We start from the raw sequence: 54,811 nt of genomic DNA, 5'->3' as shown, positions 1-54,811 counted from the left end.
CGTGCGTTGCTGCGCAAGCGCATGCAGGCGGCATTCGCTGCCTTGCAGAGCCAGGGTGAGGCCGCGGTCGACACCTCGAAGCTGGCGACGTTCGGTTTCTGCTTCGGCGGTTGCTGTGCTCTGGAGCTGGCCCGTACCGGCGCGCCGCTCAAGGCTGCCGTGTCGTTCCACGGTACGCTGGATACACCGAACCCAGCCGATGCGAAAAACATCAAAGGCTCGGTGCTGGTGTTGCACGGTGCATCTGATCCATTGGTTGCGAAAGAGCAGCTGCCGGCTTTCGAGGATGAGATGAACGCTGCAGGTGTGGATTGGCAATTGCTGAGCTACGGCGGCGCGGTCCATTCTTTTACCGATCCGCACGCCAATGTGCCGGGCATGATGATGTATGACGCCAAGACCGCCAAGCGGGCCTTTGTGTCGATGCATTACTTGCTGGAAGAAGTATTCAACGGCTGATATCGCCCAGGGTCAAGAGATCGCAGCCTGCGGCAGCTCCTACACGGTGTGTGTAACTGGAGCTGCCGCAGGCTGCGATCTTTTAGCTTTTTGCCAGAGGCAACTCAATCCGCTCACTCTCACCCGGCACAGTCGGCCAATCCCCGGCAGCCCAGCGCTGGCGGGCCTGTTCGATCACTGCTGGATCGCTGGCGACGAAGTTCCAGTTGATCCGTCGCGGTCCGTCCATGGGCGCGCCGCCGAACAGCATGGCGTGGCAATCGCTTTCGGCGAACAGGTCCATTTCTTCCCCCGCAGGCAGCAGCACCAGCGAGTGCGGTTCAATCGGCTCGCCATTGAGTTGGGCATCACCGTCCAGCACGTAGAGCGCGCGTTCCTCATGCTCGGTGGGAATCAGCAAGGTCGTTGCCGTTTTCAGCTCAAGTTCTGCGTACAACGTAGGAGAAAGCACCGGCACCGGCGACTCCAGGCAAAACCCTTTCCCGGCAATCATCCTGATCTTCACCCCAAGGTTATCGCTGACCGGCAGGCTGGCGGCCGGGTGATGGCTGTAGTGGCCCGGGCCTTGTTCGTGCTCTTTTGGCGAGGCCAGCCAGATTTGCAGGCCGTGCATCTTGAAGTCGGTGCCCCATAGCGCTTCAGGAGTGCGCTCGACGTGAGCAATTGCACTGCCAGCTGTCATCCAGCTGACGTCACCCGGTTTCACGGTCTGGTCAGAGCCCAGGCTGTCCTTGTGTTGGAGTTCGCCTTCGAACAGGTAGGTGAGGGTGGACAGGCCAATGTGCGGGTGCTGGCGGATGTTCATGCCCTTGCCTACCGGATAGCGGGTTTCAAGCATGTGATCGAAAAACACGAAAGGCCCGACGCTGCGGCATTGGGCCGATGGCAGCGGGCGCAGGATCGGTTGGCCTTGGACATCTTCGGTGCGTGAGCGGATCACGAGCGGACTGTTCATGGTGCATTCCAGGCTGTACGAGTGATGCCGCTGAGCATAACCCGCACAGCCTGTGCTTGCCGCTATTGGCTGAAGGCGCCTTCAGACAGGTGAGTCTCGATGGTTACTTCGCTGGTGGTCATCAGCTTGTGTATCGGGCAACGGTCGGCCACACGGTGCAGCTCTTCACGCTGGGCGTCGGTGAGTACGCCTTTGAGGGTCAGTTTGACCTGCAGGGCGTATTTGCCTTTCTGCTCCTGGCTGTTGTCGTGTTTGACCTCGACGGTGACGCCAGTCAGCGGGATTTCTTTCTTTTGTGCATAGAGCTTGAGGGTCAGAGCCTTGCAGGCCCCCAGCGCGGCATCGAAGTAATCGTGGGGCTCTGGCGCGGAACCTTCGCCGCCGAACGCTTTGGGCACGTCGGCGAAGAGTTGATGGTCGTCGATCTGGATGCTGTGACGAAAACCTTCGCTGGATTCGGTATTGACGGTAATGGTCATGACAAACCTCATGGGCAGTAGGAAAGAGAGCGCTTCAGGAAAAGACCTTGCAGTTATAGAGCATCCAGCGATTCAGGTGTTCCATTGGTCTATCGATCACCCAATAAAAAACGCCCCGAACCAGTCGGGGCGTTTTTATGTGCAGCGAAAGCAATGGGGCGTTATTTGCCCTGCCAGCGCTTCAGGACCAGGGTGGCGTTGGTGCCGCCGAAGCCGAAGCTGTTGCTCATCACGGTGTTGATGGTGGCGTCTTCGCGAGTCTTGGTCAGGATTGGCATGTCAGCCACTTCCGGGTCCAGTTCCTCGATGTTGGCAGAGCCTGCCATGAAGTTGCCTTCCATCATCAGCAGGCAGTAGATCGCTTCGTGAACACCGGCGGCGCCCAGGGAGTGACCCGACAGGCTCTTGGTGGAGCTGATCGCCGGAGCCTTGTCGCCGAACACGGCACGCACGCCTTCCATTTCCTTGGAATCGCCAACCGGAGTCGAGGTGCCATGGGTGTTCAGGTAGTCGATCGGCGTGTCGACGGTAGACATGGCCATCTGCATGCAGCGGATCGCGCCTTCGCCGCTTGGAGCGACCATGTCGTAGCCGTCGGAGGTCGCGCCGTAGCCGACGATCTCCGCGTAGATCTTCGCGCCACGGGCCAGAGCGTGTTCCAGCTCTTCGACCACGACCATGCCGCCACCGCCAGCGATGACGAAACCGTCACGCTTGGCGTCGTAGGCACGGGAGGCTTTTTCCGGGGTGTCATTGTACTGGCTGGACAGTGCGCCCATGGCGTCGAACAGGAACGATTGGCTCCAATGTTCTTCTTCGCCGCCACCGGCGAATACGATGTCCTGCTTGCCCAGCTGGATCTGCTCGACCGCATTGCCGATGCAGTGAGCACTGGTGGCGCAGGCAGAGGAAATCGAATAGTTCACGCCCTTGATCTTGAATGGCGTGGCCAGGCAGGCCGAAACCGTGCTGCCCATGGTCCGCGTGACGCGGTACGGGCCGACGCGCTTGACGCCTTTTTCGCGCAGGATGTCCAGCGCTTCCATCTGGTTCAGGGTCGATGCGCCACCGGAACCGGCGATCAGGCCGGTGCGCGGGTTGGAAACCTGCTCGTCGGTCAGGCCGGAGTCAGTGATGGCGTCTTTCATGGCCAGGTAGGCGTAAGCCGCCGCGTGGCCGACGAAGCGATAGATCTTGCGATCGATCAACTCTTCGAGTGGCAGGTCAATGGAGCCGGAAACCTGGCTACGCAGACCCATTTCGGCATATTCCGGGTTGAACCGGATGCCAGGGCGGCTTGCACGCAGGTTAGCGGAGACGGTCTCTTTGTCATTGCCCAGGCACGAAACGATGCCCAGACCAGTGATAACGACGCGGCGCATGCGGATAACCCTTAGAAGTTGTCAGTGGATGTGAATACGCCGACCCGAAGGCCTTCGGCGGTGTAGATCTCGCGGCCGTCGACGCTGACCGAACCATCGGCGATGGCCAGGTTCAGCTTGCCCTTCAGGACGCGTTTGATCTGAATGTTATAGGTAACTTTTTTGGCGGTCGGCAGAACCTGGCCGAAGAATTTCACTTCGCCCGAGCCCAGGGCGCGACCGCGGCCTGGCAGGCCTTGCCAGCCGAGGAAGAAACCGACCAGTTGCCACATGGCGTCGAGGCCCAGGCAGCCTGGCATCACCGGGTCACCTTCGAAGTGGCAGGCGAAGAACCACAGGTCCGGAGTGATATCCAGCTCGGCGACCAATTCACCTTTGCCGTACTTGCCACCCTCTTCGCTGATATGAGTGATGCGATCCACCATCAGCATGTTCGGGGCGGGCAGTTGCGCGTTACCAGGGCCGAACAGCTCACCGCGACTGCAGCGCAGCAGGTCTTCCCGGGTAAAGGCGTTTTGTTTGGTCATGCGAGCTCCTCAATAGTCCCATGCGGCAGGTGGGGCAAATCTTCCCGGCCGATCGAAGCGTTCATGCTTCGAACCGGCAGCCTACTCATAGACTATTGCGTTGTGGTGAAAGTCACAGCACAAGGGACATGAATGTACACTTGTGCACTGAAATTATTTTTCAAGCCCGATTTCGAGCTGTCAAGGTGCCTAAGACTGCCGCACTTTCGCCTTTCACGCCAGTCGCAGATGGTCGATCACCCCCCCACCAAGCGTCAACAGACCCTAGCGTACCCAACGTTGCAGAATTTGCTGCAGATCAGTGTGTTTGAAAGGTTTGGCCAGATAATCGTTCATTCCCGCCGATAGACAGGCCTCGCGGTCACCCTGCAACGCGTTGGCCGTCAGGGCGATAATAGGTAGATGGGTGCAGCCGGGCAGTTGACGGATCTGCCGGGTGGCTTCGTAACCATCGATGACCGGCAGCCGGCAATCCATCAATATCGCCTCGAAAATCAGGCTCTCGGCACTGCGTACCGCCTGCGCACCGTCGGTGGCGACGCTGACAGTAAAGCCCAGACTGCGCAGCATTGCTTCGATAACAGTCTGGTTCACCGGGTTGTCTTCCACCAGCAGTACATTGCGCCCCTCGCCGTGGTCGTTGCCGGCAGGCGTGCGCGGTGCCAGGGCCGGCGGCGTCTGCCTGGACAGCGCCAGCGGAATTTCCAGGGTAAACACCGAGCCTCGGCCTTCCTCACTCTGAGCGCGCAGTGTGCCGCCCATGCGCTCGGCCAGCGTGCGCGCAATGGGCAGACCCAGGCCGGTGCCGCCGTAGCGTCGGGAGATCGAGCTGTCGGCCTGCTGGAAGGCATTGAACATCAGCTCCAGACTTTGCGCCGAAATGCCAATCCCGCTGTCGCGCACAGTGCAGGTGAACCACAGCAGTTCGTGGTCCAGCGATTGCCACTGCGGTTCGATCGTCACCCGGCCTTTTTCGGTGAACTTCAAGGCATTGCCGATCAGGTTGACCAGGATCTGCCGGATCCGGGTCGGGTCGCCCTGTACTTGCAGGGCCTGCATGTCGTCCGGAATCTGCAGCTCCAGACTCAGACCGCGTTGCACCGCGCTGTGCTGGAAAGCCTGGGCGCAGTTGTGGATCAGCTCGGCGAGGTTGAACGGGATGTGCTCCAGCTCCAGGGCCGAGCGTTCGATGCGCGAGAAGTCGAGAATGTCGTTGATGACCTTGAGCAAGTGCTCGGTAGACTCCGACGCCAGTGCGGCGTACTCGATCTGTTCCTCGGTCATGTCGGTGGTTTCGAGCAGTTGCAGCATGCCCAGCACGCCATTCATCGGCGTGCGTAATTCATGGCTCATCATCGCCAGGAAGTCGGATTTGGCGCTGTTGGCCTTTTCCGCTTCTTCGCGGGTCTGGATCAGTTGCGCCATGGCCTGATGCTGCTCACGGCTGGCGAGTTCAAGCCCATCGGCGAGGTTGTTGATGTGGCGCGACAGGTTACCCAGTTCGGCATCGTCGACGATCGGCAGTGGCGTTTTGTAGTCGCCTTGCTGAATCGCCTTGACCGCATTGCCCATGGCGCTGATGGGCTCTGACAGGCTGGCGGCCAGGCGCCGGGCCAGCAGAAAGGTAAAGAGCAGGGCGAACAATGCGAGGATCGCGGCCTTGAGCAGGATCTCCTGTTGTCGCTGGCTGAAGGCATCGTTGGACATACCGACGACAACTCGTCCCAGATAGTCTTCGGAGGGGCCGATGGCGGGTGGCGGCCCCTGCAGGAAATCGTCGTTGAGCTTGATCCGTTGCAAGCGCACTGCTGCTTGAAACACTTCGACCTGTTGCGAGCGCTGGCGGTTTTCCGAGGGCTGCTCGACGCGTACCAGAACCTTGTTGGCGTTGTCCTGTACCTCCAGAAAACGCACGTGCGGTGTTGTCAGCGAGGCCTTCATCAGGCTTTCGAGCACCTCATTGTTGCCGGAGATCACACCGTACTCGGTGGCTGGGGCCAGTTGATTGGCGATCAGTTGGCCGGTGTGGTTGAGCTCCTGGCGTAAATCCTGAATTCGCACGACGGTAAAGAAACTGATCAGCAGCAACGTCAGCAGCAGCGCCGGGCCGAGGCTGATGATCTGGGTGCGGGTATTGATGCCCCAATGGCGGCGCAAGCTCATGGGCGGTTTTCTCCTTCGGCCAACTGTGTTGCAACAGCTGTGGGGTCAATCTGTTCGATGCCTAAGGAACGAGCGACTTGCGGGTTACTTAATACCTTGAAGCGCTGCGGATAGAGCGTGCGCGGCCAACTGGCCGGCGGGCGGTCAAGCAAGTTACCAAGAATCGCCAGCCAATCGTTCTGATCGCTGTAGGTGCTGGCCAGGCTGCCGGCCTTGACGAACGCGGCGTTGGGGCCGATTAACGCACGCTGTCGGCCATAGCTGCTGAGCAGCAGATTCTTGGCGGTTTTGGGGCTATACACGTCGGGGTCGTCGAGTCCCAATAGTACGTCGCTATTTTTCAGCAGCGCCTGCAAAGGTCGGCTGTCATTGGTGTTGTCCCAACGTTCGGCGACGATCTCCAGCCCCAGCCGGTGCGCGGCGTGGTGCAGTTCCTTGAGCAGAAACTCGCTGTTCATCCCGTACAGCACGCCGACCCGTCGTACTGGCGGCAAGAGCGCCTGGATCAGGCGAAGTTGGCGGCTCAGCGGTGGATCACTCCACAGCAGGCTCAGGTGCAGGGGCAGGGTATTACCCAAGCGCTGATGGGCTTGCAGGCGGCTGATGCGCAGCACCAGAGTCGCCGGCCCCTGATTGTCTTGCAGGCGCCAGTCCAGGCTCGGCAGGTCCAGCAGGATCAGTCGGGTCGTGTCAGGTAGCCGGGACGGTGCGGGGAGGTCGGCAAGGCGTGCGAAGCGCACAGTGTCTTCGGGTCGCTGTTCGGCCAGGGCACGGGTAAAGGCCTGCACGCCGGGACTGTCTTCAGCGCCGGTCAGCAACACGTCGGCAGCGCGCACGGGCAGACTGCCCAGGCAGACCAGCAACAGTCCCCAAACCCAAGGCCGGCGGCTTCGGGGGGAGAGGGCGCGTGTCTGGCTGAGGCCCATGTCAGAACTTTAACTCGGCGCTTAAATAGAGCACGTGGCGCGAGTCATAGTGGTTGTCGACAAAGGTCGTCGGCTGGTTGTCGAGGCGTTGTTGCAGGATGCCGGCCAGTTCAAGGTTGGCCTTGCCCAGCGCGATGCGTTTGGCGATGCGCGTGTCGACACGTTCGAAGCGGTAGCCATTGAGTGCGTCGTCACCGTAGTAGAACAGCGCACTGTTCCAGCCGTTGCTCCAATCGCGTAGCCAACCGGCGGAGCCGCTGTTGCGTGCGTTGAATGGTTCATCCAGAGGGTTACTGGACCTGGCATCGACATAAGCGTAGGTCAGACGCAGCCGGTCGGCGGCGCTGACTCTCCAGTCAAACTGGGTTTCAGTGCCGCTGAAGCGCGAGGCGTTGCTGTTGCTGGCAATGTACTGATTGTTGCGCAGCGGCTCGCTGATCATGTCGGTGATTTCGTCGTAGAACAGTTTCACGTCGACGTTCAGCCCAACGTCAGCGAAGTAGCTGTTATACCCCAGTTCCCGCGAACGCATGTGTTCTTGATCGAGGTTGCCGGGGTCACGGGTCTCGACGAAGTAACGGGCACTGGACCGGCTGTAGGCACCGGGACTGAGCGAGGAACGAAGGTGGGGAGGGCCAACAGACACGGTGCAGCCTTGATAACGGTTAATTGCCGCGCATGTTAACCGAGCTGTTCGAGTTTTCCAGTCACGATGCCGGCATTTTCCTCGGATTTGCAGGTCTGCTTCCTACAAGTGCCGCTAATTGATAGAGGGGCTGGCCGACGCTGGACCGCTCCGTATAATGCGGTTATTGCCACTGGTATTGGATTAACGGATTACATATGACTGAACAGCGCCCGATTGCGGTCCTGGGAGGCGGAAGTTTTGGTACCGCCGTGGCTAATTTGTTGGCCGAGAACGGTCATCAGGTCCGGCAGTGGATGCGCGATCCTGAACAGGCCGAGGCCATTCGGGTCAACCGCGAGAATCCACGCTACCTCAAGGGCATCAAGGTTCACCCTGCGGTGGAGCCGGTCACCGACTTGCTCGCCACCCTGAATGATTGCGACCTGTGTTTCGTCGCACTGCCTTCCAGCGCCCTGCGTTCGGTGCTGGTGCCGTATGCCGAACGCCTGAGCGGCAAGTTGCTGGTGAGCCTGACCAAAGGTATCGAAGCCCATACCTTCAAGCTGATGAGCGAAATTCTTCAGGAAATCGCACCGCAAGCACGCATCGGTGTGTTGTCCGGGCCGAACCTGGCCCGTGAAGTGGCCGAGCACGCGCTGACCGCCACAGTGGTCGCCAGTGAAGACGAAGCACTTTGCCAGCGGGTTCAGGCGGCGCTGCACGGTCGGACCTTTCGCGTGTACGCCAGTGCCGACCGTTATGGTGTGGAACTGGGTGGGGCACTGAAAAACGTCTACGCGATCATCGCCGGCATGGCCGTGGCGTTGGGCATGGGTGAAAACACCAAGAGCATGTTGATCACCCGTGCGTTGGCGGAAATGACCCGCTTTGCGGTGAATCAGGGTGCCAACCCGATGACCTTCCTGGGGCTGGCCGGGGTGGGTGACCTGATCGTCACCTGTTCGTCACCGAAAAGCCGCAATTATCAGGTCGGCTTTGCGCTTGGCCAGGGCTTGAGCCTGGAGGAGGCGGTGACGAGTCTTGGAGAAGTCGCCGAGGGCGTCAACACCCTCAAGGTGCTCAAGGCCAAGGCTCAGGAAGTCGGGGTTTATATGCCGTTGGTCGCCGGTTTGCATGCAATCCTGTTTGAAGGGCGCACGCTCAATCAGGTTATTGAACTGCTGATGCGCGGCGAGCCGAAAACCGATGTCGATTTTATCTCCACCAGCGGTTTCAACTGAGTACTCAATTTACAGGGGCAGGGAGCGAGACATGAACGATCCAAAAGTAGAAGCCAAGTACGAATCCATCCTGCTGCGCGTGCTGTGGATGCTGGTGTATGTGCTGGTCTGGCAAGTCGCGCAATTTATCCTTGGCGCCGTGGTGCTGGTGCAGCTCATTTATCGCTTGATCTACGGCGCACCGAGCCTTGGCTTGATGAACTTCGGTGACAGCCTCAGCCAGTTCCTGGCGCAGATCGGCCGCTTCGGCAGTTTCCACAGCGACCAGAAACCTTGGCCATTCGCCGATTGGCCAACCCCGCGGACACCGGAAGGCGAGGCTCCGCACGCCGTACCGCCAGCGCCACATCCGGCCCGTGACGAGGAGCCGAAGCTATGAAAGTCTGGGTGTTGCGTCACGGTCAAGCCGAGTCTCACGCCCGTAGCGACGCCGAACGGGAGTTGACCCAGCAGGGTCGCGAAGAAGTGCTGCGCAGTGCCGCGCAACTGATCGGCCAGCCGATTCAGGCGATCATCGCCAGCCCGTACGTGCGGGCCCGGCAGACCGCGCAGCTGGTGCGCGAGGTGTTGGGCTTTGAGCCGGAGATCCGCACCGAGGCATGGCTGACGCCAGACAGTAATCCACTGACCGTCGTCGATCGGCTCGACACGGCGGATAACGTTCTGCTGATCAGCCATAACCCTCTGGTGGGGAGCTTGATCGGCTTGTTGCAGCACGGCCATTTGCGTGCGCCGCAGCCGATGAGTACTGCCAGCCTGGCCGAGCTTGAAGCTGATTTGCCGCTGGCCGGGGGCATGACGCTCAATAGTGTGAAGAACCCGTAGATCTTTTGAATTGCCTGGTTGGGCTACGCTTGCCGCCATACCGAACAAAAAGGAGCGCTTCGCATGCCCGCCGCTTTTCGTTTGCCGCTGCAAGTGTTCTACGAGCGTGAAGCTCGCCATCCCCGCCAGCGTTTTCTGGTCCAGCCGATTGGCGGCGGCCAGGTCGAGACGCTGACCTGGGCCGACGTCGGCCACCAGGCGCGGTGTGCCGCTCACTGGCTGCGTGCCCGGGAGCTGCCTCAAGGCAGCCACATTGCACTGATATCGAAAAACTGCGCGCACTGGATCATTGCCGACCTGGCGATCTGGATGGCTGGGCATGTTTCCGTTCCGTTGTATCCCAACCTGACGGCCGATTCGGTGGCCCAGGTGCTCGAACACTCGGAGGCTGCGCTGGTGTTCATCGGCAAGCTGGACGATTGGCCGGGTATGTCCAAGGGCGTCAGAGCCGATCTGCCGACCATCAGTCTGCCGTTGTGCCCGGGGGGTGAATTCGATTTCAGTTGGGCCGATCTGCAACGCAGCTCACCGATTCAGGACGATCCAACGCCCGGTGCCGACCAGTTGGCGACCATCATTTACACCTCCGGCACCACCGGTTTGCCCAAAGGCGTGATGCACAGTTTCGGCAACCTGGGTTTCGCCACGACTCACGGCACGCAGTTGTTTGGTCTCAATGAGTCGGACCGGTTGTTGTCGTACCTGCCGCTGTGCCACGTCGCCGAGCGGATGTTTGTCGAGTTGGCGTCGATCTACACCGGGCAAACGGTATTTTTTGCTGAAAGCCTCGACACGTTTCTCACCGATTTGCAGCGCGCGCGGCCTACGGCGCTGTTCGGCGTGCCGCGCATCTGGAGCAGATTTCAGATGGGCGTGTACAGCAGGATTCCGGCAAAGCGCCTGGATTTCCTCCTTGGCTTGCCGATCATCGGTAAACGGGTCGGGCACAAGGTGCTCGCAGGTCTGGGGCTGGACGCCTTGCGCGTTGCCTTGTCGGGCGCCGCGCCGGTGCCGCAGGCCCTGCTGCACTGGTACAAACGCCTTGGGCTGGAGGTGCTTGAGGTTTACGGCATGACCGAAAGCTGCGGTTATTCCCATATTTGCCTGCCGGGCCAGAACAAGCTTGGCTGGATCGGCAAGCCGTGCCCGGAGGTGGAGGTACGGATCGAGGACTCGGGCGAGGTGCTGGTGCGCAGTGGCGCGACCATGCTTGGCTATTTCAAGGAGCCGCAGAAAACCGCCGAGACGATCACCGAGGACGGCTTTCTACGCACGGGTGACAAGGGTGAGCAAGACGCCGAAGGCTATTTGCGCCTGACTGGGCGGCTCAAGGAAATCTTCAAGACCAGCAAGGGCAAGTACGTCGCGCCAGCGCCGATTGAAAACCGTCTGGCAGTGCATTCACGTATTGAGCAGGTGTGTGTGGTCGGCGACGGTCTGAGTGCGCCACTTGGACTGTGCGTGCTCTCGGCAGTCGGTTTGCAGGACGCCGCCAGCGCGGCGCGCAATGCCTTGCAGTCGAGCCTGGAAAGCTTGCTCGAAGAGGTTAACGGTGCTCTCGACAAGCACGAACGCATGCGCCAACTGGTAGTGGTCAAGGACAGCTGGGCGGTGGAAAACGGCTTTCTCACGCCGACCTTGAAGATCAAGCGCAACGTGATCGAGGCGGCGTATGGCGCACGTTTCGAAGAGTGGAGTGCACGCAGCGAAGCCGTGTTGTGGCAGGATTGACCTGAAATAAAACCAATGAAGGATGCAGCGATGACTCTGTGGCGTACCGCGCCCAACATTGAACAGTTGAATGCGATTCAGAAAAACACCATCGGCGAAGTGCTGGATATACGCTTCGAGGCGTTTGATGACGAGTCGCTGACCGCCAGCATGGTCATCGACCATCGCACCCACCAACCCTACGGTTTGCTGCATGGCGGTGCCTCGGTGGTACTGGCCGAAACCGTCGGTTCCATGGCCAGCTTCCTGTGCATCGACGCCAGCAAATTCTATTGCGTGGGCCTGGAAATAAACGCCAACCACTTGCGCGGCCTGCGCAGCGGTCGGGTAACGGCGGTGGCCAAACCGATCCACATCGGCCGCACCACGCACGTCTGGGATATTCGCTTGAGCAGCGATGAAGGCAAGGCCAGCTGTGTGTCACGGTTGACCATGGCGGTGGTACCGCTGGGTGAAACGCCGCCGGCTCGCTAAATCTGAAGATCAAAAGATCGCAGCCTGCGGCAGCTCCTACCACTCTTCTTGGCAGTTACGGTCATTGCTGTGAGCGTGCGTCTTACGGACAATCAACACCTGATTTCGTTTATGGACGCGCCGTTATGCCGCAGCAGATCTTTTTCGCTCATGCCAATGGCTTTCCTTCAGGCACTTACGGCAAGTTGTTTGCCGCATTGGCGCCGGAGTACCAGGTCGCGCATCTGCAGCAGCATGCCCATGACCCACGGTTCCCGGCCGACGATAACTGGCACAACCTGGTGGATGAACTGATCCATCATCTGAAGCAGCAACCCGAACCGGTGTGGGGCGTTGGTCATTCCTTTGGCGGCGTCTTGCACCTGCACGCGGCCTTGCGTTGCCCTGAGCTGTATCGTGGCGTGGTGATGCTGGATTCGCCGGTGCTGACCCGCCCCGATCAATGGGTCATCCGTGCGGCCAAGCGTTTTGGCTTTATCGACCGCTTGACCCCGGCCGGCCGCACGTTGGGGCGTCGCGAGGAGTTCGCCGACCTGGAATCGGCGCGCAGCTATTTCGCGGGTAAAACCCTGTTTCGCGGTTTCGATCCGGAATGCTTCGATGCCTATTTGCAGCACGGTCTGCACAAGGTCGGTGATCGCCTGCGTTTGTGCTTTGATCCGGCCACCGAGATCAGCATCTACCGTGGCGTTCCGCACACCAGTCCAGGTCGTCCTCGCCAGTTGAAAGTACCGCTGGCGGTGGTTCGAGGCCGGCAGAGCCGGGTGGTCATGCGTCATCACGCAAGCTTTGTGGGCCGTATGCCGCAAGGCGAGTCACTGACGATGCCCGGCGGCCACATGTTTCCCCTTGAGCGCCCGCAAGACACCGCAGCCTTGCTGAAAAACCTGTTCAGCCGTTGGCAAGGGCGCAGCGAGCGGAGTTGCGCATGAGCAGCGTCGAAGAAGTCCGCCTGAGTCTGCCGCACATCGAGTTGGCTGCGCACCTGTTCGGCCCCGAAGACGGCCTGCCGGTGATTGCCTTGCATGGCTGGCTCGACAACGCCAACAGCTTTGCGCGCCTGGCGCCGAAGCTTGAAGGTCTACGAATTATCGCGCTGGACATGGCGGGTCACGGGCATTCCGGGCATCGGCCATTGGGCGCCGGTTATGCGCTGTGGGATTACGCTCACGATGTGCTGCAAGTCGCGGAACAGATGGGCTGGAAGCGTTTTGCGCTGTTGGGCCATTCCATGGGCGCGATCGTTTCGGTGGTGCTCGCCGGTGCCTTGCCTGAGCGCGTGACGCACGTGGCGCTGATCGACGGGGTGATTCCGCCCACCGCCGCCCACGACAACACCGCCGAACGCATGGGCATGGCCCTGCAAGCGCAGCTCGATCTGCAAGAAAAGCGCAAACCGGTCTACAGCACCCTGGACCGAGCCATCGAAGCGCGGATGAAAGGTCTGGTCGCGGTCAGCCGTGAGGCCGCCGAATTACTCGCTCAGCGGGGTTTGATGCCGGTGCCGGGCGGTTACACCTGGCGCACCGACAGTCGCCTGACGCTGGCGTCTCCACTGCGTCTGACAGATGAACAGGCGATGTCCTTCGTTCAGCGCATCAGTTGCCCTGCGCAATTGGTGGTCGCTGCTGACGGTATGCTCGCCAAACATCCTGAACTGCTGGAGCGTCTACCCTTTAGCCGTGAACAGCTGCCCGGCGGCCATCATTTGCACCTGAATGACGAGTCCGGCGCCGCCCTTGTTGCAGACTGTTTCAATCGGTTCTTCGCCGTTCCTTGACTTGCAGCGGGCAACTGTCGAGGCTGGGCGGGTTGAAATGGGAGACAACCATGATAGATCTCTACACCGCTGCGACCCCGAATGGCCACAAGGTCTCTATCGTGCTCGAGGAACTCGGCATGCCCTACACGGTGCATGCCTTGAGTTTCGACAATAAGGAACAAAAGGCTCCAGCGTTTCTCACGATCAATCCCAATGGCCGGATCCCGGCGATTGTCGACCGGGCCAACGGTGATTTCGCCGTGTTCGAATCCGGCGCGATTCTCATCTACCTGGCTGAACTGAGCGGAAAACTGCTGCCCAAAGATCCGAAAGGGCGTTCGGTGGTGATCCAGTGGCTGATGTTCCAGATGGGCGGTATTGGCCCGATGCAGGGCCAGGCCAACGTGTTTTTCCGTTATTTCCCGGAAAAGCTTCAGGGCGCCATCGACCGCTATCAGCATGAAACCCGGCGTTTGTATGAAGTGCTGAACACGCGCCTGGAAACTGTCGAGTACCTGGCCGATGAGTACAGCATTGCTGACATCGCCACGTATCCGTGGGTCCGTGGCCATGAATGGTCTGGCGTTTCGGTAGACGGTTTACCCTCCTTGCAGCGCTGGATGGCGGCGATGGAGGCTCGCCCGGCGGTGCAGCGCGGCTTGCAGGTCCCGCCGCGTATCGACGACGCCAATGTCGTCAAAGGCGCTCAGGCCATGCTGATCCGATGAAAGTACCTTCAAGGTTGAAAAGCATGCGCTTGATCAGTTTGTTGGGGTTGGGGTGTTTCAGTTCGCTGGTGTTTGCTGCCGATGTGCCTGGAAGTCACGATTTGCCGCTGGTGCCACGTCTGGCCGATGCGCAGATCGTCGACTATCGCCCGGCTGCCGAGCTTGAACGGATCTATCCCATGGGCGCGATCCGCAAAATCAGTGGCCAACTGCGTTTCGATGGTCAGGTCAGTGCCCGCGGAAAAGCGACCTCGGTGACTTACGAGTTGCCGCCGGAGCATTCGTCTACCGAGGCCTTTACCGCCGCTCGCGAAGCCTTGCAGAAACAGGGGGCCGAACTGTTGTTCTGGTGCCAGGCCCGCGATTGCGGCGAAAGCAGCCTGTGGGCCAATGAGGTGTTCGGCAACGCCAAACTCTATGGCGCCGACGATCAACAGGCTTATCTGCTGCTGCGACTCGCGGCACCACAGGACAACTCACTGTTGGCGCTTTACAGCATCACTCGCGGCAATCGCAAAGCCTATCTGCACGTCGAACAGTTCGAAGCCAGCACGCCATTGGGCGAGTTGTTGCCGACCTCGGCGACCCTGTTACGTCAGCTCAAGGACACCGGTGTGCTGGACCTGCCGCGGCTGACGGGTGATCCGCAACCGGCTTGGCTGACGTTGCTGTCACGTGGCTTGAACCTCGATACGACTTTGCGCGTCAGTGTTTCCGGAGCCAATGCCGAAGCCTGGCGTCAGGCGCTGGTCGGGCAGGGTGTGCGTGCGGCGCGAATGGAACTTGGCAACGTGCCAGCAACCGGCCTGCACATCGAGTTCCTGCGATAAGTTTTCCCTTGGCGAACGTGTCATTGGCCGTTCGCCTACTCTTTGTTGGTGGACCTTGTTCGAGATACTTCATGATCAATAATGATCGCCTGTTGGTACAGATTCTGCTCCTGGTGTTGTTCGGTGCCAGTTTCTGGGTGATGGCGCCCTTTTGGTCGGCGCTGTTCTGGGGCGCGGTGCTGGCGTTCGTCAGTTGGCCGCTGATGCGCTTGCTGACCCGCTGGCTCAACGGTCGCGAATCCCTCGCGGCGGCGCTGCTGACTCTGGGCTGGATGGTGTTGGTGGCGGTACCGTTGGTGTGGCTCGGTTTTAACCTGGCTGATCATGTGCGCGATGCCACGGCGTTCATCAAGGACGTGCAGGTTGAAGGTTTGCCGGAAGCACCGGTGTGGCTGGCCGGGATTCCCGTGGTGGGCGAGCGGCTGGCAGGGCTCTGGAACAGTATTGACCAGCAAGGTGCGGCGCTGATGCTGGCAGTCAAACCCTATCTGGGGCAGGTCGGCAACTGGTTGCTGGCGCGCAGTGCGCAGATCGGCGGCGGGATTCTCGAGCTGACCTTGAGCATCGTTTTCGTGTTCTTTTTCTATCGGGATGGCCCGCGATTGGCGGTGTTCGCCCATCGTCTGCTGGAGCGGCTGATTGGCGAGCGCGCCGGTTACTACATCGAACTGGTGGCCGGAACGGTGCAGCGGGTGGTCAACGGGGTCATTGGCACCGCTGCCGCCCAGGCGATTCTGGCGCTGATCGGCTTCCTGATTGCCGGTGTGCCGGGCGCGCTGGTGCTGGGTATCGTCACCTTCCTGCTGAGCCTGATTCCCATGGGCCCGCCGCTGATATGGATTCCGGCCACCGCCTGGCTGGCCTGGAAAGGCGAATACGGCCTGGCGGTGTTTCTCGGCATCTGGGGCACGTTCATCATCAGCGGCGTCGACAACGTACTCAAACCCTACCTGATCAGCCGTGGCGGCAACCTGCCGCTGGTGATCGTGCTGCTCGGCGTATTTGGCGGGTTGATCGCCTTTGGCTTTATCGGCTTGTTCATCGGTCCGACCTTGTTGGCCGTGGCGTACAGCCTGTTGATCGACTGGAGCAACAGTCAGGGGCGGGTTGAAGAAAAGCGTTGAGTCGCCTGTGAAAAGATCGCAGCCTGCGGCAGCTCCTACGGTAAATGCGAATACCGCGTAGGAGCTGCCGCAGGCTGCGATCTTTTCAGGGTTTCACTTGAATCAGGCTGCGGCGCTCAGGTTTTTGCTTGAGGTCTGCGTATTGGCCTGCGAGTACTGCTGATTCATGCTGACGATCAATTTGCTCAGGGCCTCGGCGACGGCGCTTTGATCGATGGTGCCGCTGGTTTGGCTGCTGCCCGTTTGCAATGCCGTGAGCAGGGCGGTGTCATTGTCGGTGCTGCTGGTGGACGAGCTTGTGGTCAGGGCATTGCTCGGTTCGGTGGCGCTGATGCTGCCATCACAGTTCGTGTCCGGTTGGCTGGACAGCGTCTGCGGCGGCTGTTGCGGTGTGAGGGCGGCAACCAACTCGTCCTTGCTCACGCTCCCGTCGTTGTTCGTGTCCAGTGCCGCGAACAGGCTCTTGCTGTCGACGGTGCTGCCGGCTTTCGTCAAGCCGTTGCTCAACTCATCGCTGCTGAGGCTGCCGTCACCGTTGCTGTCCAGGAGGCTGAGCATGGTGTCGGCCAGTTCCGTGCTGGGCGGCTGATCGTGGGCGTGGTGTTGCGGTGGTGTCATGGCGGCCATTTCCTGGCTGCTCAAACCCCCACTGTTGTCGGTGTCCAGGCTGCTGAATTGCTGGCTCAGGCTGTTCAGTACGCCGCTGTTGCTGTTCTTCGCCAGGGCGCTGTTCAGCTCATCCTTGGAAACGGTTCCGTCGCCATTGGTGTCGAGCTTGGCGAACAGCTCTTTCTGACGCTGCTGGAGTCGGGCGGTATAGGCCGCACTGGTGGCGCTGGTGTAGCTGGAGTTACTGCTGACGCTGCCGATCATGGGCTCACTCCCTGCGGATGGATAAAACCGGTGAAGGCACCGGCCCATGCAGCCTCGGGGGAGGAGTTGTCGTGGGTATGTGGCATTTGTACGAATCAGCACACAGAGTCTGTTCAGACCCGTGGCAGGCAGACCACGGCGGTCAGGCCGCCACCCGGGGTTTCTTCCAGGCTTAACGTACCGCCGAGCCGTTCGGCGGCTTCGCGTGCGATGGTCATGCCCAGGCCTACGCCGCCGGAGTTGCGGTTGCGTGAGCCTTCAAGGCGAAAGAAGGGTTCGAACACCGCTTCGCGTTTGTCGGCGGCGATACCCGGGCCATGGTCGATCACTCGAATGATCAGCTGTTCACGGCTGTCTTCAAGGTTGACCAGTGCCTGGCCAGCATAACGCAAGGCATTGTCCAGCAAGTTGTTGATGCACGACCGCAGGGCCATCGGCTGAACCTGCAGTGGCGCACAGTGTCCGCTGGCCTGCACGTCAGCGCCCTGGTCCTGGGCATTTTCGCAGAGCGATTCGATCAGCGCCTGCACGTCCATCCACTGCAGGGCTTCGCTGGTACGTTGTTCGTGCAGGTAGCTGAGGGCCGCGTCGAGCATGCGAATCATGTCGTCGAGGTCCTGCCGCATCTGCCCTTGCAGCTTGTCGTCGTCGATCTGCTCCAGGCGCAACTTGAGCCGCGACAGTGGCGTACGCAGGTCATGGGAAACGGCGCCGAGCATGCGCGAGCGCTGCTGTACCTGTTCACGGATACGCTTCTGCATCAGGTTGAAGGTGTGCGCCGCTTGCCGTGCCTCCCGTGGGCCGGACTCATCGAGCGGTGGGCTGTCGAGGTTTTCGCTGAGGCTCTCGGCGGCCGCGCTCAGGCGTTGAATCGGCCGGGACAGTAGCTTTGCGCCGTACCAGGCGGCGATGACCAGCGAGATGAGTTGGAAGGTCAGCGGTACGAGCGGGCCGCCAAACCAGGGCCGCGGGAGTCTGTTTTTGAAGTGTGGTGGTGGCGGTGGCCCGCTGAACCCGGCGGAAAACTCCGGAGGTGGAGGGGGCGGCGGCGGGCCGTAATGATGAAACCAGAAGAACGCCAGAAGGTGCGCCAGGATAATCGCCAGCAACAGCACGCCAAACAGGCGGCCGAACAGCGTATCGAAGCGCGCACGCATCAGCCGATGTCTCGGGCGTCGAACAGGTAACCTTCGCCGCGAACGGTTTTGATCAGTTGAGGCGATTTTGGATCGTCACCGAGCTTTTGCCGCAGACGCGAGACCAGCAAATCGATACTGCGATCGAACGCTTCGATCGAGCGTCCACGGGCAGCGTCCAGTAATTGCTCGCGGCTGAGAACCCGCCTCGGGCGCTCGATGAACACCCAGAGCAAACGGAATTCAGCATTCGACAGCGGCACCACCAGGCCGTCGGCGGAGATCAACTGGCGCAGCACGCTGTTGAGGCGCCAGTTGTCGAAGCGAATGTTGGCGCGTTGTTCGGTACGGTCATCGCGTACACGGCGCAGAATGGTTTGAATCCGTGCGACCAGCTCGCGTGGCTCGAACGGCTTGGCCATGTAGTCATCGGCCCCCAGTTCCAGGCCGATGATGCGGTCGGTGGGTTCGCAGCGGGCAGTGAGCATCAGGATCGGGATGTCCGATTCGGCGCGCAGCCAGCGGCACAGCGACAGACCGTCTTCGCCGGGCAACATCAGGTCCAGCACTACCACGTCGTAATGCTCCGCTTGCAGCGCCAAGCGCATCGCGGCGCCATCGGTCACGCCGCTGGCGTGGATGTTGAAGCGGGCCAGGTAGTCGATCAGCAGTTCGCGGATCGGAACGTCATCGTCAACGATCAGCGCGCGGGTGTTCCAGCGTTTGTCTTCGCCGGCTACGGGGGCTTTTTGATCGTCGTTCAGAGAAGCGGGGCTATTATGCATGCGTACGTTCATCTGCCAGAGAGGCTGCCAACCACAAAAGATGGGCTGCGAGGTAGTGGCTTCAGCATAGGCGTCCGGCCGTGAGGCGGGAAGTGCTGTCAGGAGGTCTTGCGGTTGGCGAGGGTAGTCTTTGGGGGTGTTGAGGGCGTGTCGTGAGTGTATCTGTTTCGACATAATTACTGCGCCCGCCGGGTTTATCATCCGCTGATCGGCACGGTTGAAGATGATTTACCGATCATCGGGTCCCGGACGGGCTCGCGTTCCGCTACAATGCGCGCCGATTTCGACTTGCCTGAGAGCCCACTCATGTCCGCCTGCCAGACTCCTATCATCGTCGCCCTGGATTTCCCTACCCGTGACGCCGCACTGAAGCTGGCCGACCAGTTGGACCCGAAACTGTGCCGGGTCAAAGTCGGTAAAGAACTGTTCACCAGCTGCGCTTCGGAAATCGTCGGGACCTTGCGTGACAAGGGCTTCGAGGTGTTTCTGGACCTTAAATTCCACGACATTCCGAACACCACCGCGATGGCGGTCAAGGCTGCGGCGGAAATGGGCGTGTGGATGGTCAACGTGCATTGCTCCGGTGGTCTGCGCATGATGGCGGCCTGTCGCGAAGTGCTTGACCAGCGCAGTGGTCCAAAACCGTTGTTGATCGGCGTGACCGTGCTGACCAGCATGGAGCGTGAGGATCTGGCCGGGATTGGCCTGGACATCGAACCGCAGGAGCAGGTGTTGCGTCTGGCGGCACTGGCAGAAAAAGCCGGGATGGATGGCCTGGTGTGCTCGGCACTGGAAGCCCGTGCCTTGAAAACGGTGCATCCGTCGCTGCAACTGGTGACCCCGGGGATCCGTCCGGCGGGCAGCGCCCAGGACGATCAACGTCGCATCCTGACGCCGCGTCAGGCACTGGATGCCGGTTCCGACTATCTGGTGATTGGCCGTCCGATCAGCCAGGCAGCCGATCCGGCGAAGGCACTGGCCGACGTTGTCGCCGAACTGGCGTAAAAGATCGCAGGCTGCGCCAGCTCCTACAGGGGTTACACCATCCACTGTAGGAGCTGCCGAAGGTTCGGGCCGCGTTCGGACGATCTTTTGATCTACCCGTCGGCACCTTACATCGGGGTTAAACCTTCAACACCAGCTTCCCAAAATTCTCGCCGCTGAACAGCTTCATCAGCGTTTCCGGGAATGTCTCCAGTCCTTCGACGATGTCTTCCTTGCTCTTGAGCTGCCCCTTGGCCATCCACCCGGCCATTTCCTGCCCGGCAGCGGCGAACTGCGCGGCGTAATCCATCACCACAAAGCCTTCCATTCGTGCACGGTTGACCAGCAGCGATAGATAATTGGCCGGGCCTTTGACCGCTTCCTTGTTGTTGTACTGGCTGATGGCGCCGCAGATCACCACGCGAGCCTTCATGTTCAGACGGCTGAGCACCGCGTCGAGAATATCCCCGCCGACGTTATCGAAATACACATCGACCCCTTTCGGGCATTCGCGTTTGAGGCCGGCAACGACGTCTTCGCTCTTGTAGTCAATGGCACCGTCGAAACCCAGTTCATCGATCAGGAACCTGCACTTGTCCACACCGCCGGCGATACCCACCACGCGGCAGCCTTTGATCCTGGCAATCTGCCCGGCAATGCTGCCCACTGCGCCTGCTGCACCCGACAGCACCACGGTATCCCCGGCCTTCGGCGCACCGACGTCGAGCAGCGCGAAGTAAGCGGTCATGCCAGTCATGCCCAGTGCTGACAAATAACGCGGCAATGGCGCCAGTTTTGGATCGACCTTGTAGAAGCCTCGTGGCTCGCCGAGGAAATAATCCTGCACACCCAGCGCACCGTTTACATAGTCACCCACGGCAAAGCCCGGGTTGTTCGAGGCAATCACCTTGCCCACGCCGAGTGCGCGCATGACTTCGCCGATGCCCACGGGCGGGATGTAGGACTTGCCTTCGTTCATCCAGCCACGCATGGCCGGGTCCAGCGACAGGTACTCGTTCTTGACCAGAATCTGGCCCGCCGCCGGCTCGCCAACAGGGACTTGCTGATAGGTGAAGGTCTCGCGGTTCGCAGCGCCCACCGGGCGTTTGGCGAGCAGGAATTGACGGTTGGTCTGGGCAGTCATGGCGGGCACTCAACGTTGAATGAAGTCTGATTGATAGACCCTCATGGCTGTTGTCGCAAGGTTTGCTGGCACAGCGAATACAGCCCGATCCAATAGAGTGATAGTTGGGCGGGAACGTTCATCACTGCAACTCATAAGCAATCAACCGGCCCTCTGATAGTGCTGCCGTGTGACGGGACAGGGTGGATAGACTGCGAGAACGCGATCACCCACTTTTTTCGAGGACATAACGATGAGCATGACGTTTTCCGGCCAGGTAGCGTTGGTGACGGGGGCAGCCGCCGGTATTGGCCGCGCGACCGCCCAGGCGTTTGCCGCCGAAGGGTTGAAAGTGGTGGTCGCGGACCTTGATGTGGCCGGCGGCGAAGGTACCGTCGAGTTGATTCGGGCTGCCGGTGGCGAAGCGGTTTTCGTACGTTGCAACGTGACCCTGGAGCGTGATGTACAGAGTCTGATGGCGAAGGCAGTGAGCACTTACGGTCGCGTCGACTACGCCTTCAACAATGCCGGGATCGAAATCGAAAAGGGCAAGCTCGCTGAAGGCACTCTCGATGAGTTCGACGCGATCATGGGCGTCAACGTCAAAGGCGTCTGGTTGTGCATGAAGTACCAACTGCCTTTGATGCTGGCGCAAGGTGGCGGCGCGATCGTCAATACCGCTTCGGTGGCCGGGCTTGGCGCGGCGCCGAAGATGAGCATCTACGCGGCGTCCAAGCACGCGGTCATCGGCCTGACCAAATCGGCAGCCATCGAATATGCGAAGAAGAAAATCCGTGTGAATGCAGTCTGTCCGGCGGTTATCGACACCGACATGTTTCGCCGCGCCTATGAAGCCGATCCGAAGAAAGCCGATTTTGCCGCCGCCATGCACCCGGTAGGACGTATCGGCAAGGTCGGGGAAATTGCCAGTGCGGTGCTTTATCTGTGCAGCGATGGGGCTGCGTTCACTACCGGTCACTCGTTGGCGGTGGATGGCGGGGTGACGGCGTTCTGATGGTTTGAGTGCGACGTATCGTCGGGCATTGTGTTTCAAAGGGTTAGAGGGCGTGTTTTAGCGGCGTTGTCGCACATCTTCATGAGAGCGCCTGTGCTTAACTGACTCCAGGAAAATAGTCGGAGTTGGTCTCTCATGGAATTGAGAATCGATCGACAGGCGCTGGTGCCAGTCGTGCAGCAAATTGTTGACGCCCTCGCTGGCTGGATTCGCCAAAGTGCCGTCGAGCCTGGAACGCGTTTGCCGTCCATTCGACAGCTGGCCCGGGATAACCTGCTCAGCCAGTCCAGTGTCAGTGAAGCGTATGAGCGCATGGTCGCCCAAGGCGTGCTGTTGTCGCGTCACGGCTCGGGTTTTTTCGTGGCCGGGCCTTTGGTCGCGACACATCGTTGCGCTGACAAATCGGGCTCCACGACGGCTGACGCAAACAGTGCGGGGTTGGCCGACGACCTGTTGGGCATGTTGCTGCTGGGGCGTGGTGGAATGCCCGAAAGCTGGCGCGAGAGCGACGACCTCAGTTATGCCATACGCCAGGTTTCGCGTACCGATATGGCCGGATTGTTCAACTACAGCCCCTCATATGGGCTGCCTGTCTTGCGCCAACAGATCCTCAAACGCCTGCAACAGATCAATATTGCCGTCGATGAGAGCCAGGTACTTACGACCGCGGGGGCCACTCACGGGCTTGATCTGATCGTACGGGCGCTGCTCAAGCCGGGCGATTGCGTGGTAGTCGAAAGTCCGGGTTATTCGAATCTGTTCAAGCTGCTCAGGTTGCATGGCGTCAGATTGCTGGAAGTACCACGGACCTCTCGTGGCCCGGACGTTGAAGTACTTGAGGCACTGTTGAGCGCAAACAATCCCCGTGCCTTGTTCATCAATAGCCTGTTCCACAATCCGACCGGCAGTAGCCTGGCACCCGACGTTGCGCAGCGGATTCTTCAATTGGCGAAGCGTCATGAATTAATCATCGTCGAAGATGACGTCTACGCTGACTTTCAGGGCAGTGCCGGTACCCGTCTGGCGGCAATGGACGCGGGTCAGAGCGTGATCTATGTCGGCAGCTTTTCGAAAACCCTCAGCAGTTCGTTGCGGGTCGGTTATGTCGTGGCCAGTGCCGCAATCATTGCGCGCCTGGCAGACATGAAGATGATTACCAGCTTGGGAGCTTCGCGGTTCTGCGAGTCGGTACTGAGCAGTTTGTTGGTCAATGGCGCCTATCGCAAACTGGTACAGCGCCAGCGTCAGCGTTTGAAGCGAGATATGGCGGCGACGTTGCTGGTGCTTGAAGACGCCGAGTGGGAGGTGTTCGGCAAGCCTTCGGGTGGGTTGTACATTTGGGCCCGACCACGCGTGCACGAGGCGGCGCAGGTGCGCGCGCTGGCTCACACATTCGGTATCGTGCTGTCCCCAGGACGGCCTTCAGCCCCAGTGGCGAGACCAGCGACTGGTTACGCATTAATGTGGCTTATGCCAGTGATCCTCGGGCGCAGGCGTTTTTTCAGGCCTGCGCATTACCGGATCGACTTCGACCGTTCTGAAAACGACTGAAGCGTAGCTTTTGGCCATTATTGCGGCGCCAAAGACTTGTGCTTGGGTACACCCCATTGCGAACCTGCAATAACTGGAAATGGCCGTGTTGCCATTGGGTATGGGAAGGGGGTTACGAGCAATGATTTCGGCCGTGCAAGGACGTTTTGCCAACCTGGGTATGGCAAAAAAACTGGGTGTCGGGTTTGTTCTGGTTCTGATGTTGACGGCCCTGGTGGCCGCTATCGGCGTCTGGTCCTTGCAAACCATCAGCCAGCGCTTCGACGGGCTCAAGCAGATGTCGTCGCTCAACAGTGGTTTGCTCAAGGTGCGTTTGCTGGAGCAGGAATACGCCTTGCACAGTGATCCGAAAACCGTCGATGCCTTGCACAAGGGGGTTGACGCGTTGGTTGCCCTCGCAATGCAACTCAAGGCGCAGTCAGCGGCTAACGTCCCGGTGATGAATGATGTCGAGCAGTCGCTGGGGGCTTACCGCAAAGCCTTCGATGAGTTCGTCGAGCTGACCCAGTCCAAGGAACTGGCGCTGGAAATGGCCAGTTGGTCGGTGTCCAGCGTGGCCAATAACCTCGATGTGCTGCAGGCTGGCCTTGCCGACGATGGCGCTTATGCGCTCAAGGATTCGCAAGGCAAGGATGGCGCGGAGTTTATCGAGCAGGCCAATCAGGTCAGTCAGGTGTCGAGACTGATGTTGCAGGCAATGAATGAGGCGCGGGTGCGTCTGGATCAAAGCCGCAAGGCCAGCGACGAAAGCGCCGGGCAAGGCAAGATTGAACAGGCCGACCAGGCATTGACCCAGGCTGAGACATTGAAGAACACGGTCAAGGACGCGGGCTACCAGACAGTGCTCAACGAAGTGACCGGGCATATCGCCAGTTTCAGCGAAAAACTTGCCGAGTACACAGGGCTGCTGACTCAGGAGAAAAAGGTCTATCAGCAGTTGCATGAGCGCGCCGCCGAGGTGGTGCAGCGGGTCGACCAGGCTTATGGTGCCGAGGACCAGTCGATGCAGGCAGAGCTGAAGAAGAATTCGCTGCTGATCATTGCTTCGTCGGCGCTTGCGCTGCTGGTCGGGCTGATTGCTGCGTGGGTGATTACCCGCTTGATCGTTGCGCCACTGCGCAGTGTGATTCTCGTCGCCCAGCACATTGCTGCGGGCGATCTGAGCGCGACAGTACAGGTGACGCGACGCGATGAAATCGGCCAGTTGATGCAGGCGATGCAACAAATGGGCGCGGGGCTGAGCAGTATCGTCAGTGGCTTGCAGGCTGGCATCGAGCAGCTTGCGAGTTCCGCGCAGTCACTCTCTGCGGTGACCGAGCAGACCAATCTGGAAGTCAGCAGCCAGAAGGAAGAAACCGAGCAAGTCGCCACCGCGATGAATCAGATGACCGCGACCGTGCACGACGTTGCGCGCAATGCCGAGGAAGCGGCACTGGCGGCGCAGACGGCGGATAGCAAGGTCGAAACCGGTCAGCAGGTCGTGCGGCAGAGCATGCAGCGCATTGAGCAACTGGCTGACTCGGCGACGTCGGCCAGTTCGAGCATTGAAAGCCTCAGTGCGGAGATTCAGAACATTGGCACCGTCCTCAGCGTGATCAAGAGCGTTGCCGAGCAAACCAATCTTCTGGCGCTCAATGCGGCCATCGAGGCCGCACGAGCGGGTGAGCAGGGCAGGGGCTTTGCCGTGGTTGCCGATGAAGTCCGTGCCTTGGCCAAGCGTACTCAGCAATCCACCGAAGAAATCGAACGTCTGGTGAGTGCCTTGCGTTCAGCTGCGCAGGCGTCGGTGCAGCAAATCCAGAACAGCGGCGAGTTGGTCAAACTCGCCGTCAGTGATGCGCTACAGACCGAGAGTGCGCTGGGCAGTATCGCTGCGGCGGTCTCGCTGATTCAGCAGATGAACCAGCAGATCGCTGCAGCAGCTGAGCAACAGAGTTCGGTTGCCGAAGAGATCAATCGCAGCGTGACGAGCATCCGTGCCAGTGCCGATCAATCCTCGGTGGCCATGCAAGGCAATGCCACGTCGAGTATCGAGCTGGCGCAATTGGGGGTTGAGCTGAAGGGGATGGTGGGGCATTTCAGGTTGTAAGCGGGAGATCGCGCAGAATAGGTGGCGAGGGAGTTGCTCCCTCGCCACAGGTGGTGTGCCAATTGCACACCACCACTATCAGTCGTAGATAACTTTCTTCTTCCAGTCAGCTTCGGCTTCCACGTCCTTGAGGCCTTCGGTCAACTCGTTAACTTCCCCTTCCGCGGGTGCAGTGTTGGTCAGCACCATGGAGTTGGCGCGCGCCAGGAGCTTTTCGAGGTACTGCAACTGTTCACTGTAAACCTGCGGATCTGGCTGTTTGCGCAGGTACTGCACACCACGCTCGAACGCCAGTCGGGCTTGCCCGGGTTGTTCCTGTTGCAGCGCATGTTGACCGAGATTGTTGAAGAACTCGATGTGCAGCAATACCAGGAGGTGGCGAACTTCGCGAATCCAGCGCTTGGCTTCGTTGGCAGGCAGGAAACCGTCCTGCGCTGCGCGAGTGATCTGGCCATGCAAGGCCTCAAGCAGAAAGCGTACGTCCTTGGCCTTGGCTTCGGTCTGGATCGGTGCCGGCGGGTTGTTGACCGGAATGGATTCGCCTTGTGCGACCAGTGCACTCAGTTCCTCAATGCGGGCCTTGGCCGCCGAATTGGTTTTATCCTGATTAAGCAGGCGTTGACAGACGTTGAGTTCCAGTCGCGTCAGCAGCAGCTTGAGCGCTGGAGTCATCATCTGGCCAGGAAAGGTCTCGGTGATTTCGCCACAGCGGCGCAGTCGATCATTGAGTTCGACCTTGGTGCGGGCCTTTTCCAGTTTATTGTTTTCCACCACATGGTTCATGTAGCCAATGGCGATCAATATTGCGATCCCGACTATTACTAGCAGGGTGATCATGAGTGGTGTCACCGTGAAGACCTCTTTATAGGGTTTGCATGCGAGTGTAGTGGCTAAGCCTGGGAGCGCATAGGGTGGCGCGACGAGTTGAATCGGGCCTTTGCGATGTCTATATAGGTAATGTGTGGATGGGTGCACATTGCCATCATCTGCTGGAGAGGACTATAGCGCCTTGGCGAGTGACAGAATATAGGCGTCAAACCCCGGTCGGACGAAAACCCGGAATTGCCCCTCAAAGGGCAGCGAAGTCATTGATTTAAATAAATTTATAGTTGGGGGTTGACGACCCCTCAATCCATCCATAGAATGCGCGCCACTTACAGCGGAAAGCGAATAGCGAAACGCGGTAGGGAGTGAATGTTGTAGGTGTGTCCCCTTCGTCTAGTGGCCTAGGACACCGCCCTTTCACGGCGGTAACAGGGGTTCGAGTCCCCTAGGGGACGCCAATGCGGGAATAGCTCAGTTGGTAGAGCACGACCTTGCCAAGGTCGGGGTCGCGAGTTCGAGTCTCGTTTCCCGCTCCAATTTTAAACAGTTTTGCTTTCGGGCAGGGCTGAGTGAAACCAGAACCTAGTCTTCGGATGTGGGTCTGGACACTGGAACACACACCATGTGTTCCGGGTAGCGTGTCCCCTTCGTCTAGTGGCCTAGGACACCGCCCTTTCACGGCGGTAACAGGGGTTCGAGTCCCCTAGGGGACGCCATTGCGGGAATAGCTCAGTTGGTAGAGCACGACCTTGCCAAGGTCGGGGTCGCGAGTTCGAGTCTCGTTTCCCGCTCCATATTTAACAAAAACGCCGCTCATTGAGCGGCGTTTTTGTGTGCGCGTTAAAAGTGCCTCAGCCTCCGAGGCTATGTATGAGGCTATCGAGCACTTCGGCGGTTGTGTCATCCAACTCGGCGACTACCGACGCTCTAAGATGGTGCGCCAAGCGGTACTCGCTCGGCGTACAGTTGGCGAACTGCTTGAAGGCGCGAGCGAAGTAGGAAGGGTCCTTGAAGCCGGCCTCATAGCCGATGCTGGTGATGGGCATCTGGCTGTTGTCGAGCAATTCCTTCGCGTAGTTCATGCGCTTGTCCAAAATGTAATCCATGAAGCCAAGGCCGTTGGCTTCCTTGAACAAGCGGCTGAAGCGAAATGTCGTCATACCGCAACGCTTCGCCAATTCCCTCTGGTCGATGGTCTCCCGAAAATGCTGGTCGATGTACAGCAGTATGTTGCTGAGCGCTTGGTGTTTTTGGTGTCCTGAGGTTAGCCGGATGCTGTCCGGCAGGGTCGGGGAGTGGTCGATCAGCAATGTTTTGCGTTGGTCGCGAACATTGCGGCGCAGCTCGTAGAGCTGAACGACAGCCGTCAGGTAGCGATTTTTTTCGGAGGCTGTAAGAGGGAGCACCATGTATTCCCAGACACAGGAGCGCATGGCCCATACGGCCAGCTCTTCGGAGTGCTGCACGGTGAACATGGTGATCGGAATAGTCGGTGCGGTGCGTTTGATCTCCAGCAACCTCCTCAGGCCAGGTGTGTCGGGGCGATCAAAATGGATACAGATCATGTCGGCCTGCACCTCGCTGGAAAATGCGGAGTCTTTCACCAGTTTGCAGTCGCAAGCGTGCTCGAACTGGGTGATGAGTTCGGGAGTGGACCGATCGTGGGTCCGATCGAACCAGAGTAGTGATGGCTTCCTGATCACGTTCGACGTCATGTATTTGGCTCTGGGCTCTGAGGTTCTTCGTGCCTCTCTCCGCTGAGGAGTATTGTCAATGTGCTATCACTTTGCAGACTAAATCCTGATAAGAAAAACCGTATTTAGTTCTATACGTTCTATGTTCCGCCTGTAAGTCAGTGCCGGGTGGTTATTTATTGGCGCGTTGCCGGTGTACTTGGGATCAACCGTTCGTCGCTTGTGAATCAACGGCAATGGCCTTTGCCTGTCATTCCTTGGTTCTGGCCTTTCCTTTCCCTTCTGCAGAAGCCAATTACCCGATATTTGGCCGTGTCCGCAAAAAAGTCCTAGCGATGCGCAAAATCCTCCTAACCCCCTTGCCTGTGCCCTGACTAGGGTTGCATCAGGCAGCACATAAAGTGTTGCTCCCCCCGAAAGAACAACAAATGAGGTGCTCAAAATGACTCTGCAGACAATCAAAACTTCGGTACTGAAGTTCGCCAAAGACGAAGACGGCCTGACCATTGTGGAATACGCAGTGGCCGGTGGGCTGATTACGGTAGCGGTTGCCGCCATGTTCGTTCTTTTGGGCGGCGCAGTGAATACCAAGATCACCGCGCTGTGCGCTGCGGTCAAAGGTGCCGCCTGCTGATAACGGCAACTCACGGTAGGGGAGCGCGGCGACATCCATTGAGCAACCGGTTGTTACTGTTTCGCTGATAGAGCAACCGGGCAACTCAATGGACTTCGTGCCGTCTCTACCAATGTATGTACTGAACGGTATGACCGCAGAAGTTGGGTACTCAAAATGACTCTGCAATTAATAAAAGCTTCGGTACACACGTTCGCCAAAGACGAGGATGGCCTGACCATCGTGGAGTATGCGGTGGCAGGTGGGTTGATTACGCTCGCTGTTGTTGCAGCCTTCGTTCTTTTGGGCGGTGCAGTGAATACCAAGATCACGGCGCTGTGCGCTGCGGTTAACGGTGGTGCTTGCTGATAACGATAATTCCCGGTCGGGAGACGCGCCATGTCCACGGAACTGATGGTATCGACTGTTTTACTGATAGGACTTTTGGGCGTGGCAGTGGTGAGCGATCTGCTTCGCCACCGTATTCCCAACGTGTTGATTTTGTTGGGCCTTGCCCTGGGATTGGCCAGCCAGACTTATGCAGGGGGTGTCAGCGGGTTGGGAGACGGTTTGCTGGGCATCCTGATCTGTTTTGCGCTGTTTCTGCCCATGTACGTCCTGGGTGGTATGGCTGCCGGTGACGTCAAGTTGATGGCCACGGTCGGCAGTTTTCTACCCTTCCATTACGCGTTATGGGCTGCCTTGTTCAGCCTGATAGCCGGTGGCGTGTGCGGTTTCCTGATAGTGCTGGTTCGCGGTCAATTGTTACAGACCCTGGGGCGCTATTGGCTGATTCTGAGGGCGCAGGCCTATCTGGCCCCCACTTCGGACGAGGTGGCCGGGAAGCCTTTCCCTTATTCGATTGCCATTTTGCTCGGCACTTTAAACACCGTTCACTGGCAACTCTTTGCCAGTGGGTTGGGAGGTTAGCCATGCACGTCATCGTCAAGAGTGATGCCTACCACAATGAGCGAGTAACAGTGCAGCGACTGGCTCCCCAGCCATGCACTATCAGGGAGACGGGTCTGACCGACAGTTTTCTCGGCGAGTTGGTGTGCAAGCATTTGTACGACGCCGGCGTGTTGGACATGCCGCGCCTGGTAGAGCGCCTGGCGCTGACCGGAGCCGTAATGGAAGAGGTGCTGGTGTTTCTGCGCAAGGATGGTCGCATCGAAGTGCTTGGGCAGATGGGGGCGCAAACGGGAGGCGGGCAGTCGCTGCGTTATGGCCTGACTGAACGCGGTCGCAGTGCCGCCCGCGATGCCCTGTCGCGTAGCGGCTATATCGGCGCGGCACCCTACCCGGTGAGTGCCTACCGTTCCCTGCTCAAGGTGCAGACTATTCACCACGGACGCATCAGCGCCCACGATATGCGCAAGGCGCTTAACGGCGTAGTGCTCACGGAGGGGATGCTCGATCAACTGGGTGTGGCGCTGAACTCCGGTCGCGCGATCATGGTTTATGGCCCCGCGGGGACCGGCAAGACCTATGTCAGCAGTCGGCTGATTCGCCTGTTCGCGGAAGCCATCTGGGTGCCCCATGCCATTGTGATCAACGAATCGGTGATCGAGATCTATGACCCGCAGGTGCATCAGCGGCTGGATGATGACAGTCAACAGAACAATCTGATGCTCAACGAAGGGATCGACCGTCGACTGCTGTGCTGCAAGCGCCCGATCGTCATTACCGGCGGTGAGTTGAGCATGGAGCAGTTGGACATTCGTTATGACCCCTTCACCCGGCAGTACCAGGCGGCCTTGCAGCTCAAGGCCAGCAATGGCCTGTTCATCATCGACGACATGGGGCGCCAGCGCATGCCCCCCGCCGAGCTGTTGAACCGCTGGATCGTCCCGATGGAAGAGAAACGTGACTTCCTCAACCTCGGAGGCGGCCGGCACTGCGAGCTGCCGTTCGACGTGATCCTGGTGTTCTCCACCAACCTCAATCCGCTGGAACTGGCCGATGAGGCATTCCTGCGGCGCATTGGCTACAAGCTCCCGTTCGGCTATCTGCAACCCGATAACTACGAACGCATCTGGCGCCAGGAAACCGAACGGCTGGGCATTCCCTATGACCCGCTGTTGTTGCTCTATGTTTTACATCAGCTCTACGAGCCGGAAAGCATGCCGCTGGTGCCTTGCCACCCACGCGATCTGTTGAATATGGCGATCGACCGTCAGCGTTACTTGGGCAGCTCCGGACCGCTGTCGCCAGCGGATCTGAAATGGGCCTGGAACAACTACTTTGTCCAGCTCGATTTTCTTTGAGAAGGAGATACAGACATGAGTTCTCGTACGCTCACCCTGATTGCCCTGTCGCTGGTTCTTGGCTTGGGTGCCGCCTGGATGGCCAACAGCTGGCTGAGCGCACGGCTCAATGCCAGCCCGGACGACAACCTGAAGACCGTGGTGGTCGCCACGGTGGAAATCTCTTTCGGGCAGATGGTCGAGGCCCAGCAGGTCGCCGTGGTGCGCATGCCCAAGGACACGGTGCCGGACGATGCCTTCGATGCCCCCGACAAAGTGGTGGGCAAGATCGCCACTTTCTCCATCCTGCGCGGCGACATCCTGCGCGGCGCGCGCCTGGCCGAACACTTGGGGGGCAGTACCCTGGCCTCGCTGATCGAGCCCAACATGCGCGCCATATCGGTGCGCGTGGATGATGTGGTCGGTGTCGGCGGGTTCCTCTTGCCAGGCAATCGGGTCGACGTGCTGGCCACCAAACAGACCGGCAGTAACAGCAACGCCCAGGCTGAAACCATTCTGGAAAACCTGCGCGTACTGGCGGTGGATCAGACGGCCAGCACCGACAAGACCCAGCCGGTGGTGGTGCGCGCGGTGACGCTGGAGATGACCCCGGAGCAGACGGTCGTTCTGGTCAAGGGGATGAGCGAAGGCAAGTTGCAGCTGGCCTTGCGCAACCCGCTGGATAACCAGAAAAAGCCGGTGGTCGCTCAGCCTGTTGCCGAAGTCAAACAACTGCCAGCACCGGTCAAGGTTGTCAAAGTGGTCAAAGTCATGCAGCACCGTAGTGGCAGTTCAGGGATCACCGTTATTCGCGGTACCGAGGTCAATGTGGTGAAAGCTCAACTATAAGGTTGAGGGGGCAGAAGCCAGGCAGGTAAGCGGCATAACAAAACAGGGATTGCTGGCAAGTGCGGTGATGGCCAACCCCAAGGATCTCAACGACACCAACGGCTTTCTCGCTATCCGTTATGTGCAGCAGGTGACGAACTTCGGTTACGGCCTGCTTATCCCTGGATTTGGCGGGGCATTGGTCTTGCCAGTATTCAGGTCGACCATGCCTCGCAAAAGCCTCGGCCGATAACCCGAGACATCGGAGATTACGCCATGTTGAACATCAGGGAAGCCACCAACGCGACCACTGCCCATAAGCAAGGCATGCGCCTGCTGATCAGTAGCCGTGACGCCGAGGCCTTGAACCATCTGAAAACCTTGAGCCAGGACTTGCCCAGCCTGCAGGTGAGCACGCGCCTGGTGAGCAACGGCCATACGGACCCCTTGTATGGGCTGGAGCAGATGCCCGACTTCCTGTTGCTGCGCGTCAGCCACTTGTGGCGCGAGGAACTGGCGGCCCTGTTGCTGTGCCCCGCGAAGGAGCGCCCGCCACTGCTGGTGTGTGGGCCGCTGGATGAGCGTGAGGGCATGCGTCTGGCGATGCAGGCCGGCGCCCGTGACTTCCTGCCGGAGCCGGTGGCGGCAGAGGAGTTACAGGCCGCGCTCGGCCGTATGCTGATGGAGGCCCATGCAGGGGAAGGGACGACAGGCAAACTGATTGCCGTGATGAATGCCAAAGGCGGTTCGGGCGCCACTATGCTGGCCTGTAACCTGGCTCATCAGCTGAGCATTCGTGGCGGTAGTACCCTGCTGCTGGATCTGGATCTGCAGTTCGGCAGTGTGGCGCACTGCCTGGATGTGCAGACGACCCACAGCCACGTGGACGTGCTGCAGCAGATCGAGGCGTTGGACAACGTTGCCTTGCGCGGCTTTTGCAGCCATTTCAGTCCGACCCTGCATGTGCTCGGCGGGCGCACCGGTGAGTTGTGCCTGCCGCAGGATGTACGTCTTGAGCAGCTCGAGACCCTGCTGCGTCTGGCACGCAGTACCTATGACTGGGTGGTGGTGGATTTGCCACGGCAGATCGACCACCTCACCGGCGTCACGTTGGAGCAGGCTGACCGCGTCTACATCGTGGTGCAGCAGAGCATCAGCCATCTGAAGGACGCCACGCGCCTGGCGCGGATCCTGCGCGAGGATCTGGGCCTGCAGGGCAGCCGTCTGCAGGTGGTGGTCAATCGCTACAACAAAAACTCGCCGATCAGCCTCAAGGATATTTCCGAGGCGCTGCGTTGCACGGATCTGCAGAAACTGCCCAATGACTATGCGGTGGTCAGTGAAAGCCAGAATACCGGAGTGCCACTGGAGCTCCATGTGCCACGGGCTCCCATCACCGTCGCCGTGCGCGAACTGAGCCAGAATCTTATCGGGATCGAGGCCAGCGGGCAGGGCTTGCTCAAACGTACCTTCAGCCGCCTGTTCGGGGGGTAAATCATGCTCAGCGACTTTCGTAATCGCCTGCGTCAGCAGTCCGATAAAAATGCTCCGGCAGACTTGTCGGAGGTCCCCGTTAGCAGTGCGGACGGTGCCAGTGTGCCCATGGCCTGGGAAGCGAGTGTGCCGGACGTGCTCTACGAGACCCGGACCAAGCTCAATCCGGTTGAGATCGAATGGCGAGAGAAGATCTACCAACAGTTGCTCAAGGTGATGGATCTGTCCTTGCTCGACACCCTGGAACCGGCCGAGGCCGGACGGCAGATTCGCGAGATCAGCTTGCGCTTGCTGGATGAGCATTCGGCACCGGTAACGGCCAGCAGCCGCCAGATGATCATCAAGCAGATCACCGACGAGGTGCTGGGGCTCGGGCCATTGGAGCCGCTGCTGGCTGACCACAGTGTGTCCGACATCCTGGTCAACGGGCATGCCTCGGTGTATGTCGAGCGCTTTGGCAAGCTACAGAGAACCGATGTGCGCTTTCGCGATGACCAGCATCTGTTGAATATCATCGACCGCATCGTTTCCAGCCTGGGGCGGCGCATCGACGAATCCTCGCCACTGGTGGACGCACGCCTGAAAGACGGCTCGCGGGTCAACGCGATCATTCCGCCGCTGGCCATCGACGGACCCAGCATGTCGATCCGCCGCTTCGCGGTGGATCTGCTCAATACAGAGAGTCTGGTGCAGATGGGCACCCTGACCCCGGTCATTGCGCTGATGCTCAAGGCCATCGTTCGCGGGCGGCTGAATGTGCTGATCTCCGGCGGTACCGGCAGCGGCAAGACCACCATGCTCAATGTGCTGTCCGGCTTCATTCCGCACAATGAGCGGATCGTCACCATCGAGGACTCGGCCGAGTTGCAACTGCAACAGCCTCATGTGGTGCGCCTGGAAACCCGTCCGTCGAATATCGAAGGGCGCGGGGAAGTGAACCAGCGCGAACTGGTGCGCAACAGTTTGCGTATGCGCCCCGACCGCATCGTGATCGGTGAGGTGCGCGGCGCCGAGGCGCTGGATATGTTGACGGCGATGAACACCGGCCACGATGGCTCGTTGACCACCATCCACGCCAACACGCCTCGTGATGCCTTGGGGCGCATCGAGAACATGGTGTCGATGACCGGCTCCACCTTTCCAATGAAAGCGTTGCGCCAGCAGATTGCTTCGGCCATCGATGTGGTGGTTCAGCTGGAACGTCAGGAGGATGGCAAGCGGCGGGTGGTCAGCGTGCAGGAGATCAATGGCATGGAGGGTGAAATCATCACCATGACCGAGATCTTCGGTTTCGTCCGGCGCGGCATGGGCGAGCACGGCGAGGTACTGGGCGAGTTCCGTCCCACCGGCATGGTGCCGGCTTTCCGTGATGTACTGGGCAAGCGTGGCATCGAGTTGCCGCTCAGCCTGTTTCGGCCTGAATGGATGGAGGGGCAGTCATGAATCAGATCCCTGGCGAATTTATCCTGGCGTTCCTGGGCATGGTGTTCACCGCCATGTTCTTGCTCAGCCAAGGGGTGGTGGTACCGGTGTTCGGCGAAGCCGGCAAGGTACGCAAGCGTATCCGCGGCCGCCTTAATGTGCTGGAGCAGGCCAGCAATCTGCCCAATATGCAGACCGTGTTGCGGCAAAAGTACCTGCGGCGCCTGTCACCCCTGGAGGCGCGCCTGGAGCAGTTGCCGGCGATGGAAGCGCTGGCGCAGATGATCGAGCAGGCCGGGCATGACTATCGTGCCTATCGGGTGCTTTTGCTCGGTTTGTCCCTGGCGGCGATGGGAGGAATCGGGCTCTGGGTATTCACGCAACACTGGTGGATGGCGGCTCCGTTTGCCTTTGTACTGTTCTGGCTGCCGATACTGAAGATATCCCGCGATCGCAGCAAGCGCTTCGCCCAATTCGAGGAGGGACTGCCCGACGCTCTGGATGCCATATGCCGTGCTCTGCGTGCAGGGCACCCATTCAATGAGACCCTGCAGCTGGTGGCCGAGGAGCACAAGGGGCCGGTGGCGGTCGAGTTCGGCCTGACCTTCGCCGATATCAACTACGGCAACGATGTTCGTCGGGCCATGCTGGGTCTGCTGGAGCGCATGCCGAGCATGACCGTGATGATGCTGGTGACCTCGGTGCTGATCCACCGCGAGACCGGCGGCAATCTGACCGAGGTGCTGGAGCGGTTAAGCAGCATGATTCGCGGGCGCTTCCGTTTTCAGCGCAAGGTCAAGACCCTGTCGGCCGAGGGGCGCATGTCGGGCTGGATACTGGTGTCCATACCCTTTGTGCTGGCTGCGGTGATTATGCTCACCACCCCGAGCTATTTGCCTTTGCTCATCCTTGAGCCCGTGGGCCAGAAGATGGTCATAGGTGCTTTTGTCGCCATGCTGATCGGGATTTTCTGGATACGTAGAATCATTCGGATTCAGGTTTGAATCCAGGCCACTGTATAGGAGTGCTTGAGATGGACTATCTGCTAAGCCTGTTCCACAGTGTCATGAATGATGAGCGGCTGGCGCGCCTGCTGTTCGTGGGAGGCATCGGCCTGAGCACGGTGCTGGTTGCAATTACCCTGCTATTGCTGGTGCAGGGGCTGCAGGACCCATCCAAGCGCCGTCTTGTGATGATCAAACGTGGTCAAGGTGGGACAACAGTCCAGGGGCAAGAGCCGCCCAGTAATCTGCAGTTGATGCTTGAGCAGGTGGGCCAACGTTTTGGCTCAGTAGCGCAAGGGCAGAACTCTGCAGTTAGAACCCAGCTGATACATGCGGGCTATCGCTCTGCGAAGGCGGTGCAGATGTACTGGGCCGTTCGCTTGCTGACGCCGCTGATTCTGGTGGGCGTTACGCTACTGGTTCTGCCGCTGATTCCCAAGCTGTCTCTGATCATGGGTATTTTGTTGCTGCTCCTGGCAGTCGGTGTGGGCTGGCTGGCACCGGCCATCTATGTCGACAAACGCAAGCAGGCCCGGATGAGTCGGCTACTCGTCGCCTTCCCGGATGCCCTTGATCTGATGGTGGTCTGTGTGGAGTCTGGTCTGGCCTTGCCTCAGGCCATCGAGCGGGTGGCTGACGAGCTGGCGGTCAGCCAGGCAGAGCTGGCGCTGGAACTGGCGCTGGTCAACTCTGAAATCCGCGCCGGAGTTCCCAGTACCGACGCGCTCAAACACCTGGCCGAACGCACCGGCCTGGAAGATATTCGAGGATTGGTCAGCTTGCTGGCGCAGAGCATCCGCTTCGGCACCAGTGTTGGCGCCACCCTGCGTATCTATGCCGAGGAGTTTCGCGACCGGCGTACCCAGTTTGCCGAAGAGAAAGCAGCAAAAATCGGTACCAAGCTGGTATTCCCGCTGATCTTCTGCCTGTGGCCAAGTTTCTTCCTGGTCGCCATCGGGCCCGCACTCATTGGTGTGTTGAAAGCATTCAGCATGCTGTGACAAAGGGCAGGGCGCTAGGTAATGACATCCTGACATCCTTGGTAGAGGCTTCAGGATGTCAGTGCGAGAAAAAAGCCAGGCAAACTCGAGTCAATGGATGATCGCCGTCGAGCTCTTCGACACCAACGCTGAAGCGTTGGACGATCCTTCCAGTCAGCAGCTGTTACCGTACTCTGCGCCATCCAAACCCTCTCGTCGTCGACGCTCTGTCGAACCAAGGCATGCCCAGCCAGGTCATGCTGATACGACCTGCATAACTACAGGATAACTACAGGCATGAGTGCACCCGGCTGCTGATGGCCTTATTACCAGGCAGCTCCGGGGGAAGAGATGAAAGAGCGTCGTCGCCAGCTCTGTTACACGTTATGTCGCCAGCTACTGCGTCGGCTGCTGGCCCGAGGTGTCTTTGTAGTACTCGGGAATCGGATGCTTGTAGTTGTCCAGCCAGCGCTGCAGCGCTAATTCCCGCTCGCCGGCCTTGGCCGATTGCAGGGTGGGCGAAGCCGCCTGCCCGCCACTCTGCAACACTAGCCAGATTTCGGTTCCCTGCTGTTGCGGGGAGGCCGGACCGGGTTCGATGGCTTGTGCGGCGAGTGGGAAAAGCAATACTCCCAAGCAGCTGAGTAGGTTCGGTTTCATCACTACCTCTGCGTTGTTGGTTTGTTGGTATCGGGTTGTGACGGATCTTGTATGGCCGCTACCCGTTCACCGGGCGCCGGCCCCTTGCCCGTACTCTTGAGCTTCTGTGCGCGGGTCTGAGCATCGCTGACTTGCTCAGGGCTCAAGCCGGCACGGTTGGCCAGCTCTGCCGCCTGCTTCCAGTTGTCCTGATAAATCAGCAAGGTCACCAGGTTGAGCGTGGCCAGTTGATCGGACTGTTTCAACTCCATGGCCGTGATGAACTCGAAACGTGCCTCTTCGAGTCGCAACTGCTTGAGGTAGACCACGCCCAGGTCGTTGCGGATTTTCTCGTCTGTGGGTGACATCCGTGCCGCCCGCTCCAGATAAGTCAGCGCCTGTTCGTTATTGTTGCGCGCTGCCGCCAATTGCCCCAGGCCGTGCTCGCCTTCAGCGGCCAGGCAAGTACCGAGCAGGCTTTTGTACAGCGGCTCGGCCTCGTTACGGCCCAGTAAGCGGTAGACCTTGGCCTTGCGCAGACGCACGGCCTCCAGGTTGTCCGGCAGGCTTTGCAGATTGGCCAGGCTGGCGTGCAGCTTGCCGTCATTTATCATGTCGTCCGCCAGGCTCAACGACAGTTCCTGATCGGAACCCGGCTTGGAGCAGCTTCCCTGGCCTGACAGCGAAGACCAGGAGTCCCCATTGTGGGTGGCGCAGCCGCCGAGCATCAGTAGCCCTAAACCAGCAATCAATGCCTTCATGTTCCACCCCTGGAAAGCGTTCAAGGCCCGCAGGTCGACAAGGTCATGACTCAGCGGTGTGGTTGTGCATTTCCCCCCAGAAGCCTGACAGAAGCTCGGGTTCCGGTTCATTGCGATAACCCGCTGCGACGGTCGAAGTCGCCGTTTTCCAGGAAATACATACGGAACCAGTTCGGGTCGTAATTGCGCAGTTGCTCGCCGGGCAATGACGGCAACTGGGCATTGGCCGCCAGGGGTTGCACCAGGTGCGGGGTCACGACCATCAGCAACTCGCGTTCTTCGCGATTGACCGAGGAGTCGCGGAAAAATGCGCCGAGGATCGGAATATCTCCCAGACCAGGCAACTTGCTGACCGACGAAATGTTCTTGCTACTGATCAGGCCGCTGATCACAAAACTCTCACCGTCTGCCAGGGAAATACTGGTGTCGGTACGCCGTATTGTCAGTGCCGGTACGATCGTGCCAGCGATGGACACGCCGTTGGTGAAGTCGAGTTCACTGACTTCCGGCGCCACCTTCAAGGCAATACGCTGGCGACCGATCACAGTCGGGGTCAGGGTCAGGCGGATGCCGAACTCCTTGTACTCGATGGAAAAATTATTACTGCCACTGCTGGGCACCGGGATTGGCACCTCGCCACCGGCCAGGAAGCTCGCACTTTGCCCGCTCAGTGCCACCAGGCTTGGACGCGCCAGGGTGTAGGCAAAACCACTGTTTTCCAAGGCGTTGATCAGCCCCAGCACCTTGCCGCCGCCAAAGCCGATATTGAAACTGCCATTATTCAGCGGGATATTGGTGATGGTGTTACCGAGTTGACCGGGTGCCACCGTCACCCCGGGCACCGTGCCCGGAGAGCCGAACAGAAAACTGCCGCCTTTGCCGAAGATCGAGGTACTGGCCTCTTTCAATTTGGTGCGGCTGACTTCCACGAAGCGGATATCGGTCTGCACCTGGCTTGGCAACAGCGGATCTTCCGAAGGCAGCACTGATGAGCCTGCCACTGCCGTAACGGCTTTGCCGCGCACGAACACCATGCTCTGGCGAGGCGCGCTGGAGCATCCCGTCCAGATCATCAGGCTGGTCGCACCGGGCGCCATGCCGGTCAGCAGGAACGCATCATTGCCGTTGAGATGCACATCGGCGACTTTGGGGTCGCCCACCGCCAGCCGCGTGATTGCCACGGGGGAGCGCATGGCTTGCTGCATGCCTTCGCCCACTTCGACCACTGACGGCATCTGCTCCAATCCCGTGCAGTTGCTCGGCGCCGCCAGCGCCACCCCCGAGGGCAAGCCTGCGATCATCAAAGCCCACGTCACTTGCTTGAACACCTGCACGGAATTACTGTTCATTCACGACTTCCTTGCTGAATGGGAGCATTTGCCCGGAGACCTGGCTGTCGCAGATCACTTGGGCAACCGCTCTGGTCAACGCGCGTTCGCCCGAGTTTGTCATCGGTGTCATCCCTCGGTCTTTCCTGGTGCGGGATTACCCCGTACCGGCCCCAAGTAGCTATCTCGCTATTTCGCTATTTCGTTATCTGACGGTAGCGCATAAAGCCCTAAATGCCATTACGCAGCAAAAAACCTTCAACGACTGACACCCCATCAGCAATCCGCGAACGCGAGCTGCGAAACGGCAGAGCAACACCTGTGGGACGATGGCTGTGCGGTTGATGGCCGCAAAAAAGTTTTAGTGATCGGCAAAAAAGTCCTAACCCATCTTTTGCCCGTTGACTAGGGTTCAGACAAGCAGTGCATGAAGCAAACGCCCTGATTACATAAGGAAGTCGTTGTCGTTGATGAACAGTGATTCCGTGCAGATGTTCAGGCGAATAGCGTGGGCGAGTGAAGTTTTTCACGGCAGACAGTGACGCCGGGGAGGGGACATGATGAATACCAGGCACGAAACCGGTGCAACGGTTGTGGAGTTCACACTCGTACTTCCGGTGCTGCTGATGCTCCTCTTTGGGATCATCCAGTTTGGCTGGCTGTTCTACAACTACGCCGTGTTAACAAATGCAGCGTCGACTGGGGCACGTCTATTGGCCACCCAGCGTGGTTATGCCACCCCGTACTCAGACACTAAAAACGCGGTACTTTCGGCTGCGGGAATCATCGCGCCTTTAGCAAGCCTGAATCAGACGTTGACTATCAACGTCGCCGTGAATGGAGCGTCGTGCCAGAGCGACGCTGCCTGCGCCACCGCTCTGGGCACGGCCAGCCAGGCCCCTGCTGCCGGCACACAAGCCAGTATTACTCTTACTTACCTGTTCGCTCCGGTACTGGGTGGCTCATTAGGCAGCCTCGCGTTAATCGTGCCCCCGAGCTTGAATGCAACAATGTCGGAGCTTGTGCAGTAACCGGCAATCGTTGAGTCGTAACCACCACACTGGGCCACACCTGGCAAAAACGGTGTGACGTTTGAGCTATGAGGGCATCGGTGACGAACACCATGCCACGTTGGGGACGATCATGATGCGAAAGATGCAAAAAGGCATAGCGGCCATCGAGTTCTCCCTCGTGGCCCCATTGCTCATTTTATTGTTCTTCTGCCTTGCGGAGTTTGGCTGGTTGCTCGTTAACACCGTGATGGTCATGAATGTCGCGTCGTCAGGCGCGCGCTTCTTCGCAAGCCAGCGCGGGACAACCACCCCCTACACGGACACCAAAACGCAGATACAGAAATCGGCGGCCTACTTGACCGTAGCGAATCTGTCGTACTCGACTTCCGTGGGGAACGCCTCATGCAGCGCTGACGCTACTTGCGCGGTCGGCCTGAACAATGCAGTGCTGAATGGGGCAGTCACTAATGCCACGGTAACGGTGACGTACTCCCCTTATAAGCCCCTTTTCACAGGGTCTTTTCCCGGTATTACGAACCTGCTCCCTTCGTCACTGAGCTTCACCGTCGTAGAGCGAGCGCAGTGAATACTCCTGATCAAATCCCTCAACTCAAGGAGTACACCCTTATGTCAAGAATGTCTAACCGGCAGCAGACCATGGGCCACCAACGTGGCTCAGTGGTTGTCTTGGCAGCCCTATCGATGGCCGTCCTGCTGGGGTTTGTCGCCCTGAGCGTCGATGCTGGCTACGTTCTCTACAATCAGAAGCGCTTACAGGCCGCCACTGATGCTGCCGCGCTGGCCGGAGCCGCCGACCTTTGGAACAGTTCGTTTGCAACGGCGCAAACGAATGCCGCCGCGTACTCCGCCGGACAGGGGAACAACACGTTGCCTGCCAACGTCACGGTGTCGCCGGCCAGCATCACAGGTCTGCAATTGGTCAATGCTCAGTTGCCCGCAGCCGGAGCAGTGTCGAAATTCAATGGTATCCAGGTAGTACAGCAAGCGACGGTGCCGCTCTACTTTTCCCAGGTATTTGGTTTCCCTTCAATGCAAATTACCGCTGCCTCGAAGGCTGTAGCCGGCGGCGGAGCCGTGCCAACCAAATACAATGTCATTATTTTGCTCGACACCACAGGATCGATGAATACCTCCGACGCTAATTGCCCAGGGGCAAATGGAAAGTCACTGACCCGACTCCAATGTTCCCAGCAGGCGGCACTGACACTCATTAACAACTTGACGAACGCTGGCGATAACGTGGGCTTGATGACCTACCCGCCGCTCGCAGCAAGTAGCAACTTTTCATGCGGCTCGAATCAATCTATAGCCAGTAGTTACTCGGCTGTGGCGCAGGGAGTTGTAACGAGCGGCGCCACCTATCAAGTCTCCGGGCTCAGTTCCGGCTTTCTCAAAAACGGCCAAATCAACACGAGTTCAAGCATTGCGCAGGCGCTAGGGGTAGGCGGCTGCGGCGGCATCCAGGCAATTGGCGGTTTAGGCACGTATTTTACTCAAGCGATTTCTTCCGCGCAGGCAGCCTTGCTGAGCATGTCACAAGGGCAGTCGCCGCCCGGGCAAGACGTGATCGTCCTGATGAGCGACGGCGATGCATCTTCATCGCAAGGTCAACTTGGCAACACCTACAAAAGCCAATATGGATCGGAATGCAAGGCGGCCGTTACTGCAGCCAATACCGTCAAGCAGACCAGTACGCTGATCTATACCGTGGCCTATATCGGTGGCGGTTCCACTTCGGCGCCGTGCAGCGACGGTAATAGCGATTTGACGCCTTGCAACACCATGCAACAGATCGCAACAGGCCCCTCCTATTTTTTCTCTGACACGTGCCCGAACGCAGCCGGGGGGAACGTCAACCTGAGTACGGCATTCAAAACCATCTCATACGCGCTGACGAAACCGCGACTGATCCCGCCAAATGCGATCTAACGTTCGACTACGGCATTGCCTGCAAGGCTGGCACCTAAGTGACGCTTGTCCTCACTGCTCTGCAGTGCTGACCCGGTCTACAAAGACATATCCGAGCGGCCGGTTTGCAGCCTCCCAACACTTCCCCGATGGTGACGTTGGCTGCCCCACTGCGGGTTATTTCCACACGTAATGCCCCCTCAAAAGTTGTTACCGGATGCACCAGCACGACGCAAAACGTGGCTCAGGTAACACCCACGAACGCGGCTCAACAACCCTCGAGAATTTTCAGGTCACCCCCCAAAGCCCTGCTCCAGAGGCCTTCCTTTTGCTTTACACGCTTTCTTTAGCTGCCGTTCAGCGAGTTGGCTGGTTGATTGCATATGCTTGTATGTACAAGTAAGCGTGTGTGCGTTGGAGTCGCCAGGAGGCGTTGACGCACAAGATGGCTTTAAAGCACGTACTTGAGAATTTGGTTCAGGTTCACAGCGTTGCATGCATTCCAGTTACAGCACCCATTCGCCACAAGCGCCCGTAATGGTTTTAGGAATTGATAATAATGAAAAGAACATTGCTGACCCTTTCTGCTTTGACTCTGTGCATGGCCGCAGGCGTAGCCACGGCCAAGGAATACAAAGAGCTGCGTTTTGGTGTTGATGCGTCTTACGCACCGTTCGAGTCCAAAGCGGCCGATGGCAGCCTGACGGGCTTCGATATTGATCTGGGCAACGCGATCTGCGCCGAGCTGAAGGTCAAGTGCAAATGGGTCGAGAGCGATTTCGACGGCACGATTCCAGGCCTGAAGGCCAACAAGTTCGACGGCGTGATCTCCTCCATGACCGTGACTCCGGCCCGTGAGAAAGTCATCGACTTCTCCAGCGAGCTGTTCTCCGGCCCGACCGCACTGGTCTACAAGAAAGGCTCCGGCGTTTCTGACGTGGCCTCGCTCAAGGGTAAAAAGGTCGGCTACGAGCAAGGCACCATCCAGGAAGCCTACGCCAAGGCTGTGCTGGACAAGGCCGGGGTAGAAACCAAGGCCTACGCCAACCAGGACCAGGTTTACGCTGACTTGATGTCCGGTCGCCTCGACGCCACGATTCAGGACATGCTGCAAGCCAAACTGAGCTTTTTGAAGTCGCCGCAAGGGGCTGATTTCGAGGTCAGCAAACCGATCGACAGCGAATTGTTGCCCGCTAAAACAGCAGTGGGTATCGCCAAAGGCAACACAGAGCTCAAGGCCCTTCTCGATAAAGGCATCCAGGCGTTACACGACAACGGCACCTACGACGCGATCTCGAAGAAACACTTCGGTGATCTGAGTCTCTACAGCGGCAAGTAAGGCCCCGGTGCCCGTCCTCGGGACGGGCGCTTTTTTATCGCTATAGGTTCCGAAATTATGTTCGAAGCACTTTTGCAGACACTCGGGCTCTCCGCATTCAGCTTGAAGGGGTTCGGCCCTCTGTTGCTGGAAGGCTCCTGGATGACCGTCAAGTTATCGATATTGTCGCTGTTGTTGAGCGTTCTGCTCGGCCTGATCGGCGCCAGTGCCAAACTCTCCAGCGTCAAACTGTTGCGGATTCCGGCCCAGCTCTACACCACGCTGATTCGCGGGGTGCCGGACCTGGTGCTGATGCTGCTGATTTTCTACAGCCTGCAAACCTGGTTGACCAGTTTCACCGAGGCGCTGGGCTGGGAATACATCGAGATCGATCCGTTCGCCGCAGGGATCATCACCCTGGGCTTTATCTACGGAGCGTACTTCACCGAGACCTTTCGTGGCGCGATCCTCGCTGTGCCCCGCGGGCAGATGGAAGCGGCCACCGCTTACGGCTTGAGCCGTGCTCAGCGCTTTCGCTTCGTCGTGTTCCCGCAAATGATGCGCTTCGCCCTGCCGGGCATCGGCAATAACTGGATGGTGATCCTCAAGGCCACCGCGCTGGTGTCGATCATCGGCCTGGCGGACCTGGTAAAGGCCGCTCAGGACGCCGGTAAAAGCACCTATCAACTGTTCTTTTTTCTGGTGTTGGCAGCGCTGATCTACCTGGTGATTACCAGCGCTTCGAACTATGTCCTGCGCTGGCTCGAACGGCATTACGCGGCAGGCTCTCGGGAGGCGGTACGATGATCGAATTACTGCAGGACTACTGGAAGCCTTTCCTCTATAGCGACGGTTACCACATCACCGGCCTGGCCATGACCCTGTGGCTGCTCAGCGCCTCGATCTTCATTGGTTTTCTGGTGTCGGTTCCCCTGTCGATTGCCCGGGTTTCCAACAAGCTCTACGTGCGTTGGCCGGTGCAGTTCTACACCTACCTGTTTCGCGGCACGCCGCTGTATATCCAGCTGCTGATTTGCTACACCGGGATCTACAGCCTGGCAGCGGTCCGCGCGCAGCCGGTGCTCGATGCGTTCTTTCGCGATGCGATGAACTGCACCATCCTCGCCTTTGCCCTGAACACCTGCGCCTACACCACGGAGATTTTCGCCGGGGCGATTCGCAGCATGAACCACGGCGAAGTCGAAGCGGCCAAGGCCTATGGCCTGACGGGTTGGAAGCTCTATGCCTACGTGATCATGCCGTCGGCCCTGCGTCGCTCGTTGCCGTACTACAGCAACGAAGTGATCCTGATGTTGCACTCGACCACCGTGGCCTTCACCGCCACCGTCCCGGACATTTTGAAAGTGGCGCGGGATGCCAACTCGGCGACCTTTTTGACCTTTCAATCGTTCGGTATTACCGCGCTGATCTACCTGTTGGTCACCTTTGCGCTGGTCGGGCTGTTCCGCATTGCCGAGCGTCGTTGGCTGGCCTTTCTTGGCCCGGCTCACTAATCAGGCCACAGGCTTTGTCGCCGGTTGCGACGTCTACGCCGCGGCGACCCATTTTCCCTTAGAGGATGATTGCGCACATGTACAAATTGACTGTTGAAGAACTACACAAGAGTTACGGTAGCCACGAAGTGCTCAAGGGCGTTTCCCTGAAGGCCAACACCGGTGACGTGATCAGCCTGATCGGCGCCAGCGGCTCGGGCAAAAGTACCTTTTTGCGCTGCATCAACTTTCTCGAAACACCCAACGACGGCGCCATGAGCCTGGACGGCAAGCAGATTCGCATGGTCAAAGACCACCATGGCATGCGCGTGGCCGACGATGCTGAACTGCAACGACTGCGCACCCGTCTGGCGATGGTGTTCCAGCACTTCAACCTGTGGGGCCACATGACCGTGCTGGAAAACATCACCATGGCCCCGCGCCGGGTGCTGGGTGTCAGCAAGAAAGATGCTGAAGACCGCGCCCGTCGTTATCTGGACAAGGTCGGCCTGCCGGCCCGAGTGGCGGATCAGTACCCGGCGTTCCTGTCGGGTGGTCAGCAACAGCGGGTGGCCATTGCCCGCGCCCTGGCGATGGAGCCGGAAGTCATGCTGTTCGACGAACCGACCTCGGCGCTGGACCCGGAACTGGTGGGCGAAGTGCTCAAGGTAATCCAGGGCCTGGCTGAAGAAGGCCGGACCATGATCATGGTGACCCATGAAATGAGCTTCGCCCGCAAAGTCTCGAATCAAGTGCTGTTCCTGCATCAGGGGCGGGTGGAGGAAGAGGGCGCGCCTGAAGACGTGCTTGGCAATCCGAAGAGCGAGCGTTTGCAGCAGTTCCTCAGCGGCAACCTGAAGTAAGCACTGCCTTGGTATCTCGGCGTTGAGCGACTGACCTGTTGCTCAACGCCGAGGCCTGGTGCCTTGAACACAGGCACGATCTACATGGACAGAATCAGGCGTCCCGCAAACAGAATCAGGATCACCCCCATGGTTCGCTCGAACCAGTGGCCCATACGCATGAACATCAGTCGCACCCGAGCGCTGGAAAAGAACAGCGCAACTATCACGAACCACATCCAGAGTCCATGCGTTGGACGGCGTTATTGTTTACGCGTTATTTGTGATTTCTTGGGGGCGATGACGCAGTCAGTTCAGGCATCACGCTAAGAGCATCGCAATGATACGGGGCCGCGTACTCTGTGGTCGATTTTCGCCCTGATGCGACTCTCACTTGAAGTTCGAACAAATATTTTGTCCCTTGCGACAGTAACATCCCACGGGATCCCATCCCTGTGAGGGGAATATGCGCTCTCGGGTCGATCCTCATGGTACTCCCCCAAAAGTCATCAGCCGTACCCTTCCCAGCCTCCTACTGAAAACTGCACCAACCCGGCGTGTCCAGAATTCAGCATGAGCGTATCGAGATCGCGTTAATTCGCGTCGCGTCGAGCAAGCGTTTTATAGGCCCTCGACCGTCTACTGGACGCGACCAAGTAGGAATATTCTTTGCGTAGCGTAGGAAAAGGATGTTTTCTCATGCAAATAGCGCATCGCAGGAAAGCAGTTTGCGCATATTGAGCGAGCAGATACCCAATGAATACGAGGCGGAATAGGCTGATAAGAATTGTGCAATTTCTTGTTACATTCACCAGACTTTGATTGCCTTGCTGATCGTGGCTTTGCAGGTAATCTTTGGTGCAGAAAGTTGGAAAGGTAATGTCAGATCTAATAGGTGGTTGAACTCTCTATTAAATGTGTTCTGTCCGTAGATGAGTGACGTAGCTGATCAGTGGTTAGAGATTGATGTGCCGATAGAAATCATGCCGGTTTAAGTGTGCATTTGAAAGTAACCTGCAGAAATAAACGCAATTGCCAAGGAGGTATGGTTCTTCTGGGGGGGAGTATTGTGCCGAGGCAATACATCAAGATTTGCCTCCTGTGGTTTATCTATACCTGTTAATTTTAAAGGTGTGTTTCCGTTGCCTTGTACTTCTCGAATTTAAATTATGTGGTTTTGTTGACCCTGCGTGTTGCTGCGATTCAGGAAAGGAGTGGTGCGTTAATCAGATTCTCGATGCTTTTGGAAAATACAGGATGGGCTTTATATGTCGTGTAAAATATTATTTGTTGTTGGGAATAAATTTCATCAGTTTGCACGAAATGAAAATGTTGTAACGGTTGCGCAGTTGAAGTTATTGCTGAGCTGTAGCGATTGTACTCAAGGGGGGGGTATACGTTGCTATTGGGGCAAGGTGCGCAAGAAGATGAGGTTCTTGAGGTAATCAAGAGTGTGAGTAAGTCAGACTCGCTGCGCCAAGTCATTGAGCTTGATGATCTTAAACGTGTTACCGATAGAGTCAGTGGTTTATACAGTCACAAAGGGACCCGGTTCAATACGCTCATCGGAATGCCACTTCAAATGGCAAGGGGGGAGTTTTATATTCCGATAAATATTGATGAGCGATGTGAGTTAATGGGCGATCACCAAACGGGACAGCATGTCCAAGGCATGTTAATTATTGAGGCGTTTCGCCAATCAATGCTTGCGGTAACGGATATATTTTTTCCTTTGGTTAATGGGGAGTGTAATCAATATGTATTGAATATGATTAACACTGATTTCCATCATTATCTATTCCCCCTTCCGGCGCATATAAAATTTTCAATAATTGAACGGCGCGAAACACGTCTTCGTACGCGTTATAGAGTCTCCCTGGAGGCACTTCAAAATGAGTTGTCTTGTGCTGCGGCAGAAGTGTCTTTCACGGCTCATGCTAATCAATCAGTGTCCGGAAAAGAGGCTGAGTTGGCCGCTTCTGCGTCTGAGGTGTGCAGGTTTAAGCAGGTAGCGCATGAGTTGCCTATCAATATGTTGTTGTAGTGCTTTCGCTTAATTTAGTTGTCGGGATATTGGCTTGGAAGGTGGATTTGGTTGTCTGGCTTTGTTCGGTGCTTTTAGCAGGTGTGGGGATGTAGTGCTTAAAATAACGGTTGATTCTAGGGGGTGATTACATGAAGAAGTTTCTTGGTTCTGTACTTTGGATATCATTGGTGTCGAGTGTTATTTCTATAATCACAATTAGCTATCACTTTGGAGTGGGCTATGCTTTGCCTTATATGATATATGTTTTATGGATATTTGTTGAACTTAAAGTTGTAAAGCGTGATAAGGGTAGCGCCGAAAGTAATACTGATCACGGCACTGTGATTATTTATGGTTATGCAAGGGTTCTGCATGTCGTGATGACGGCTGTTGCGCTATTGCTGCCGGCTTTACCTGCTCCGAGTTTGACTTGTATTTATGTGGGTAGTGTGTTGGTTGGATTGGGAGTTGTAATAAGGCAGCTTGCAATTTATACCTTGGGGCGGCATTACTCTCACCTGATTGACATAAAGAATGATCACAAAATTGTTGATTACGGAATCTACAAGCTGGTCAGACACCCAGCATATACAGGCATGCTGGTTGGTTCTCTAGGTCTCACGATTAGCTATTTCTCATATCCCTCTCTCATTATTCTAATCTTTACATTGATTCCATCAATATTAAACAGAATTAGTCATGAAGAGCGTGAGTTGATAAAGGTTGACGGTTATAGGAGCTATATGGGTGTCTCCAAGAAATTCATTCCGTACGTCTATTGATTGTATTGTGGGGGGTGTGCCATGATTTTACTTGAAGATATGCAGGATAAAAACGTAGGTGGTAAATTTTATAAGCAAAAGGTCTTGAAAGAGAATGGATTCAATGTTCCTGAGTTTGTCTGCCTCGCTAAGGAGAAATATGATCTGGTTTTTTCTGGAATAAAAGAGCTCGTTGAAAGTGAAATCGACATGATTGATTTCAGTCGGTCGAGTTCTATCGCAGCGGCGTCACGTAACATAACTGGTCTTTTCTTGGCTCATGAGATGTCCTCCGAGCTGAAGTGCTCGATAGAATGTCAACTGGCAGCATTCTCCGAAGTCAATCATTTTGCCATAAGATCCTCTATGGTGGCTGAGGACTCTTCTGTTTCAGAAGATTCCCAGTGTCACGCCTTCGCAGGAATGAGTGAGACATTTCTATATGTGGATCGTGCCACTATCACGTCCTATATAAAGAGATGCTGGGCGTCTGGCTTTAGTTCTGAGGCATTAATCTATCGGAAGCAACATGATATTAATCTGACTGCGTTCTCGATTTCAGTTGGAATTCAACGCATGGTGCCAGCGCAACGCTCATTCGTCATGTTTACGGTTGATCCTAGTAACTACCAAGATAGGACGATCATTGCTGCCGGCTATGGTCTGGGGGAGGGGATTGTTCAAGAGAAAGTCGAAGTTGATCATTTTTTTATTGATAATGAGGATGGCGGAGGAGTCACCAGTGAGGTTAAAAACAAACGTTCGAGAATGGTATTTGATTCTAATAAGAGATCTGGGATTGTATTGCAACCATTGGCGAGTGAGTGGGATGGGCAATCACCGGTTCTAAGCGAGTACGAGATTAAAGTTTTAAAGAGGCTTGGTCAACGTATAGAAAATCTTTTTGGGTGCCCACAGGATATTGAAGGCGCATTTGATGATAATGGCGAAATCTATATACTTCAGTCCAGACCTGTGAATATGGAGCAGCAGGCGGTGTTTTGGTCAAACTATAACCTTACGGAGAATTATCCGGGCCTGTCAACGCCTCTGACCTTTTCATTCAGCCAAAAATTTTATACTGCTTTACTTACGGACGCTTACGTAAAGCTGGGAGCTACTCGTTCGTCTTTGGAGAGTAAGAAACATTTTATAGATAATGTATTGGGGTACTTGGGAGGAGGGATTTATTACAATATAAATAACTTTATGGAATCTCATAGGGATATATTTTCGGCACTGCCATTTATGAAGCAGCAATGGGAGAGGCGAATAGCCTTGCCTACGTCCATCTATTTAAAAGGAGCACGAAACGGAAATTTTTTTTCGAATTCGAAAATTCGCTTAAATCTAATTTGCAATATGTTTCAGTTTCGACGTAGAAATGCGGATTTTTTTCGGTGGTGGCATACCACTCGGCGAAGTGTCGACTTGAATGAGAGTCCCCTAACGACCATTGAAAACTTTAATGTATTTTACTCGCAATTAAGGCAGCATTGGGGGTGGACCGTAACCTCAGGTCTCTCATTGGTCTGCCTGCAACACATCGCTACACGGTTGATTGATCAATACAAGCTGCCGGTCAGCACACTCAATACATTACTTGGTGATAGCGAAGATATTACCAGTGCTAATGTCATCAAGTCATCGATGGCGCTTGCGGATGAGATAAGGTCAGACAAAGAGTTGATAGAGGTATTTGAGGCAGAGGATTATGAAGTATGGAGAAGGCTTAATGAGGAAACGAAATACTTTGGCTTTTTGCAAAAGATTCAGTTGCATTTAGATTGCTTCGGAGCACGAGGGCTACAGGAGCTAAAGTTGGAAAATCCATCCTATCGCTTTGCCCCTGAAAAATTCATCAAGAATATAAAGTTGTTGCTAGCTTCGCAGCAACGGTCTGAGTCTGATGAAAGGGATAGGCAGAAAGCCGCGATTATACAGATTTATACTGGTTTGCCAGTAATGAAGAGACTTCTCTTGCAGTATGTTGTTGATAGGCTGAAGGGGCTTATTACAGTTCGCGAGGATACTCGCTATTTAAGGAGTGAGGTATTTGATTATGCGAAGCATGTGTTTTATAAACTCGCGCGAGACATGCAGCAAGATGGGGCGCTTCAGGACTGGAGCGATGTTTTTTATCTGGCGCAGGATGAAGTATTTGGGTATTTTTCCAACACGGCTCTCACTCAAAATAACTTGGCATTGATTGATGTCCGTCGACAAGAATTTAACGCATGGGATGCTCAAGCACTGGAGTCATCTTTTTTTACTAAGGATGGGGAGTTTATTTCAAATAAGAAAAGTAATTCACCTTTGTCCGGCCTTGGATCATCGTCAGGTATTGCGAGAGGCAGAGTTAAAGTGGTGACGGATCCCCAAACGGTGGATAGCATTCCACCGGATACCATATTGGTAGCAAGGGAAACAGATCCAGGATGGCTATTTCTGATGATCAATGCGAAAGGGATGATCGTGGAGAAAGGTAGTCTTCTTTCTCATACTGCTATCACGGGGAGAAAATTTGGTATTCCTACGGTAATTGGTGTCGATAATTGTACTCAGCGATTAAAGGATGGCCAGGAGGTTGAAATAAACGGATCTACAGGTGAGATCAGAGTCATCATGGACTAATCTGGTATATGGTGGAATATGAAACAGTTTACTGCGTTTTGCTCATCTGTATTTCCGCTTGGGTTTTATTGTTTGTTTGCATTTTTGTGGCTGTTTGGCATGCAGGCGATAATTGTTATGTACGAAAGCCACTCTATTTCAATAGGTCTCGACGATGTTGGTGTCTGGTTGGTTGTAATTCTGCTGTTGCTATTTACTCGGCTTGTTGATGAAGTGAAGGATTATGAGTACGATAAAATAAATAACCCGGAGAGACCTCTGGTGACAGGAGCCGTATCGAGAAAACAAATCTTGATATATTCAACGATGACGGGTGCTTTGATTGTCGCTCTGAACCAAAGTACCGGGTCGTCAGTTTTACCTCTTTCAGTATGTATTTATACTTTGTTGATATGGGGTGCGGACAAGAAAATATCTGCGGTATCGACGCTTCCGTTTTTCGCATTAATGATTACATTTCCTGTCAGTATTCAAATTTATTATTATGTGCTGTTTTATACATTAAAAAAATATGAGATTCTTTTCGAGTATTCGCATTTGCTGTTGCCGATGTCGTGCATGCTGTCTTTCCTTGCTCTGGAAATACTTAGGAAAACGCGATGGGAAACTCATCAGGAGGGGTTGTATTCAACCCAAATAGGACCTGTGGCGGCACATCTATGCGGTGTGGTATGCGGCGTTTTAGGAGTGGCCTTTGGCTATTATCTGGTTCGTCCGGTGGGAACGTTTGAGCACATGATCCTCTTCCTTCCATACGTTTTCTTGCTAATGGCTATCGTAAATTTCTTTCTATTTAAATGTCGGAAGAGAAGCTCCCGATTCTATGCAGTAATTTTCCTATTGTCATTTTATGCCGTGAACCTAGTTGTGGCAGTTTCAAGAGGAGTTTGAGATGGCAGCGGAGATAAGTAACGAACAGATATATTACCAGTGGGAGGAATTCTCTCTGGAGGAAAAGTTATGTAAATTTCCTGATGGGGAAGAGAGAGCAAAAATTGTATTGCGACACCCAGGAGCTGCATTGGTAATACCGCAAACCAGCAATGGAGATTTAGTGTTGGTTAAACAGTATCGGGCAGTAATGGATGAATGGTTGTTGGAGTTCCCGGCTGGGAAAATAGTACGAGGCGAGACAGCGCTAGACTGTGCTCAACGGGAGTTAGGTGAGGAAGTTTGCTTGTATGCAAGTCACTTGCATTTTTTGGCAAGAGTCTATGCTGAGCCAGGGTACAGCGATGAGGTTATTAGCATTTTTTTTGCGCGCGGACTAAAACCGCGCTCACTGGTGAAAGATGAAGATGAATTTATTAGTGTTTGTACAATGTCGATTCAAGAGTTTCAGTCAAATATTTCCAGTGGTAACGTTAGAGACGCTAAAACACTTTCGGCGTTTGCGATAGCCATTTGTCAGGGGGTGCTTTGGAGAGCGTCAGGTGGAAAATTCGATGTCGTGGAATAATGTTGCGCTTTTTGTCGATCGGCTGCAGCCTCGATTATGTTGAAGTCCAGTAACTGGCCCGAGGACTGAGTTATTGTCAAAAGAAGGTATTTCCGAATATCAGTCGATTTTTAATATATAGAAGTGAGGTATATATGAAGCGATTGTTATGTATTGGAGGCGGGAATGTTAATGGGCTTGGGCAGTACCTGTTCAACAAGGCAGAGCATCAATATCAAGTGTTGCGCATTAGCAAGTCCGATTTTTTTTCGGATTGCTTTGAATCGGAGGTGATCCGCTTTCAGCCGGACTACGTACTTATTACCTCGGCAAGTAGCTATAAGGTTGATCTCCCAAATATCGATTATCAAGGTGTCGATAAAGCCTTCCAAAGTCGCTTGCTGCCATTATATAAAATAGGCGCTCTCCTAGATAGGCTCTCGGTGGATTCGGTCGTCGTGATTTCCGGCGCGGCTTCTAATTTTATCATCAATACCTACTGTGCGTTGAGTCTGGTAAATACGGCAACGGAAGTAGCAGTAAGATATCTGGCTCAAGAGTTTATGGGGCGTACGCGATTCAATTACGTCAGTCCATGGAGAGTAGGTGCCAACGGAGCCGATCCGGAAAAGATCTGCGTTGACGATGTATATTCTGCAATTACATTTCTCTTTACTAATCAATCCATTAATGGCACTGGCATTCTGATCGATAGAGGCTTCAGTATGAATGTGAAGTGACATGGTAAAATTTTAGGTGCCTCAGGTCTTTCCAGATTCAGTAATGACGTTTGTTCTGCTGGGGATAACTCCTCATTCTCGATGAGGAGTTATCCGCTCGGGATCGATAGACTTTTGTTGCAGCGACCCGTGTAGAATGCGCCGTTTAACAAAAGGTTTTATTGATCTTTCATGATGTGAGTCGCCATAAGCAGTTGTACTACTGTTGCAGCTTTGTAATGGCACTCGATATCCATTCACTGCGCAGCTCTTGCGCCGTGTCGGCGGGGTGTGGTTGTCCATTGCCACAAAGACGTGCATGAGTCCGCTCATTTTCCTCCCGCAAGATGATTTTCAAGGCTGCTGCTGCGGGTGAGAGACTTTGTCCTCTGCGGCTCACGATTCCATAGGCAGATCTTTCATTCAGTAAGATTTTAGGGACTGGTAGGACGGCAATTTGGCCAGCATTAACTTGATCGGCCAGAACATCCCATGGGGCCAGACCGAGTGCGTCGCTTTCCCGTACTAACTGATTGAGTACAGCGAAACTATCGCACTTGAAGCTGATAGGGGGGGGTGCGTTTGTTCAGCCGGCCGATACCCAGTGTCTTGTCGGTTGGTAGTTGAGCGCAGGCCATAGGGTAGTGAGCGAGTTGATCGGGAGATAAGTTGATGCATTCCAAGAGGGGGTGCTGTGGTTGGCAGAATACCATGACAGGAAAATTATGCAGTTGTTCAATGATCAGCATAGGGTCATCAAGCACTTCCCTGATATCTGCGACATACATTTCAATATGGTTACTCAGCAACTGTTCACGAAGCTTGAACCAGTTGTCGATGGTTAATAAAGATCGAACCTGAGGGTGGCGCGTAATCAGAACTCCAAGCGCGCGGGGTATCAATATAGCTGAGGGTGAAGGGCTTGCCCCCAGGAGTAGTTCACCGCATTCAAGATTATTCAATCTATCTACTGCGTTCTTCAGTCCTCTACTGGCTGTCAAAAGGCTACGTGCA

55 protein-coding genes, 4 tRNA genes and 3 pseudogenes (2 of these 62 cut by a window edge) are annotated in these 54,811 nt (G+C 56.9%); 43 read left to right on the top strand and 19 right to left on the bottom strand.

The features are described 5' to 3' along the window. A protein-coding gene (locus BLL42_RS05930) for a dienelactone hydrolase family protein (protein WP_071551212.1) crosses the window boundary here: on the top strand, nucleotides 1-459 show its 3' portion. Its footprint begins 270 nt before the window's first position; 459 of the gene's 729 nt are visible here — the last part of the coding sequence; its start codon lies off the left edge, out of view; its stop codon occupies nucleotides 457-459. Nucleotides 460-541: 82 nt separating this feature from the next. On the opposite strand, the gene BLL42_RS05925 is transcribed toward BLL42_RS05930, so the two are convergent. The 7 genes and pseudogenes from BLL42_RS05925 to BLL42_RS05895 all read right to left on the bottom strand — a co-directional run. Next, on the bottom strand, nucleotides 542-1,414 hold the full coding sequence (locus BLL42_RS05925) for a pirin family protein (protein WP_071551211.1): 873 nt from the start codon (nucleotides 1,412-1,414) through the stop codon (nucleotides 542-544). A 62-nt stretch (nucleotides 1,415-1,476) separates the two neighbouring features. Further along, nucleotides 1,477-1,893: an OsmC family protein gene (locus tag BLL42_RS05920; RefSeq protein WP_071551210.1), complete on the bottom strand. Its 417-nt coding sequence runs from the start codon at nucleotides 1,891-1,893 to the stop codon at nucleotides 1,477-1,479. 161 nt (nucleotides 1,894-2,054) lie between these two features. Beyond that, nucleotides 2,055-3,275, bottom strand: a complete 1,221-nt coding sequence (gene fabB / locus BLL42_RS05915) for a beta-ketoacyl-ACP synthase I (RefSeq protein ID WP_071551209.1) — start codon at nucleotides 3,273-3,275, stop codon at nucleotides 2,055-2,057. Between the two features lie 11 nt (nucleotides 3,276-3,286). After that, entirely contained in the window at nucleotides 3,287-3,802 is a 516-nt protein-coding gene (fabA, locus tag BLL42_RS05910) for a 3-hydroxyacyl-[acyl-carrier-protein] dehydratase FabA (RefSeq protein ID WP_010211704.1), read from the bottom strand. A 264-nt stretch (nucleotides 3,803-4,066) separates the two neighbouring features. Continuing rightward, nucleotides 4,067-5,965 (bottom strand): ATP-binding protein, encoded by a 1,899-nt coding sequence (locus tag BLL42_RS05905; protein ID WP_071551208.1) that lies wholly within the window; start codon nucleotides 5,963-5,965, stop codon nucleotides 4,067-4,069. Beyond that, nucleotides 5,962-6,891, bottom strand: coding sequence for an ABC transporter substrate-binding protein (locus BLL42_RS05900; protein ID WP_071551207.1), 930 nt, complete (start codon nucleotides 6,889-6,891; stop codon nucleotides 5,962-5,964). The genes BLL42_RS05905 and BLL42_RS05900 overlap by 4 nt, the downstream gene beginning before the upstream one ends. Before the next feature lies 1 nt (nucleotide 6,892). Next, nucleotides 6,893-7,510: pseudogene (locus tag BLL42_RS05895) on the bottom strand (TonB-dependent receptor); the annotation flags it as partial. 224 nt (nucleotides 7,511-7,734) lie between these two features. Between BLL42_RS05895 and BLL42_RS05890 the strand changes: the two are divergent. From BLL42_RS05890 to BLL42_RS05845, 10 genes are all read left to right on the top strand, one after another. After that, nucleotides 7,735-8,760 (top strand): NAD(P)H-dependent glycerol-3-phosphate dehydrogenase, encoded by a 1,026-nt coding sequence (locus BLL42_RS05890; protein ID WP_071551206.1) that lies wholly within the window; start codon nucleotides 7,735-7,737, stop codon nucleotides 8,758-8,760. A gap of 31 nt (nucleotides 8,761-8,791) precedes the next feature. Further along, entirely contained in the window at nucleotides 8,792-9,139 is a 348-nt protein-coding gene (locus tag BLL42_RS05885) for a DUF4389 domain-containing protein (RefSeq protein WP_071551205.1), read from the top strand. Then, complete coding sequence (sixA, locus tag BLL42_RS05880; RefSeq protein WP_071551204.1) at nucleotides 9,136-9,585, top strand: phosphohistidine phosphatase SixA; 450 nt, start codon at nucleotides 9,136-9,138, stop codon at nucleotides 9,583-9,585. Before BLL42_RS05885 ends, sixA begins: the two co-directional genes overlap by 4 nt. 63 nt (nucleotides 9,586-9,648) lie before the next feature. Then, the gene (locus BLL42_RS05875; RefSeq protein ID WP_071551203.1) at nucleotides 9,649-11,316 is read left to right on the top strand and encodes an AMP-binding protein; all 1,668 of its coding nucleotides are present in this window, start codon (nucleotides 9,649-9,651) and stop codon (nucleotides 11,314-11,316) included. A 30-nt stretch (nucleotides 11,317-11,346) separates the two neighbouring features. Next, complete coding sequence (locus tag BLL42_RS05870) at nucleotides 11,347-11,790, top strand: hotdog fold thioesterase (RefSeq protein ID WP_071551202.1); 444 nt, start codon at nucleotides 11,347-11,349, stop codon at nucleotides 11,788-11,790. Between the two features lie 125 nt (nucleotides 11,791-11,915). Next, nucleotides 11,916-12,722 (top strand): alpha/beta fold hydrolase, encoded by an 807-nt coding sequence (locus BLL42_RS05865; RefSeq protein WP_071551201.1) that lies wholly within the window; start codon nucleotides 11,916-11,918, stop codon nucleotides 12,720-12,722. Continuing rightward, on the top strand, nucleotides 12,719-13,570 hold the full coding sequence (locus tag BLL42_RS05860) for an alpha/beta hydrolase (RefSeq protein WP_071551200.1): 852 nt from the start codon (nucleotides 12,719-12,721) through the stop codon (nucleotides 13,568-13,570). The genes BLL42_RS05865 and BLL42_RS05860 overlap by 4 nt, the downstream gene beginning before the upstream one ends. 50 nt (nucleotides 13,571-13,620) lie before the next feature. Beyond that, nucleotides 13,621-14,280: a glutathione S-transferase family protein gene (locus tag BLL42_RS05855; protein ID WP_071551199.1), complete on the top strand. Its 660-nt coding sequence runs from the start codon at nucleotides 13,621-13,623 to the stop codon at nucleotides 14,278-14,280. A 23-nt stretch (nucleotides 14,281-14,303) separates the two neighbouring features. After that, nucleotides 14,304-15,110 carry a DUF4892 domain-containing protein gene (locus tag BLL42_RS05850; protein WP_071551198.1) on the top strand — a complete coding sequence of 269 codons (807 nt, stop codon included), beginning with the start codon at nucleotides 14,304-14,306 and terminating at the stop codon, nucleotides 15,108-15,110. Nucleotides 15,111-15,181: 71 nt separating this feature from the next. Continuing rightward, on the top strand, nucleotides 15,182-16,234 hold the full coding sequence (locus tag BLL42_RS05845; RefSeq protein WP_071551197.1) for an AI-2E family transporter: 1,053 nt from the start codon (nucleotides 15,182-15,184) through the stop codon (nucleotides 16,232-16,234). A gap of 102 nt (nucleotides 16,235-16,336) precedes the next feature. Here BLL42_RS05845 and xopAW read toward each other — a convergent pair whose 3' ends face one another. From xopAW to BLL42_RS05830, 3 genes are all read right to left on the bottom strand, one after another. Then, a complete protein-coding gene (gene xopAW, locus BLL42_RS05840; protein ID WP_071551196.1) occupies nucleotides 16,337-17,107 on the bottom strand; it encodes a XopAW family type III secretion system calcium-binding effector in 771 nt (256 codons plus the stop codon). A 113-nt stretch (nucleotides 17,108-17,220) separates the two neighbouring features. After that, entirely contained in the window at nucleotides 17,221-18,264 is a 1,044-nt protein-coding gene (locus tag BLL42_RS05835) for a sensor histidine kinase (RefSeq protein WP_071551195.1), read from the bottom strand. Beyond that, nucleotides 18,264-19,028, bottom strand: coding sequence for a response regulator (locus BLL42_RS05830; protein WP_071551194.1), 765 nt, complete (start codon nucleotides 19,026-19,028; stop codon nucleotides 18,264-18,266). Before BLL42_RS05830 ends, BLL42_RS05835 begins: the two co-directional genes overlap by 1 nt. A gap of 306 nt (nucleotides 19,029-19,334) precedes the next feature. On the opposite strand from BLL42_RS05830, the gene pyrF reads away from it, so the two are divergent. Continuing rightward, a complete protein-coding gene (gene pyrF / locus BLL42_RS05825; RefSeq protein WP_167368531.1) occupies nucleotides 19,335-20,033 on the top strand; it encodes an orotidine-5'-phosphate decarboxylase in 699 nt (232 codons plus the stop codon). A 118-nt stretch (nucleotides 20,034-20,151) separates the two neighbouring features. Here pyrF and BLL42_RS05820 read toward each other — a convergent pair whose 3' ends face one another. Beyond that, entirely contained in the window at nucleotides 20,152-21,156 is a 1,005-nt protein-coding gene (locus BLL42_RS05820) for an NADP-dependent oxidoreductase (protein WP_071551192.1), read from the bottom strand. A gap of 232 nt (nucleotides 21,157-21,388) precedes the next feature. Between BLL42_RS05820 and BLL42_RS05815 the strand changes: the two genes are divergently transcribed. The 4 genes and pseudogenes from BLL42_RS05815 (at nucleotide 21,389) to BLL42_RS30980 (ending at nucleotide 25,790) form a co-directional block, all read left to right on the top strand. Next, a complete protein-coding gene (locus tag BLL42_RS05815; protein WP_071551191.1) occupies nucleotides 21,389-22,150 on the top strand; it encodes an SDR family oxidoreductase in 762 nt (253 codons plus the stop codon). A 135-nt stretch (nucleotides 22,151-22,285) separates the two neighbouring features. After that, nucleotides 22,286-23,701: an aminotransferase-like domain-containing protein gene (locus BLL42_RS05810; RefSeq protein WP_408004016.1), complete on the top strand. Its 1,416-nt coding sequence runs from the start codon at nucleotides 22,286-22,288 to the stop codon at nucleotides 23,699-23,701. 79 nt (nucleotides 23,702-23,780) lie between these two features. Then, nucleotides 23,781-24,929, top strand: a pseudogene (locus BLL42_RS30985) (HAMP domain-containing protein); the annotation flags it as partial. Further along, nucleotides 24,909-25,790, top strand: a complete 882-nt coding sequence (locus tag BLL42_RS30980; RefSeq protein WP_408004019.1) for a methyl-accepting chemotaxis protein — start codon at nucleotides 24,909-24,911, stop codon at nucleotides 25,788-25,790. The pseudogene BLL42_RS30985 and the gene BLL42_RS30980, both read left to right, overlap by 21 nt. A gap of 78 nt (nucleotides 25,791-25,868) precedes the next feature. On the opposite strand, the gene BLL42_RS05800 is transcribed toward BLL42_RS30980, so the two are convergent. Next, the gene (locus tag BLL42_RS05800; protein WP_071551189.1) at nucleotides 25,869-26,627 is read right to left on the bottom strand and encodes a hypothetical protein; all 759 of its coding nucleotides are present in this window, start codon (nucleotides 26,625-26,627) and stop codon (nucleotides 25,869-25,871) included. Between the two features lie 370 nt (nucleotides 26,628-26,997). Between BLL42_RS05800 and BLL42_RS05795 the strand changes: the two genes are divergently transcribed. From BLL42_RS05795 to BLL42_RS05780, 4 genes are all read left to right on the top strand, one after another. Continuing rightward, nucleotides 26,998-27,073: transfer RNA gene (locus tag BLL42_RS05795), tRNA-Glu, on the top strand. A 2-nt stretch (nucleotides 27,074-27,075) separates the two neighbouring features. Then, nucleotides 27,076-27,151, top strand: a tRNA-Gly gene (locus BLL42_RS05790). A gap of 104 nt (nucleotides 27,152-27,255) precedes the next feature. After that, a tRNA-Glu gene (locus tag BLL42_RS05785) sits at nucleotides 27,256-27,331 on the top strand. A 2-nt stretch (nucleotides 27,332-27,333) separates the two neighbouring features. Further along, a tRNA-Gly gene (locus tag BLL42_RS05780) sits at nucleotides 27,334-27,409 on the top strand. A gap of 57 nt (nucleotides 27,410-27,466) precedes the next feature. Here BLL42_RS05780 and BLL42_RS05775 read toward each other — a convergent pair. Continuing rightward, nucleotides 27,467-28,330 (bottom strand): helix-turn-helix transcriptional regulator, encoded by an 864-nt coding sequence (locus BLL42_RS05775; protein ID WP_071551188.1) that lies wholly within the window; start codon nucleotides 28,328-28,330, stop codon nucleotides 27,467-27,469. A 421-nt stretch (nucleotides 28,331-28,751) separates the two neighbouring features. Here BLL42_RS05775 and BLL42_RS05770 point away from each other — a divergent pair, with 421 nt between their 5' ends. The 10 genes from BLL42_RS05770 (at nucleotide 28,752) to BLL42_RS05730 (ending at nucleotide 36,917) form a co-directional block, all read left to right on the top strand. Continuing rightward, nucleotides 28,752-28,943 (top strand): Flp family type IVb pilin, encoded by a 192-nt coding sequence (locus BLL42_RS05770; RefSeq protein ID WP_071551187.1) that lies wholly within the window; start codon nucleotides 28,752-28,754, stop codon nucleotides 28,941-28,943. A gap of 156 nt (nucleotides 28,944-29,099) precedes the next feature. Beyond that, nucleotides 29,100-29,291: a Flp family type IVb pilin gene (locus tag BLL42_RS05765; RefSeq protein ID WP_071551186.1), complete on the top strand. Its 192-nt coding sequence runs from the start codon at nucleotides 29,100-29,102 to the stop codon at nucleotides 29,289-29,291. Nucleotides 29,292-29,321: 30 nt separating this feature from the next. Further along, the gene (locus BLL42_RS05760; protein WP_071551185.1) at nucleotides 29,322-29,852 is read left to right on the top strand and encodes an A24 family peptidase; all 531 of its coding nucleotides are present in this window, start codon (nucleotides 29,322-29,324) and stop codon (nucleotides 29,850-29,852) included. A gap of 2 nt (nucleotides 29,853-29,854) precedes the next feature. After that, nucleotides 29,855-31,189 (top strand): DUF8689 domain-containing protein, encoded by a 1,335-nt coding sequence (locus BLL42_RS05755; protein ID WP_071551184.1) that lies wholly within the window; start codon nucleotides 29,855-29,857, stop codon nucleotides 31,187-31,189. Nucleotides 31,190-31,204: 15 nt separating this feature from the next. Next, nucleotides 31,205-32,017, top strand: a complete 813-nt coding sequence (gene cpaB, locus BLL42_RS05750) for a Flp pilus assembly protein CpaB (protein ID WP_071551183.1) — start codon at nucleotides 31,205-31,207, stop codon at nucleotides 32,015-32,017. 67 nt (nucleotides 32,018-32,084) lie between these two features. Continuing rightward, nucleotides 32,085-32,249, top strand: a complete 165-nt coding sequence (locus tag BLL42_RS29215; protein WP_236721971.1) for a hypothetical protein — start codon at nucleotides 32,085-32,087, stop codon at nucleotides 32,247-32,249. A gap of 23 nt (nucleotides 32,250-32,272) precedes the next feature. Next, nucleotides 32,273-33,490 carry an AAA family ATPase gene (locus BLL42_RS05745; RefSeq protein WP_071551182.1) on the top strand — a complete coding sequence of 406 codons (1,218 nt, stop codon included), beginning with the start codon at nucleotides 32,273-32,275 and terminating at the stop codon, nucleotides 33,488-33,490. A 3-nt stretch (nucleotides 33,491-33,493) separates the two neighbouring features. Continuing rightward, on the top strand, nucleotides 33,494-34,933 hold the full coding sequence (locus BLL42_RS05740; protein WP_071551181.1) for a TadA family conjugal transfer-associated ATPase: 1,440 nt from the start codon (nucleotides 33,494-33,496) through the stop codon (nucleotides 34,931-34,933). After that, nucleotides 34,930-35,916 carry a type II secretion system F family protein gene (locus tag BLL42_RS05735; protein WP_071551180.1) on the top strand — a complete coding sequence of 329 codons (987 nt, stop codon included), beginning with the start codon at nucleotides 34,930-34,932 and terminating at the stop codon, nucleotides 35,914-35,916. Before BLL42_RS05740 ends, BLL42_RS05735 begins: the two co-directional genes overlap by 4 nt. 29 nt (nucleotides 35,917-35,945) lie before the next feature. Then, nucleotides 35,946-36,917, top strand: a complete 972-nt coding sequence (locus BLL42_RS05730; protein ID WP_071551179.1) for a type II secretion system F family protein — start codon at nucleotides 35,946-35,948, stop codon at nucleotides 36,915-36,917. Nucleotides 36,918-37,292: 375 nt separating this feature from the next. Here BLL42_RS05730 and BLL42_RS05725 read toward each other — a convergent pair whose 3' ends face one another. The 3 genes from BLL42_RS05725 to BLL42_RS05715 all read right to left on the bottom strand — a co-directional run bounded on the left by BLL42_RS05725 (nucleotide 37,293) and on the right by BLL42_RS05715 (nucleotide 39,645). Then, on the bottom strand, nucleotides 37,293-37,556 hold the full coding sequence (locus BLL42_RS05725; RefSeq protein WP_071551178.1) for a DUF3613 domain-containing protein: 264 nt from the start codon (nucleotides 37,554-37,556) through the stop codon (nucleotides 37,293-37,295). 2 nt (nucleotides 37,557-37,558) lie between these two features. Further along, nucleotides 37,559-38,296, bottom strand: a complete 738-nt coding sequence (locus BLL42_RS05720) for a tetratricopeptide repeat protein (protein WP_071551177.1) — start codon at nucleotides 38,294-38,296, stop codon at nucleotides 37,559-37,561. Nucleotides 38,297-38,403: 107 nt separating this feature from the next. Further along, complete coding sequence (locus tag BLL42_RS05715) at nucleotides 38,404-39,645, bottom strand: type II and III secretion system protein family protein (RefSeq protein ID WP_071551176.1); 1,242 nt, start codon at nucleotides 39,643-39,645, stop codon at nucleotides 38,404-38,406. A 536-nt stretch (nucleotides 39,646-40,181) separates the two neighbouring features. Between BLL42_RS05715 and BLL42_RS05710 the strand changes: the two genes are divergently transcribed. The 7 genes from BLL42_RS05710 to BLL42_RS05680 all read left to right on the top strand — a co-directional run bounded on the left by BLL42_RS05710 (nucleotide 40,182) and on the right by BLL42_RS05680 (nucleotide 46,240). Then, nucleotides 40,182-40,655 carry a TadE/TadG family type IV pilus assembly protein gene (locus tag BLL42_RS05710; protein WP_071551175.1) on the top strand — a complete coding sequence of 158 codons (474 nt, stop codon included), beginning with the start codon at nucleotides 40,182-40,184 and terminating at the stop codon, nucleotides 40,653-40,655. Between the two features lie 61 nt (nucleotides 40,656-40,716). Continuing rightward, the gene (locus tag BLL42_RS05705) at nucleotides 40,717-41,223 is read left to right on the top strand and encodes a TadE/TadG family type IV pilus assembly protein (RefSeq protein ID WP_071551174.1); all 507 of its coding nucleotides are present in this window, start codon (nucleotides 40,717-40,719) and stop codon (nucleotides 41,221-41,223) included. 41 nt (nucleotides 41,224-41,264) lie between these two features. Beyond that, nucleotides 41,265-42,587: a vWA domain-containing protein gene (locus BLL42_RS05700; protein ID WP_071551173.1), complete on the top strand. Its 1,323-nt coding sequence runs from the start codon at nucleotides 41,265-41,267 to the stop codon at nucleotides 42,585-42,587. A 538-nt stretch (nucleotides 42,588-43,125) separates the two neighbouring features. Beyond that, nucleotides 43,126-43,905 carry a transporter substrate-binding domain-containing protein gene (locus tag BLL42_RS05695; RefSeq protein WP_071551172.1) on the top strand — a complete coding sequence of 260 codons (780 nt, stop codon included), beginning with the start codon at nucleotides 43,126-43,128 and terminating at the stop codon, nucleotides 43,903-43,905. 57 nt (nucleotides 43,906-43,962) lie between these two features. After that, nucleotides 43,963-44,691, top strand: coding sequence for an ABC transporter permease (locus BLL42_RS05690; RefSeq protein ID WP_071551171.1), 729 nt, complete (start codon nucleotides 43,963-43,965; stop codon nucleotides 44,689-44,691). Continuing rightward, nucleotides 44,688-45,398: an ABC transporter permease gene (locus BLL42_RS05685; RefSeq protein ID WP_019689329.1), complete on the top strand. Its 711-nt coding sequence runs from the start codon at nucleotides 44,688-44,690 to the stop codon at nucleotides 45,396-45,398. The genes BLL42_RS05690 and BLL42_RS05685 overlap by 4 nt, the downstream gene beginning before the upstream one ends. A gap of 77 nt (nucleotides 45,399-45,475) precedes the next feature. Continuing rightward, entirely contained in the window at nucleotides 45,476-46,240 is a 765-nt protein-coding gene (locus tag BLL42_RS05680; protein ID WP_071551170.1) for an ABC transporter ATP-binding protein, read from the top strand. A gap of 80 nt (nucleotides 46,241-46,320) precedes the next feature. On the opposite strand, the pseudogene BLL42_RS29535 reads toward BLL42_RS05680, so the two are convergent. Further along, a pseudogene (locus BLL42_RS29535) lies at nucleotides 46,321-46,455 on the bottom strand (LysE family translocator); the annotation flags it as partial. Nucleotides 46,456-47,672: 1,217 nt separating this feature from the next. Between BLL42_RS29535 and BLL42_RS05675 the strand changes: the two are divergent. From BLL42_RS05675 to BLL42_RS05650, 6 genes are all read left to right on the top strand, one after another. Beyond that, nucleotides 47,673-48,263, top strand: coding sequence for an AfsA-related hotdog domain-containing protein (locus BLL42_RS05675; protein WP_129586933.1), 591 nt, complete (start codon nucleotides 47,673-47,675; stop codon nucleotides 48,261-48,263). A 131-nt stretch (nucleotides 48,264-48,394) separates the two neighbouring features. Beyond that, complete coding sequence (locus BLL42_RS05670; RefSeq protein ID WP_081427286.1) at nucleotides 48,395-49,027, top strand: methyltransferase family protein; 633 nt, start codon at nucleotides 48,395-48,397, stop codon at nucleotides 49,025-49,027. A 21-nt stretch (nucleotides 49,028-49,048) separates the two neighbouring features. Beyond that, nucleotides 49,049-51,640 (top strand): PEP/pyruvate-binding domain-containing protein, encoded by a 2,592-nt coding sequence (locus BLL42_RS05665; RefSeq protein ID WP_071551167.1) that lies wholly within the window; start codon nucleotides 49,049-49,051, stop codon nucleotides 51,638-51,640. Between the two features lie 18 nt (nucleotides 51,641-51,658). Then, a complete protein-coding gene (locus BLL42_RS05660; RefSeq protein ID WP_071551166.1) occupies nucleotides 51,659-52,531 on the top strand; it encodes a UbiA prenyltransferase family protein in 873 nt (290 codons plus the stop codon). A 1-nt stretch (nucleotide 52,532) separates the two neighbouring features. Beyond that, nucleotides 52,533-53,099, top strand: coding sequence for an NUDIX hydrolase (locus BLL42_RS05655; RefSeq protein ID WP_071551165.1), 567 nt, complete (start codon nucleotides 52,533-52,535; stop codon nucleotides 53,097-53,099). A 134-nt stretch (nucleotides 53,100-53,233) separates the two neighbouring features. Further along, nucleotides 53,234-53,818: a Rossmann-fold NAD(P)-binding domain-containing protein gene (locus BLL42_RS05650; protein WP_071551164.1), complete on the top strand. Its 585-nt coding sequence runs from the start codon at nucleotides 53,234-53,236 to the stop codon at nucleotides 53,816-53,818. 199 nt (nucleotides 53,819-54,017) lie between these two features. On the opposite strand, the gene BLL42_RS30760 is transcribed toward BLL42_RS05650, so the two are convergent. Beyond that, the gene (locus tag BLL42_RS30760) at nucleotides 54,018-54,365 is read right to left on the bottom strand and encodes a LysR substrate-binding domain-containing protein (RefSeq protein ID WP_269086212.1); all 348 of its coding nucleotides are present in this window, start codon (nucleotides 54,363-54,365) and stop codon (nucleotides 54,018-54,020) included. Continuing rightward, nucleotides 54,346-54,811, bottom strand: the 3' portion of a protein-coding gene (locus tag BLL42_RS05640) for a LysR family transcriptional regulator (protein WP_071551162.1). The gene runs 203 nt beyond the window's last position; 466 of the gene's 669 nt are visible here — the last part of the coding sequence; its start codon lies off the right edge, out of view — the gene reads right to left on this strand; it ends in the stop codon at nucleotides 54,346-54,348. The genes BLL42_RS30760 and BLL42_RS05640 overlap by 20 nt, the downstream gene beginning before the upstream one ends.

The sequence above is a fragment of the Pseudomonas frederiksbergensis genome, from assembly GCF_001874645.1.
Classification (GTDB): Bacteria; Pseudomonadota; Gammaproteobacteria; order Pseudomonadales; family Pseudomonadaceae; genus Aquipseudomonas; species Aquipseudomonas frederiksbergensis_B.
Note: the sequence above shows the minus strand (reverse complement) of the source record. Positions and strands in the feature narration are given on the sequence as shown.

Excerpts from the sequence above, each read along its gene's own strand:
- BLL42_RS05925 (WP_071551211.1), bottom strand. The coding sequence starts at position 1,414 with ATGAACAGTCCGCTCGTGATCCGCTCACGCACCGAAGATGTCCAAGGC.
- BLL42_RS05830 (WP_071551194.1), bottom strand. The coding sequence starts at position 19,028 with ATGCATAATAGCCCCGCTTCTCTGAACGACGATCAAAAAGCCCCCGTA.
- BLL42_RS05810 (WP_408004016.1), top strand. The coding sequence starts at position 22,286 with ATGGAATTGAGAATCGATCGACAGGCGCTGGTGCCAGTCGTGCAGCAA.
- BLL42_RS05730 (WP_071551179.1), top strand. The coding sequence starts at position 35,946 with ATGGACTATCTGCTAAGCCTGTTCCACAGTGTCATGAATGATGAGCGG.
- BLL42_RS05770 (WP_071551187.1), top strand. The coding sequence starts at position 28,752 with ATGACTCTGCAGACAATCAAAACTTCGGTACTGAAGTTCGCCAAAGAC.
- BLL42_RS05685 (WP_019689329.1), top strand. The coding sequence starts at position 44,688 with ATGATCGAATTACTGCAGGACTACTGGAAGCCTTTCCTCTATAGCGAC.
- BLL42_RS05890 (WP_071551206.1), top strand. The coding sequence starts at position 7,735 with ATGACTGAACAGCGCCCGATTGCGGTCCTGGGAGGCGGAAGTTTTGGT.
- BLL42_RS05815 (WP_071551191.1), top strand. The coding sequence starts at position 21,389 with ATGAGCATGACGTTTTCCGGCCAGGTAGCGTTGGTGACGGGGGCAGCC.
- BLL42_RS05870 (WP_071551202.1), top strand. The coding sequence starts at position 11,347 with ATGACTCTGTGGCGTACCGCGCCCAACATTGAACAGTTGAATGCGATT.
- BLL42_RS05800 (WP_071551189.1), bottom strand. The coding sequence starts at position 26,627 with ATGATCACCCTGCTAGTAATAGTCGGGATCGCAATATTGATCGCCATT.
- BLL42_RS05720 (WP_071551177.1), bottom strand. The coding sequence starts at position 38,296 with ATGAAGGCATTGATTGCTGGTTTAGGGCTACTGATGCTCGGCGGCTGC.
- BLL42_RS05710 (WP_071551175.1), top strand. The coding sequence starts at position 40,182 with ATGATGAATACCAGGCACGAAACCGGTGCAACGGTTGTGGAGTTCACA.
- BLL42_RS05690 (WP_071551171.1), top strand. The coding sequence starts at position 43,963 with ATGTTCGAAGCACTTTTGCAGACACTCGGGCTCTCCGCATTCAGCTTG.
- BLL42_RS05655 (WP_071551165.1), top strand. The coding sequence starts at position 52,533 with ATGGCAGCGGAGATAAGTAACGAACAGATATATTACCAGTGGGAGGAA.
- BLL42_RS05700 (WP_071551173.1), top strand. The coding sequence starts at position 41,265 with ATGTCAAGAATGTCTAACCGGCAGCAGACCATGGGCCACCAACGTGGC.
- BLL42_RS29215 (WP_236721971.1), top strand. The coding sequence starts at position 32,085 with ATGGCCAACCCCAAGGATCTCAACGACACCAACGGCTTTCTCGCTATC.
- BLL42_RS05665 (WP_071551167.1), top strand. The coding sequence starts at position 49,049 with ATGATTTTACTTGAAGATATGCAGGATAAAAACGTAGGTGGTAAATTT.
- BLL42_RS05875 (WP_071551203.1), top strand. The coding sequence starts at position 9,649 with ATGCCCGCCGCTTTTCGTTTGCCGCTGCAAGTGTTCTACGAGCGTGAA.
- pyrF (WP_167368531.1), top strand. The coding sequence starts at position 19,335 with ATGTCCGCCTGCCAGACTCCTATCATCGTCGCCCTGGATTTCCCTACC.
- fabA (WP_010211704.1), bottom strand. The coding sequence starts at position 3,802 with ATGACCAAACAAAACGCCTTTACCCGGGAAGACCTGCTGCGCTGCAGT.
- BLL42_RS05900 (WP_071551207.1), bottom strand. The coding sequence starts at position 6,891 with ATGGGCCTCAGCCAGACACGCGCCCTCTCCCCCCGAAGCCGCCGGCCT.
- BLL42_RS30980 (WP_408004019.1), top strand. The coding sequence starts at position 24,909 with ATGCAGGCGATGCAACAAATGGGCGCGGGGCTGAGCAGTATCGTCAGT.
- BLL42_RS05865 (WP_071551201.1), top strand. The coding sequence starts at position 11,916 with ATGCCGCAGCAGATCTTTTTCGCTCATGCCAATGGCTTTCCTTCAGGC.
- BLL42_RS05725 (WP_071551178.1), bottom strand. The coding sequence starts at position 37,556 with ATGAAACCGAACCTACTCAGCTGCTTGGGAGTATTGCTTTTCCCACTC.
- BLL42_RS05905 (WP_071551208.1), bottom strand. The coding sequence starts at position 5,965 with ATGAGCTTGCGCCGCCATTGGGGCATCAATACCCGCACCCAGATCATC.
- fabB (WP_071551209.1), bottom strand. The coding sequence starts at position 3,275 with ATGCGCCGCGTCGTTATCACTGGTCTGGGCATCGTTTCGTGCCTGGGC.
- BLL42_RS05765 (WP_071551186.1), top strand. The coding sequence starts at position 29,100 with ATGACTCTGCAATTAATAAAAGCTTCGGTACACACGTTCGCCAAAGAC.
- BLL42_RS05835 (WP_071551195.1), bottom strand. The coding sequence starts at position 18,264 with ATGCGTGCGCGCTTCGATACGCTGTTCGGCCGCCTGTTTGGCGTGCTG.
- BLL42_RS05860 (WP_071551200.1), top strand. The coding sequence starts at position 12,719 with ATGAGCAGCGTCGAAGAAGTCCGCCTGAGTCTGCCGCACATCGAGTTG.
- BLL42_RS05920 (WP_071551210.1), bottom strand. The coding sequence starts at position 1,893 with ATGACCATTACCGTCAATACCGAATCCAGCGAAGGTTTTCGTCACAGC.
- BLL42_RS05745 (WP_071551182.1), top strand. The coding sequence starts at position 32,273 with ATGTTGAACATCAGGGAAGCCACCAACGCGACCACTGCCCATAAGCAA.
- BLL42_RS05735 (WP_071551180.1), top strand. The coding sequence starts at position 34,930 with ATGAATCAGATCCCTGGCGAATTTATCCTGGCGTTCCTGGGCATGGTG.
- BLL42_RS05755 (WP_071551184.1), top strand. The coding sequence starts at position 29,855 with ATGCACGTCATCGTCAAGAGTGATGCCTACCACAATGAGCGAGTAACA.
- BLL42_RS05715 (WP_071551176.1), bottom strand. The coding sequence starts at position 39,645 with ATGAACAGTAATTCCGTGCAGGTGTTCAAGCAAGTGACGTGGGCTTTG.
- BLL42_RS05760 (WP_071551185.1), top strand. The coding sequence starts at position 29,322 with ATGTCCACGGAACTGATGGTATCGACTGTTTTACTGATAGGACTTTTG.
- BLL42_RS05855 (WP_071551199.1), top strand. The coding sequence starts at position 13,621 with ATGATAGATCTCTACACCGCTGCGACCCCGAATGGCCACAAGGTCTCT.
- BLL42_RS05775 (WP_071551188.1), bottom strand. The coding sequence starts at position 28,330 with ATGACGTCGAACGTGATCAGGAAGCCATCACTACTCTGGTTCGATCGG.
- BLL42_RS05740 (WP_071551181.1), top strand. The coding sequence starts at position 33,494 with ATGCTCAGCGACTTTCGTAATCGCCTGCGTCAGCAGTCCGATAAAAAT.
- sixA (WP_071551204.1), top strand. The coding sequence starts at position 9,136 with ATGAAAGTCTGGGTGTTGCGTCACGGTCAAGCCGAGTCTCACGCCCGT.
- xopAW (WP_071551196.1), bottom strand. The coding sequence starts at position 17,107 with ATGATCGGCAGCGTCAGCAGTAACTCCAGCTACACCAGCGCCACCAGT.
- BLL42_RS05670 (WP_081427286.1), top strand. The coding sequence starts at position 48,395 with ATGAAGAAGTTTCTTGGTTCTGTACTTTGGATATCATTGGTGTCGAGT.
- BLL42_RS05820 (WP_071551192.1), bottom strand. The coding sequence starts at position 21,156 with ATGACTGCCCAGACCAACCGTCAATTCCTGCTCGCCAAACGCCCGGTG.
- BLL42_RS05660 (WP_071551166.1), top strand. The coding sequence starts at position 51,659 with ATGAAACAGTTTACTGCGTTTTGCTCATCTGTATTTCCGCTTGGGTTT.
- BLL42_RS05650 (WP_071551164.1), top strand. The coding sequence starts at position 53,234 with ATGAAGCGATTGTTATGTATTGGAGGCGGGAATGTTAATGGGCTTGGG.
- BLL42_RS05695 (WP_071551172.1), top strand. The coding sequence starts at position 43,126 with ATGAAAAGAACATTGCTGACCCTTTCTGCTTTGACTCTGTGCATGGCC.
- BLL42_RS05885 (WP_071551205.1), top strand. The coding sequence starts at position 8,792 with ATGAACGATCCAAAAGTAGAAGCCAAGTACGAATCCATCCTGCTGCGC.
- BLL42_RS05850 (WP_071551198.1), top strand. The coding sequence starts at position 14,304 with ATGCGCTTGATCAGTTTGTTGGGGTTGGGGTGTTTCAGTTCGCTGGTG.
- cpaB (WP_071551183.1), top strand. The coding sequence starts at position 31,205 with ATGAGTTCTCGTACGCTCACCCTGATTGCCCTGTCGCTGGTTCTTGGC.
- BLL42_RS05680 (WP_071551170.1), top strand. The coding sequence starts at position 45,476 with ATGTACAAATTGACTGTTGAAGAACTACACAAGAGTTACGGTAGCCAC.
- BLL42_RS05845 (WP_071551197.1), top strand. The coding sequence starts at position 15,182 with ATGATCAATAATGATCGCCTGTTGGTACAGATTCTGCTCCTGGTGTTG.